Source organism: Sedimentitalea xiamensis (assembly GCF_030164465.1).
GTDB classification, from domain to species: domain Bacteria; phylum Pseudomonadota; class Alphaproteobacteria; order Rhodobacterales; family Rhodobacteraceae; genus Sedimentitalea; species Sedimentitalea xiamensis.
The window spans coordinates 1-54673 of the sequence record NZ_JASNJE010000030.1 but is presented as its reverse complement, the minus strand read 5'-3'; the positions used below and the strand labels follow the sequence as shown (position 1 = coordinate 54673).

Here is a 54673-nt window from a genome sequence, read left to right as displayed (position 1 = left end):
ACTGGCGCAAAGCCGCCCCGACAGCGCGGCGATGGACGGATTTCAGGAACGCTACGGCGAGCGGCCCGCGGCGCGGGCCTTCGATGGCGACCCGTCCCGCCTGACAGAGATGGATGCGCTTGTCGCCTATCTCCAGTCTCTCGGCACCTTGACCGATGCACCCTTTCGGACGCAGGCGGAGGACTCCCGATGACACATGACATCCTGGTCTATCTGTCCAAGACCGTTGGCCTGATCTGGCTGATGGGGTTCTTCCTGATCGTCGTCATCCGCGCCTACAGCCCGTCCCGGCGCAAGGCATATGACGCCGCCGCCCGGTCCGTCCTGCAAGACGAGGGCGACGGAGATGCGTAATCCGACCGATCCCAGAAACCTGCCCGGTGCCGATCCGCATACGGGCAACCGGAAGATCGATCCGGTCACGGGCTACGACACGACGGGTCATGACTGGGGCGGTATCACCGAGCTCAATACGGCCTTTCCGAAGATCGTGATCTGGGCGCTGGTGCTGACCTTTCTCTACTCGGTGGTTTCCTGGATTCTCTTGCCCGCCTGGCCGACCGGGCGCGATTACACACGCGGGCTGCTCGGGCTGGATCAGGGTGAGGAAGCGATCAAGGGGTTCAACGATCTTTCCGACAGGCGACAGGATTGGCTGTCGCGGTTTTCGGGAGACGATTTCGACGCCCTGCGCGCCGACGCGGCGCTGATGGCGGCCGCGATGCCCGCCGCGGCGCGTCTGTTCTCCGACAATTGCGCGGCCTGCCATGGCACGCTTGGGCAGGGCGGGCCGGGCTTTCCGGTCCTGTCGGACGACACATGGCTGTGGAGCGGCGATCCGGAAGAAATCGCCATGACGATCCGCCACGGCATCAATGCCGACGACCCCGATACCCGCTATGCCGAAATGCCCCCCTTTGACTGGATGGAACGGCCGGACCGGATCGCGCTCGCCGAATTCGTTGCAGACCTGCCGAATGGACCTGCCGATTTCGAGAGTTCCGCCGGTACGCTTTTCAGTGAAAACTGTGGTTCCTGCCACGGCGAAACCGGGGCGGGCGGTCTCGAAATCGGCGCGCCGTCCCTCACCGACAGGGCGATGATCTACGGGCAGTATCCGGAAGCGGTGATGCTGACGCTACGACACGGCCGCCACGGCGTGATGCCCGCCTGGACAGGCCGCTTGTCCGAGGCCGAAATCAACCTTCTGGCCCTCTATGTTGCGCAGCTCGGCCAACACGGCGGAGGCCCGCGATGACGCCGGTCGTTCAGAAACGGCTGGCGATCGGGGCCGCGCTGGCGGCTGTCCTGCTGTTCCTCGGCGCGAATGCGCATCTCTTGAACGTCGCCCTGCGATCGCAGCCGGAATGCCGCGAGGCCGCGGGTTTGACTCCGGCCAAACGGGCCTGCTGAGAAGGAGAACGGGATGCTGGAACCACTACCGACCCTTCGCAATCCGGACCGGACCGGCTCACCCTATGCGCGCGGCCTGCCGGCATCGTCGGCGGTGGACTGGCTGCGGACCGGTTGGCGCGACGTGCGGCAGGCGCCGTGGTCCAGCCTTGCCTATGGCCTGTTCCTGACATTGGTGTCCTATGCGGTCCTCTGGGCGCTCCAGGCGAGCCATCTGCTGTATCTCGCGCTGCCCGCGATCTCCGGTTTCCTGATTGTCGGACCGTTCCTGGCGATCGGGCTCTACGAGAAAAGCCGCAGGCAGGCGGGCGGTCAACAGGCCGCGTTTTCCGACATGCTGGTGTTCCGGCCGGCGTCGGGTGGCCAATTGGCCTATGCGGGACTGCTGCTCGGCCTTCTCATCCTGTTCTGGCTCAGGGCGGCGGACCTGCTGTATGCGCTGTTCTTCGGACTTGTTCCTTTCCCCGGCGCGCAGGAGGCGTTGACCAATGTGTTGACGACGCCCCGGGGATGGGCGCTGATCGCAACAGGCACGCTGGTGGGCGGGCTGTTTGCAGCCTTCGCCTTTGCGATCAGCGTCTTCTCCATTCCGATGCTGGTTTCGCGCAGGACCGATGCGCTGACCGCGATCGGGCTGAGCTTCATCATGACGGTGCAGAACCTGCGCCCCATGCTGGCCTGGGGCGTGATCGTCGCCCTTGGATTGGTGCTCTCTGCGGTTACCGGCCTCGTTGCCTTGATCGTTCTCTTTCCGGTTCTCGGTCATGGCACCTGGCACGCCTATCAGGCGATAGCCGGTGATGGGCAATGAACCTCCCGTTGCTCATACCGCGCTCGATCGGGCCTGGCCCGCTCGGTCTTCGCGCCGTCTTCCGGGCGCCCGGAATAAGGCAATCTGACGATCCGGACGATGCCGCACGGCGCGTTGTCCCCCCGACTCACCTCCCCCCAAACGAAAGGAACGAACCATGACAAACTGGCTCCCGTCGCTCAAAACGGCAACGCCCCAAGAGGGCTATGACCTTGCGGTCAAGCTTGCGCGCGTCGCCGTCAAGCTGACCCAGCCAGACGCCGGGGTGCGCGACCGGTTGCGACCGGAATACGCCGAAGACTCCGACGCCCTGATCGCCGTCAGCCAGGTCGTCGCAACCCATTTCGCTACCGTTGCCGCGGCAAACGATTACTGGCGAGACACGCCATGAGCCGCGTCGAACGAAACGGGGACCAATTCATCGTGGACGCGCAGATGCTTGCCAAAGCGTTTGACCTGTCCGCCGAAGAAACGCGTACCCGGATGCGGGCCGGGCAGATTGCGTCACTTTGCGAGGCCGGCGAAGGCGAGGACGCGAACCGCTGGCGATTGACCCTCCGTCATCGGGGCCGCGCCTTCCGGATGATCGTGGATCGACATGGCGAGATCCTGAGCAAGAGCACGTTTCCAGTCGGTCGTCCGAACAGGGCGGCCCAAACGCAATCACCGGCGACAAAGGAAGTAGAAAATACCGTGTCGGGACCGGCTCAGAAACGCATGTAGCTTCATCGTTGTGTCACACCTGTGTGTCACACCACTCTAATATTCAGCTATCATGTTGAACTGCAAGGTCTTGGTGGAGCCTAGGGGGATCGAACCCCTGACCTCTTGCATGCCATGCAAGCGCTCTCCCAGCTGAGCTAAGGCCCCGAACCGTGCGCCGTTCTCTAGGCGCTACACCGGGCGGGATCAAGCGAAAAATCCGGCCCGGTGCAATTTCCGGCGATCAGTCGTCGTCGTCGACGGCGACGTCCGCGATCTCGTCCAGAGAGACGTCATCGTCGTCGTCATCGTCTTCGAGGATGTCATCGTCCAGATCGACATCGACCGTATCGTCGTCATCGTCCAGAATGACGACATCATCCTCGTCCTTCTTCTTGGCCTTGGCGGTCGCCGCGTCCTCGGCGTCGGCCGCGATCATGCGGCCCTTGCCGACGACGATCTCGACGATCTCGCCGGTGTAGGGGCTGACGATGGGCGACTTGTTCAGGTCGTAAAACCGTTTTCCTGTGGTCGGGCACAGACGCTTCGTGCCCCATTCTTCCTTGGGCATGTGAATCCCCTTGATTATCTGCTGAGTCGGATCGACGATTCAGGTCAGGTGCCATATGAGACAGGGACTGTCAAAGCCTTTAGTCGCCGGAAAGGAACGGACATGGCGGAACACTCGCTGGGCGGAACGCCGCCCGTCTCCGTAACCCTGCGGCGGTCGGGGCGCGCGCGGCGGATCAGCCTGCGCATTTCGCAGCTGGACGGGCGCGTGACCCTGACCCTGCCCCACGGGGTGCGCGACGCCGAGGGGCTGGATTTCGCCCGCTCCAAGCAGGACTGGATCCGCGAGACCCTGAACCGCCGCCCGCAGGAAACCGGGATCGGATACGGCTCGGTCCTGCCGATCGAAGGCGCGCCGCACCGCGTGGTCCCGGCCCCGGGACGCCGGATCGTCGCGCGGCCAGGCGAAATCGCGGTGCCCGAGGGGGCGGTCGCGCGCCGGCTGCAGACCTGGCTGCGCGAACTGGCCCGTGACCGGCTCGTCGCCGCCTCGGACCGCTATGCCCAGGCGCTGGGCCGTCCCTACAGCCGCATCACCCTGCGCGACACCCGGTCGCGCTGGGGCTCCTGCACCTCGCAGGGCGCGCTGATGTATTCCTGGCGGCTGGTGCTCGCCCCGCCCGAGATCCTGCATTACGTGGCGGCGCACGAGGTGGCGCATCTCGCGGAAATGAACCATTCCGCCGCCTTCTGGGCCACGGTGGAACGCATCCACGGCCCCTACGGCGCGCTGCGCGCCTGGCTGCGCAGCGAAGGCAACGCGCTGCACCGGTTCCGGTTCTGAGCGGTTGACCTCGCCGGGATTCGTGATCACATGTCCGCATGATCACCTCCCGCCCGACAGAGCCGACGCTTGTCGCCGCCCATGACCGCGTCTACCGCGCCCTGCGCGCCCGCATCATGCATGGCGAAATCGCCCCCGGCGTCGCGCTGACCCTGCGCGGCATCGGCAAGGAATTCGACGTCTCGATGACCCCGGCGCGCGAAGCGGTGCGGCGGCTGGTGGCCGAAGGGGCGCTGTTCCTGTCCAGTTCCGGCCGGGTCTCGACCCCGGAACTGTCCGGCGAACGGATCGAGGAACTGGCCGCCCTGCGCGCCCTGATCGAAGTGGAACTGGCCAGCCGGGCGCTGCCGCGGGCGCATATCGCGCTGATCGACCGGCTGCAAACCATCAACGGCGCCACCGCCGAAGCCGTGTCCAACCGCGACGCGGTCGGATATATCCGCACCAACCTGGAATTTCACCGCACGCTCTACCTGCGGGCGCAGGCCCCGGCGATGCTGGCCATGGCGGAAACCGTCTGGCTGCAACTGGGTCCGACCATGCGCGCGCTCTACGGCCGGCTGCGGCGCACCGAACCGCCGCATTTCCACAAGCTGATCATCGCGGCGCTGAAGGCGGGGGACGAACCGGGACTGCGGCTCGCGGTGCGTTCGGACGTGACCCAGGGGCTCAGGATGCTGTCCGGCTAGATCCCGCGCCGCCGCCCGCTCAGCAGAAAGGTCTGCCGCGCCGCGTGTCCGGGCAGATCGGTCGCGCCCTGCGTCGTGCGGGCGAACCCGTCCCCGATCAGCGCCGCGGTCTCCGCGCTGATCTGGATCGTATCCTTCGGGCAGGTCGTCTCCAGCCGGCTGGCGATGTTCACGGTATCGCCCCAGAGATCGAAGGCGAATTTGCGCACCCCGATCACCCCGGCGACCACCGGGCCGGAATGGACCCCGATCCGCAACCCCAGATCCAGCCCGTGCGCGGCGCGGAACCGGGCGAAAGCGTCCTGCATGTCCAGCGCCAACTCCGCCACGGCGATGGCGGCCTCGGCGGCGCCGCGCTGCTGGTTCAGCCCCGCCACCGCCATGTAGCCGTCGCCGATCGTCTTGATCTTCTCGACGCCATGGCCTTCGGCCAGCCGGTCGAACCGCGAGAACAGGTCGTTCAGCAGATCGACCACCTCGCCCGGCTGAAGACCGCGCGCAAAGGCGGTGAACCCGGCGATATCGGCGAACAGCACCGTGGCGCAGGGACATGTGTCGGCGATGCGGGTCTCTTCCCGCTTCAGCCGCTCGGCGATCTTTTCCGGCAGGATGTTCAGCAGCAGCGCATCCGCGCGGGCCTTTTCGCGGCTCAGGTCCTGCTCCAGCAGAAACGATTTCCGCCGCGCCGCATCGACCACATAGGCCGCGCCCAGCGCGAAGGCCGCGCTCCCCGCGAGCCAGTTCAGCAGGTTGCGCAACGCGACGCTGTCAGCCCCGAAGGCATATGCGCCCGCCAGCCCGATCAGCGCCATGCTCAGCGTCGTGACCACCGACTGGCGGAAACTGAAACAGACGATGGGCACGAAGATCATCACCTGCACATAGCCCGGCACCGTCACCAGGAACCCGTTCGCATGCCAGGCCTGGATCAGCACCAGCGCCGCCGAAAAGCTGACGAAGAGACCGTAGGTGATCGCCGCGACAGCCGGCGGAGAGCCGGCGACGCGGCGGAACCGGAATGCGATCAGCGCCAGGCCGATCACCGCCGCCACCGCCAGCCGCACCGGCAGGGTGCGCGACAACGCCTCCGGATCGAACAGCAGATCGTTCACCGCGAAAGCGGGCACCGCGATCATGCCCGCAATGCCGCCGAACCGCAGGATCTGGACGATTCGCGGCGCGATGGAACGGCGGTATTCGGCCTCTTCCCCGGACGGGATGCGCCGCGTCGATGTCGGTCGGGTCAGGATCGCTGCGGCCTCTCGTCTCGGGATCGGGTGCGCTCCTTATGCCTGCTCCGCCGCGCAAACGAAACACCCGGCGACCTTGCGATCACCGGGTGCAGTCCGTTCAGGCCGGAAAGTCGACTCAGGCGGTCAGCGCGGCCTGCGCCTTGGCGACGATGGCGCCAAAGGCATCGGGCTCGTGCACGGCCAGGTCGGCCAGCACCTTGCGGTCGACTTCGATCCCGGCCAGACTCAGCCCGTTGATGAAGCGGCTGTAGGTCAGCGCCTCGTCATGGCTGCGCACGGCGGCGTTGATCCGCTGGATCCACAGCGCGCGGAAATTGCGCTTGCGGTTCTTGCGGTCGCGGGTCGCATACTGGTTGGCCTTGTCGACGGCCTGGGTCGCCACCTTGAAGGTGCTCTTGCGGCGGCCATAGTAGCCTTTGGCGGCCTTGATGACCTTCTTGTGACGGGCGTGGGTGACGGTTCCGCTCTTTACGCGTGACATGTGATCGGCCTCCTATCAGCGGTCGTAGGGCATGTAGCCCTTGACGATTTTCGCGTCGGGGGCCGACAGGGTCGTCGTGCCGCGGGCGTCGCGGATGAATTTCTTGGTGCGCTTGATCATGCCGTGGCGCTTGCCGGCCTGGGCGGACACCACCTTGCCGGTGGCCGTCACCTTGAAGCGCTTCTTGGCGCTCGACTTGGTCTTCATCTTGGGCATTTCCGTCTCCTTGTTCTGGGTCGGTGCGAAACGCGACTCGGCATGCCACATCGGCCGGTCGCGCGGTCAGAGGCGTCGTTTACGCAAGTCGGATCAGGCTGGCAAGGGGGGTCGGGCGGTTTTCAGGAGGTGAACCCCGCCAGAACGTCGAAAAACACGTCCGGGATCTGGCTCAGCTCATAGCCGCCGGGCTTCATCGTGAAGGCATAGAAGGTCAGCGCCGCCGCGATCAGGATCGTCACCGCCGAAGCGCGCCGCGACCGGCCGTCGGTGATCGCGGCCAGCATCCCCGGAACCGAGAACGCGCCCACCGTCAGTCCCAGCACCAGTGCCAGATCCGGATCCATGCGATGCACCTTTTGCAAACGTGCGATTCGCTCATTCTGGATCGGTTCGGTAAATTAATCGTTCATCGCAGGGCGCGACGCGCAGAATATTCGTCGTGCCGGGCACGTTGAACGGCACCCCGGCGGTGATCACGATCTGGTCGGTTTCCGTCGCGAACCCCTGTGCCCGCGCCGCCCGCGCCGCGTTCACCACCGCGTCCTTGAACCGCTCCAGTTCGTCGGTCATCACGCAGGTGCAGCCCCAGCTCAGCGCCAGCCGGCGGGCGGTGCCGCGCAGGCTGGTCATCGCGATGATCGGCACGCCGGGCCGTTCGCGGGCGGTCAGAAGCGCGGTGGTGCCGCTCTGGGTGAAGGAACAGATCGCCTTGATGTCGGTGGTTTCCGCGATCTCGCGCGCCGCCGCCACGATCCCGTCGGCGACGGTGTGCCCCTTGATGTTGCGCGACGCGGCGATGATCTGGGCATAGGTCGGGTCCGCCTCGACCTCGACCGCCACCCGGTCCATGGTCTGAACCGCCTGCACCGGGAATTTCCCGGCCGCCGATTCCGCCGACAGCATCACCGCGTCCGACCCCTCGTAGATGGCGGTCGCCACGTCGCTCACCTCGGCGCGGGTCGGCATCGGACTCTCGATCATGCTTTCCAGCATCTGCGTCGCCACGATCACCGGCTTGGCGGCGGCGCGGCACCTGCGGATCAGCCGTTTCTGGATCGGCGGCACCGCCTGCACCGGCAGTTCCACCCCAAGGTCGCCGCGCGCCACCATCACCCCGTCGCAGACCGCGAGGATGTCGTCGAACCGCTCCACCGCCTTGGGCTTTTCCACCTTGACCATGATCGCCGCGCGCCCGTTGACCAGTGCACAGGCTTCGGTCACGTCCTCCACCCGCTGCACGAAGGACAGGGCCAGCCAGTCCACCCCCAGGGCGCAGGCGAATTCCAGGTCGCTCCGGTCCTTTTCCGACAGCGCCGCCAGCGGCAGTTCCACATCCGGCACATTGACGCCCTTGTGGTTGGAAATCGTGCCGCCCGCGATCACCTCGCAACTGGCGAAATCGGCGCCGCAATCCACCACCCGCAGGCGGATCTTGCCGTCATTGACCAGCAGGCTCACCCCCGGCTCCAGCGCTGCGAAGATCTCCGGATGCGGCAGGCAGACCCGCGTCGCGTCGCCCTCCGCCGGATCGAGATCCAGCCGGAACACCGCCCCCGCGACCAGGTCCTCCGCCCCGCGCGCGAAATCGCCCACCCGCAGCTTCGGCCCCTGAAGATCCGCCAGGATCGCGATCGGACTGTCGAGATCCCGCTCCACCTGCCGGATATGGCCGTGCTTCTCGCGAATCTCCGCCTGCGTCCCGTGGCTCATGTTCAGCCGGAACACGTCGACCCCGGCCTCGTGCAGGGCGCGGATCATCTCGTAGCTGTCCGACGCCGGGCCAAGGGTTGCGACGATCTTGACGTTGCGGTTGCGTTTCATGGGCAAGGATCCTCGGCTTCGAATTCTGTTATCGCAAACATGCTTGCCGCGCTTATGGCGCAATTCCCATTCCCGTTCAACTGGCCTAAAGACATGCGAAAGAGAAGACAGGCGCATGACATACACCCCCTTTTTCGTTCACGGCGAAACCCGCCCCGCCCGCTGGCTGATCACCTGCGACCATGCCTGTAACACGGTGCCGCCTCAGGTGGCCGGCGGCGATCTCGGCCTGCCGCGCGAGGACATGGAACGCCACATCGCCTATGACGTCGGCGCCTACGGACTCGCCCGACATCTCGGAACCCTGCTCGACGCGCCGGTGATCGCCTCGAACTTCTCCCGCCTGGTGATCGACCCGAACCGGGGCGAAGACGACCCGACCCTGCTGATGAAACTCTACGACGGTTCGATCATCCCCGCCAACCGCCACGCCGGCCGGGCCGAGATCGAACGCCGGCTCGACCTCTGCTACCGGCCCTATCACGACGCGCTGGCCCGCATGGCGGCGCTGCCGCACGCGGTGATCCTGTCGGTGCACAGCTTCACCCGGCAATTGCGCGGACGCGACCCGCGCCCCTGGGACATCGGCGTGCTCTTCGCCGACGACCGGCGGCTCACCGACCCGCTGATCGCGCGGCTTCAGGCCGAACCCGGTCTCTGCGTCGGCGTCAACGAACCCTATGGCGGCCACCTGCCCGGCGACGCCATCGACCGGCACGCGATCGCCCAGGGCCGGCCCAACGCGCTGATCGAACTGCGCAACGACCTGATCGCCGATCATGCGCAGCAACGCGCCTGGGCGGAACGGCTGGTCCCGGTGCTGACCGACGCGCTGGCCGCCTCGGGCCTGTGACGGCGGGGGTTCAATCCGGGCGCGAACCCCTGTCTAATGCCCATAACCAAAGACGGAGATTCCCCATGACCCCGAACGACATCGACCCGCAAACCGAAATCGAACTCCAGGCCGCCGCCTTCCGCCGCCTGCAAAAACACCTGATGCAGGACCGCACCGACGTGCAGAACATCGACCTGATGAACCTCGCCGGCTTCTGCCGGAACTGCCTGTCGCGCTGGTATCAGGAAGCCGCCGCCGAACAGGGCATCGAGATCGGCAAGACCGAGGCCCGCGAACATTTCTACGGCATGACCATGGACGACTGGAAGGCCAACCACCAGACCGAGGCCAGCCCGCAGAAACAGGCCGATTTCGAACGCGCCTTCGAACAGAACGTCACCAGGGGCGGCTGACCGGCCACGGCAATACCGGCCCCGCCCGGACTTCATCTTTGCCGATACACTCCGGGGTCCGGGGCAGAGCCCCGGGACAGGCGCACGGTCGCGCCGTCACGAACACATCGCCGCCACCCGGCGCACGAAATCCGCGCAATCCCGCGGCGCGGTCAAAGGGATCATGTGGCCGCGCCCCTCCAGGGTCTCGAAACCCAGCCCATGCGCCGCCATGGTGTGCCCGTGCAGGGCCGGCGACAGGATCGCATCGGCGGACCCGAACAGGATGCCGCCCGGAACCGTCAGTTCCGCCGCGTATCGCGCCGCCTGGCCGGCGCCGCCGTCCAGCAGGGCGACCGCGTCCTCGGACGCGGTGACAAACGCCTGCGGCCGCAGGCCGAGCGCGCCGCCGGCCCGGATCATGAAATCCCCCGGCGCCGGCTCCGGGGCAAACACCGCCGCCAGCACCTTCTCCGCCGTCGCCGCCGCCAGCGGCACCGCGACGGTCGCGCCGATGGCCCGGCGCAGCCAGCCGGTCCGGACCATCAGCCCCCGGAACACCTCGGGCACCTCCGCCTGCGGCTGGGTCGCCGGCGCCAGCAGGGCCAGTCCGCGCACCTGTTCGGGCCGGTCCATCGCCATTGCCAGCGCCACCGCCCCGCCGAACGAATGGCCCACCAGGATCGGGTCCGTCACGCCCAGCGCCGCCAGCGCCTCGGCGATCATCCGCCCCTGCTCTCCCGGCGTAGCCAGTTCCGCCCCGTCCCGAACGGAATAACCGCAGCCGGGCCGATCCACCGCGATCACCCGGAAATCCCCGGCAAGAAGTTCCGCCATCGCATAGGTGAAATGCTGCAACTGTCCGCTCAACCCGTGGATCAGCACCACCGGCGGCGCCCCTGTCGGCCCCGCCGCGACATAATGGATCCGCCCGCCCCGCACCGGCACGATCTCGCCCGCCTGCGGCACCATCCGCGCCGCCGCCTTCGCCATGCCGCGGGTGCGATGGACCGACAGGGCCAGCAGCCCCGCCACAAGGGCAAGAACCAGCCAGAAGATCAGGCTCAGGGACATGGCAACAGCCTCCTTGTCGGCATCGTCGGCATCATGCGCCGCAGCCTAGCCGCGATCCGCCGCCCTGTCTGCCCCGCGCGGGGGTGGTCGGCCGCGAAAACCGGCGCTTCACCTTTCGGCAAGGATTGCGCCCCGCACGCCCCGTTAACCGCGCCTGCGCACCCGGTTCCGCACGCCGCGTATGCACGCGGTATGCACAGCGTATGCACGGGCTGCACAGCCCGCCCGGCCTTGAAAACAAGGGCGTTAACCCGATTCCCCGCCGGTTGCCGCCGCCGCCGTTGCGCGCGCTGTCTCAGATCGCCGCCTTGCGGCTTTCCTCCAGATAGATCTCCCGCAGCCGCGGCGCCACCCGCCCCGGAACCCCGCCGCCCAGCGGCGTCCCGTCGATCTCGACCACCGGCATCACGAAGGTGCTGGCCGAGGTGACGAAAGCCTCATCCGCCTCCCGCGCCTCCTCGATGGTGAAATTGCGCTCTTCCACCTCCATCTGCGCCTCCCGCGCGAAGCGCAGGACCGCGGCGCGGGTGATCCCGTGCAGGATGTCGTTGCTGAGCCCGCGCGTGATGATCCGGTTGCCCTTGACGATATAGGCGTTGTTGCTGGTGCCCTCGGTCACGAACCCGTCTTCCACCATCCAGGCATCGTCGGCCCCGGCCTTCCTGGCCATCATCTTGCCCATGCTGGGATAGAGAAGCTGCACCGTCTTGATGTCGCGCCTGCCCCAGCGGATATCGTCTATGCTGATGATCCTGATGCCTTTTTTCGCCACCGGGTTGTCCGCCAGGCCGGGCTTGTCCTGGGTGAACAGCACGATCGAAGACGGGGTTTCCTCCGGGTCCGGAAAGACGAAATCCCGGTCCCCCGGCGCACCGCGCGTGATCTGAAGGTAAACCATACCCTCGTCGATGCCGTTGCGCGCCACCAGTTCCCGGTGGATCGCCAGCAGTTCCTCCGCCGTGACCGGGCTCGCCATGTCCAGCTCGCCCAGCGACCGTTCCAGCCGCGCCGCATGGCCGTCGAAATCAATGAGCTTGCCATCGAGCACGCTGGTCACTTCATAAACCCCGTCCGCCATCAGGAACCCGCGGTCGAAGATCGAGATTTTCGCTTCGTTCTCGGGCAGGTACTCGCCGTTCACATAGACCGTCCGCATCGTCTTCTCCTATCCCCAGAGCGCCGCATCCGGCGGATGCACGCCGCGCTCGTCAAACCTCAAACCGTTCTCCCGGTCTTCGGCCAAGAGCAGCGGCCCGTCAAGGTCGGTGATCATCGCGCCCTGCGCCACCAGCACCGCCGGCGCCATCGCCAGCGACGATCCGACCATGCATCCGACCATCACCCCAAAGCCCGCAGCCCGCGCCGCATCCCGCAGCGCCAGCGCTTCGGTCAGCCCCCCCGTCTTGTCCAGCTTGATATTGACGACGTCATATTTTCCTTTCAGATCAACGAGGCTGCCGTGATCGTGGCAGCTTTCGTCGGCGCAGACCGGCACCGGGCGCTGTAGGCCGATCAGCGCGTCGTCCTGCCCCGCGGGCAAGGGCTGTTCCACCAGCGCCACGCCGAGCCGCAGCAGATGCGGGGCCAGGTCGGCATAGACCTCGGCCGACCAGCCCTCGTTCGCATCCACGATGATCCGCGCCTCCGGCGCCCCGGCCCGCACCGCCTCCAGCCGCGGCATGTCGTCGGGCGTGCCCAGCTTGATCTTGAGAAGCGGTCGATGCGCGTTCCGCTCCGCCTGCGCCCGCATCGCCTCCGGACTGTCTAGGGACAGCGTATAGGCGGTGATCTCCGGCCCCGGCGCCGCCAGCCCCGCCAGTTCCCAGACCCGCCGCCCCGAACGTTTCGCTTCGAGATCCCACAATGCGCAATCGACCGCATTGCGCGCCGCCCCGGCCGGCAGAAGCACCTGCAACGACGCCCGCGTCACATCCGCCGGCAGGCTGGCGATCTGCGCCGCCACGCTGTCCAGGGTTTCGCCATAGCGGGCATAGGGCACGCATTCGCCGCGCCCCGACACCCCGCGCTCCTCAACCGTCACGGTCAGAACCCGCGCCTCGGTCCGGGACCCGCGCGAGATGGTGAACACCTGCGCCAGTCGAAATACATCGTGGCTCACGTCGATCCGCACGCCGCTCCCCTTCATCTTTGCCAAAATACTCCCGCCGGAGGCGCCCCGGCCTCCAGCGTCCCGCCCAAGGGCTACAATGCGGCCAAGGCATCCGCCAGCCGGTCCGCCCCCTGCCGGAACGGGTCGACCGCCGGAAGCCCGATGCGCTGTTCGACCTCGGCCAGGTAGCGCAGCGCCTCGTCTTCCGGCATATGCTGCGTGTTGACCGAAACGCCGACGACCTGACAATCCGGGTTCGCCACCCGCGCCAGCGGCAGGGCGGTGTCGCGCAACCGTTCCAGCGACGGCAGCGCATGGCCGGGCAGGCCCCGCATGTGCGGGCGGCTCGGTTCGTGGCTCAGGATCAGCGCGTCGGGCTGTCCGCCATGGATCAGCGCCAGGGTCACGCCGGAATAGGACACGTGGAACAGGCTGCCCTGCCCCTCGATGATGTCCCAGTGGTCCTCATCGTTGTCCGGCGTCAGGTATTCCACCGACCCGGCCATGAAATCGGCGACCACCGCATCCAGCGGCACACCGTGCCCGGTGATCAGGATGCCGGTCTGCCCGGTGGCGCGGAATGTGCTTTTCATGCCCCTGCGGCGCATCGCATCGTCCAGCGCAAGCGCCGTGTACATCTTGCCGACGGAACAATCGGTGCCGACCGCCAGCACCCGCTTGCCCCTGCGCTTGACACCGTTCGCGATCGGGTAGCCGACCGAAGGCACCCGCACATCGTGCAGGGTCCCGCCATGCGTCTGCGAGGCGGCGACGAGGTCGCCTTCGTCGCGCAGCAGGTTGTGCAGACCCGATGCCAGGTCAAAGCCCATCTCCAGCGCTTTGATCAGAACCTCCTTCCAGGCGGACGAGATATATCCGCCGCGGTTCGCCACCCCGATCACCAGGGTCCTGGCCCCGGCGGCGCGCGCTTCGGCCAGGGTCATGTCCGCCAGGCCGACATCGGCCTTGCAGCCCTCCAGGCGGAATTGTCCGACGGCGTTTTCCGGACGCCAGTCCTTGATGCCTTGCGCCACTTTCGCCGCGAGCTGGTCCGGGGCATCGCCCAGAAACAGCAGGTACGGGGTCTCGATCATTGCGGGATACTCCTTTGATTCCGGGCCAATGTAGATATCCGGGCCATCCAGTGCATCGCTTTTTCCCTTGCGCCGCGAAGCAATCGCGCACGATTCTTTCGCGTGCAGGCCATTTCTTCGAACGTCATTGCAATCGGCCCCGACGAGGCTCACCCGCCACGGGGGCCGTGGCGGCATTGCCGGGAGCCGGGGCGGAGTTTGCTGCACCTGCACAATAACGCTTGCGCGGCAACACGCAATTTAATACCTCAGGACGGCAGAAAATTGCAATTTCCTTACCCGAAAGGCCCGAACATGAGCTTCCGTCTTCAGCCCGCCGCCCCGGCCCGCCCCAATCGCTGCCAGTTGTTCGGCCCCGGATCGCGCACCGCCCTGTTCGAAAAGATGGCCGCCAGCGCAGCGGACGTGATCAACCTCGATCTCGAAGACTCGGTCGCCCCCAGCGACAAGGAAACCGCCCGCGCCAACATCATTGCCGCGATTTCCGACGTCGACTGGGGCAACAAGACCCTGTCGGTGCGCATCAACGGGCTGGACACGCCCTGGTGGTATCGCGACGTCGTCGACCTGCTCGAACAGGCCGGCGAACGGCTCGACCAGATCATGATCCCGAAGGTGGGCTGCGCCGGCGACATCTATGCCGTCGACGCGCTGGTCACGGCGATCGAGGCCGCCAAGGGCCGCAGCAAGCGCATCGACTTCGAAGTCATCATCGAAAGCGCCGCCGGCATCGCCCATGTGGAGGAAATCGCCGCCGCCTCGCCCCGCATGGTCGCAATGAGCCTCGGCGCCGCGGATTTCGCCGCGTCCATGGGCATGCAGACCACCGGCATCGGCGGCACCCAGGAAAACTACTACATGCTGCGCGAGGGCGAAAAGCACTGGTCCGATCCCTGGCACTGGGCGCAGGCCGCCATCGTCGCCGCCTGCCGCACCCATGGCGTCCTGCCCGTGGATGGCCCCTTTGGCGACTTCAGCGACGATGACGGCTTCCGGGCGCAGGCGCGACGGTCGGCGACGCTGGGCATGGTCGGGAAATGGGCGATTCATCCGAAGCAGATCGCGCTGGCCAACGAAGTCTTCACCCCTTCCGAAGACGCCGTGACCGAGGCGCGCGAAATCCTTGCAGCGATGGAACAGGCCAAGGCCAACGGCGAAGGCGCGACCGTCTACAAGGGTCGGCTGGTCGATATCGCCTCGATCAAGCAGGCCGAGGTCATCGTCCGCCAATCGGAAATGATCGCCGGCTGACGGCGGCGGCCGGACGAGGCGTCGCGATCCGACCCGCGCCCGGCCCGCCCATCCTAGAGGGCCAGTTCCACGGCTCGGACAAGATCGGCATGGGTCAGCGGCTCGGGATTGGTCCGCATCGAGGACGCTCCGGCCGCATCCGCCGCAATCGCCCCCAAGTCGGAACCCGGCGAAATCCATGCGCCGAGCCGGGGCAGTTCCCACTGGTCCAACTGCATGGTCAGGTGGTCAAACGCCCGCTCCGCCGGACATCCGAAGGCGGCGGCGATCCAGTGGGCGATCTCGTCATAGCGGTCCCGTCCGCGTATTCCGGAGCGCGCGTTCAGCGACAGAACCGGCCCCAGCAGACGGCCGCAGATCAGCCCGTGCGGCGCGTGATACCGCCCGCCGATAACGCCCGCCAGCCCGTGCACCGCGCCAAGACCGGCGTTGGCCAGGGCAATCCCCCCGGTCAGGCTCGTGCAGGCCATCCGGTCCCGCGCCCGAGGGCAATCGGTTTGCGACAGCCGCGCCAGGGCGGCAAGGCCGTCGGGAATGGACGCACGGCACAGCGCATCCGTAAGCGGATTGGCGCGGGTCGACAGATAGGGTTCGATACATTGGGTGACGGCATCCAGACCTGACGCCAGGGTCACGTTCCTCGGGCTGCCATCGGTCAGCGCCGGATCGACAATCGCCAGCGTCGGCAACATGGAATCGCTGCGCAGGCTGACCTTTCGGCCGGATTCCGGAACACCGATCACGGCGTTCTTCGTGACCTCGGCCCCGGTGCCGGCAGTCGTTGGCAGGGCGATGAAGGGCAAGGGCTCGGACAAAAGCGGGTTCCCGCCGCCGATGCTTTCGAGATAGTCCATCAGGCGGCCGTTTGCGGGAACGAGAGCCGCGACCGCCTTGCCAAGATCGATGACGGCCCCGCCGCCGACCGCGACGACGACTTCGGTTCCGGCCGCCCGGCCGAGATCGACAGCGGTTTCGACATCCGCCACCAATGGTTCGCCGCTCTGCACCACGGTCGTGACCTCGCACCCCGCTTGAGACAGGCGCACGCAAAAGCCGTCCACCCATGGAACGGACCGGCCGCGCACCAGTAGCACACGCGTGCCGAACCCCGCCACGTCGGCATGAGCGGTTTCCGAAACGCCCCGCGCGAACCGGATCTGACGGGCCGTCAGAAAACTGAAAGCCCCGATGGAACCGCTGTCGGCAGTCACGGGCCTGTACCGCCTTTGGGCATCAGACGGTCATCGTCGCCGCGACCGCGCGTTTCCAGGCGCTGTATTTTTCGGTTCTGGACGGCTCGTCCATCTGCGGATGGAAACTCCGGTCCAATGCCCAGGTTTCCGCGAACCCGGCCATGTCCGGATAGATGCCCGCCCTCTGCCCGGCCAGCCACGCCGCCCCCAGCGCCGTGGTTTCCAGCACCTGCGGACGGTCCACGGATGCGCCGAGAATATCCGACAGGAACTGCATGGCCCAGTCGCTCGCGCTCATGCCGCCATCCACCCGCAGCGTCGCCTGCGCGGTTTCGGTCGTCCAGTCCGCCTGCATCGCCTCGAGCAGATCGCGGGTCTGGAATCCGACGCTTTCCAATGCGGCGCGCGCGAATTCGGCAGGGCCTGAATTCCGCGTCAGGCCGAAGACGGCGCCTCGGCATTCCGCGTTCCAGTAGGGCGCGCCCAGTCCGACGAAGGCCGGGACCAGAATGACGGACTGCCCCGGATCGGCCTTTTCCGCCAGCGGCTGCGTTTCCTGCGCCGCACGGATGATCCTTAGCCCGTCGCGCAGCCACTGCACCACCGCGCCGGCCACGAAGATCGACCCTTCCAGCGCATAGGTCGGTTTGCCATCGAACTGGTAGGCGATCGTGGTCAGCAGCCGATTGGAAGACCTGACCGCCGTATCCCCGGTGTTCAGAAGCGCGAAACACCCGGTGCCATAGGTCGATTTGAGCATGCCGGGCTGGAAACACGCCTGTCCGATGGTGGCTGCCTGCTGGTCGCCCGCGACCCCAAGGATCGGAATCGGACGCCCGAAAAGATCGGCCCGCGTCATGCCGAAATCGGCGGCGCAATCCCTGACTTCGGGCAGCATCTCCGGCGGGATGTCGAAAAGATCGCAGATCGTCCGGCTCCAGCGTCCCTTGTGAATGTCATAAAGCAGGGTGCGCGCAGCATTGGTGGCATCCGTGACATGGGACGCGCCGCCGGTCAGTTTCCAGATCAGGTAGGAATCGACGGTTCCGAACAGCAGTTCGCCCCGCCGCGCCCGGTCGCGTGCGCCTGGCACCGCGTCCAGAATCCATTTGAGCTTGGTTCCGGAGAAATACGGATCGGCCAGCAATCCGGTCCGGCCCATGATCAGGCGATCCTGCCCCGCCTCGCGCAATTGCCGGCAATAGTCGGCGGTCCGCCTGTCCTGCCAGACGATGGCGTTGTGCACCGGCTGGCCGGTCTTCGCGTCCCAGACGACCGTCGTTTCGCGCTGGTTGGTGATCCCGATGGCGGCGATGTCGCTCGGCCCGAGGTCTGCTTTCTCGATGGCGGCGCGGCAGGTGCCTGCGGTGGTGGACCAGAGATCGCCCGGATCGTGTTCGACCCATCCGCTGGACGGAAAATGCTGGGGAAACTCTTCCTGCGCGATGGACTTGATCCTCATGGCCTCGTCAAAAAGGATGGCCCGCGAAGATGTCGTTCCCTGATCGATGGCGAGAATATGGGCCATGCTTCCCCCGTGTTCCCTAGTTGATCGGGCGGGCCGGACGGCCCGCGGCGCGGCCGGGGCGCTGGATCAGCGCCCCGGCCGGAAGTCAGGGGCCTACTGCCAGGACTTGATCAGCTCGTCGTAGCTGACCGTCTTGGGTTCTTCCTCTTCGTTGTCGAGCTTGGCGACCGGCGAACCGGGCTGGGCATACCAGTATTCGGCATCCTGCGGTTCGTTCAGCTTGGGACCGATGTCGCCCTGAACGCCGGCGCGTTCCAGCCGCTCCATCACCTTTTCCTGGGCTTCGCACAATGCATCCAGGGCTTCCTGGGGCGTCTTGGCCCCGGACATCGCGTCACCGATGTTCTGCCACCAGAGCTGAGCCAGTTTCGGGTAATCCGGGACGTTGGTGCCGGTCGGCGACCATGCGACGCGGGCGGGCGAGCGGTAGAATTCCACCAATCCGCCAAGCCGCGCGGCGCGTTCCCCGAAGTGATCGGAATTGATCGTCGAGTCGCGGATGAACGTCAGTCCGACGTCGGATTTCTTCAGATCCACCGTCTTGGACGTCACGAACTGCGCATAGAGCCATGCGGCCTTGGCACGGTCTTCGGGCGTCGATTTCATCAGCGTCCAGGAACCCACGTCCTGATAGCCGATCTTCTGGCCTTCCTTCCAGTAGACGCCGTGCGGGCTGGGCGCCATGCGCCATTTCGGCGTGCCGTCCTCGTTCATGACCGGCAGACCGGGCTTGACCGTATCCGCGGTAAAGGCGGTGTACCAGAACATCTGCTGGGCGATGTTGCCTTGCGCCGGGATCGGACCCGCTTCGCCAAAGGTCATGCCCGCGGCGGCAGGCGGGGTGTATTTCTGCAACCATTCGATCGCCTTGGTCACCGCATAGACCGCGGCCGCGTCGTTGGTCGCGCCACCCCGCGCCACGCAGGAACCCACGGGCTGCGAGTTCTCGTTGACCCGGATGCCCCATTCATCGACCGGCAGGCCGTTGGGTTCGCCCACGTCGCCCATGCCGGCCATCGACATCCACGCGTCGGTGTAGCGCCATCCCAGCGAAGGATCCTTCTTGCCGTAGTCCATATTGCCGAAGACCTCGCCGTCCACGCCCATGTGGCTGAGATCGCGGCCGGTGAAGAATTCGGCGATGTCCTCATAGGCGGACCAGTTCACCGGCACGCCCAGGTCGTAGCCGTATTTCTCCTTGAAGTCGGCCTTGTTCTTTTCGTCGTTGAACCAGTCGTAGCGGAACCAGTAGAGGTTCGCGAACTGCTGGTCGGGCAACTGATACAGCTTGCCGTCGGGCGCGGTGGTAAACTGCGTGCCGATGAAGTCGTCGAGATCGAGCGTCGGCGAGGTCACGTCCGCGCCTTCATTCGCCATCCAGTCGGTCAGGTTGCGCACCTGCTGATAGCGCCAGTGGGTGCCGATCAGGTCGGAATCGTTGACGTAAGCATCATAGATGTTCTCGCCCGACTGCATCTGCGTCTGCAGCTTTTCCACCACGTCGCCTTCACCGATCAGGTCATGGGTAACCTTGATGCCGGTGATCGCGGAAAACGCAGGCGCAAGCACCTGGCTTTCATATTCATGGGTGGTGATCGTCTCGGAAACGACCTTGATCTCCATGCCTTCAAAAGGCTTCGCGGCGTCGATGAAGAATTGCATCTCGGCTTCCTGATCGGCGCGCGACAGGACGGACAGCCCGTTGATTTCGTTGTCCAGAAATGCCTGTGCCGCCTCCATGTCGGCCCAGACGGGTCCCGCCAGCAGCGCGATGATCGCACCGGTGGCAGTGGTGGATTTGAGGGGTAGCTTCATGATTGTCCTCCCTGGACTGTTGTGGTCGTTTCTCCTAGCCGCCCGGACCGATTCCGGACAGCCCGTTCGTCTTGCCTAGACCCAGCGGAACACCGCGGCCGCATAGACAAGGCAGGCCAGCAGCGCATAGGGCTGCGGCCCGACTTCCAGACCCAGCCAGATCAGATTGATGAAGGCCGAGCCCAACAAGGTTATGAACAGCCGGTCGCCCCGTGTCGTTTCGATCCGAAGAATGCCCTTGCGCGGGGTTTCCGGGAACTTGATCGCCAGCACCGTGAAGGTGACGAGAAGCGCGGCGATGACCATGAAGAAGATCGCGGTCGGTAGGGTCCATGCCATCCAGTCCATTGTTCAGACTCCTCACTAATTAGATATTGTCTTGGTGAAACCACCGAGCAAACCACCCACTAAGTCTCCAATTTTGGAATAGCCAGATCCGTCGGACCGAACCTTTTCGATAGCCGCGCCAAGGGTCAAATTGCCGTCAAAGGGCTGTTGCAACAATGCGAAACCAAAGGATGTGACGGTGAACCCAGAAGCCACAGTTTCGTTCTTTGAGTTTGCGTAGAAATCATATTTCTCGCCTGATCGGATAATCCCTTCACTTTCCAACCATTTCACTGCGTCAATAAAAAGATCGGTGTTCTCTTCGTTGTTTTCGTATCCAAGTTCACTCAGCGTAAGTTCAGTGCGCCTTACGCCCCTAGCCGCTAGTTTACTCACAATAGAAGAAACCATGTGTTCGCTTTGTGCTATTTCGTTTTCAACCATCACACCCTCCCCAACGCGAAACCCTTGGCGATGTAGTTGCGGACGAAATAGATCACCAGCGCACCCGGCACGATGGTCAGCACCCCGGCGGCGGCCAGCACGCCCCAATCAATGCCCGACGCGCCTTGGGTGCGGGTCATGATCGCCGCGATCGGCTTGGCGTCCACCGTGGTCAGGGTGCGGCTCAGCAGCAGTTCGACCCATGAGAACATGAAGCAGAAAAACGCCGCCACGCCGATGCCGCTGGCGATCAGAGGCATGAAGATCTGCACGAAGAACCGCGGGAAGGGATAGCCGTCGATATAGGCGGTCTCGTCGATTTCCTTGGGGACGCCGCGCATGAAACCTTCGAGGATCCAGACCGCCAGCGGGACGTTGAACAGGCAATGGGCCAGGGCCACCGCGATATGCGTGTCAAAAAGCCCGACCGAGGAGTAGAGTTGAAAGAACGGCAGCGCAAAGACCGCCGGCGGCGCCATCCGGTTGGTCAGCAGCCAGAAGAACAGGTGCTTGTCGCCCATGAAGGAGTAGCGCGAAAAGGCATAGGCTGCGGGCAGCGCGACGGCGAGCGCGATCACCGTGTTCATCACCACGTAGATCAGCGAGTTCACATATCCCATGTACCAGCTTTCGTCCGTGAGAATCTTGGCATAGTTGGCCAGCGTCAGGTCGCGCGGCCACATGGAAAACGACCCGAGGATCTCGGTGTTGGTCTTCAGGCTCATGTTCAGCAGCCAGTAGATCGGCAACAGCAGGAACAGAAGATAGAGTCCCATCACCACGGCGGACCCGTTCGGCCGGAACCGGCCCGGACGGCGCGCGGCGCGCCGCTGTTTGATCACGGTGGCGGTGCCGGTTTGAAGCGTCGTGTCGGTCATCGCGGGCCATCCCTTTTGTCGAGATTGGTCATCACCGTGTAAAACACCCATGAAATCAGAAGAATGACGAGGAAATACATGATCGAGAACGCCGCCGCCGGGCCGAGGTCGAATTGTCCGAGCGCCATCTTGACGAGGTCGATCGACAGGAAGGTGGTGGCATTGCCCGGACCGCCTCCGGTGACGACGAAGGGTTCCGTGTAGATCATGAAACTGTCCATGAAGCGCAGCAGGATGGCGATCATCAGGACGCCCGCCATCTTCGGCAGTTCGATGTAGCGGAAGACTTTCCAGCGGCTGGCCTGGTCGATCTTCGCGGCCTGGTAATAGGCGTCGGGAATGGATTGCAGACCGGCATAGGCCAGAAGCGCCACGAGCGAGGTCCAGTGCCACACATCCATCACGATCAGCGTCGCCCATGCGGCGAAAAAATCCTGCGTGTAGTTGTAGGAGATGCCCAGCTTGTCCAGCGTGTAGCCAAGCAGCCCGATGTCCACCCGCCCGAAGATCTGCCAGATCGTCCCGACCACGTTCCAGGGGATCAGCAGCGGCAGCGACATCAGCACCAGGCAGACGCTGACCCAGACGCCTTTCTTGGGCATGTTGAGCGCGACGAAGACGCCCAGCGGGATCTCTATCGCAAGGATGATGGCCGAGAAAACGAACTGCCGCCGCAGCGCGTCCCACATCCGTTCGCTGTCCAGCAGGTCCTTGAACCAGCCGATCCCGTTCCAGAAGAACTGGTTGTTGCCGAAGGTGTCCTGCACCGAATAGTTCACCACGGTCATCAGCGGGATCACCGCCGAAAAGGCGACGAGGACCAGCACCGGCAGAACCAGGAACCAGGCCTTCTGGTTAACGGTCTTTTGCATCAGGCGAGTCCTCCTTCTGCCTTCACGCGCCAATCGTCGGCGTAGACATTGACGCCCCTGGGATCGAACGCGATCCGGGTCGTGTCCGTCGGTATGGCCGCGCCTTCGGCTGCGATGGCGCTGACCGCGTTGCCCTGAACGTCGAGACGGACGATCTTGTGCCGCCCGACATCCTCGACGCGGGTGATCCGCGCCGGAAGCCCATTGTCCGATCCGAGCCGGATGAATTCGGGGCGCACACCGATCTGGACGCTGCCGCCCTTTGGCCGATACGCCGCATCGAGATCGAAGGAAACACCGCCGATCGTCGCCCTCGGACCCTCTACCGAGGCGTCGAACAGGTTCATGCCGGGCGAACCGATGAAATAGCCGACGAACGTGTGGGCGGGCCGTTCGAACAGTTCCTGCGGCGTGCCGATCTGGACCACGCGCCCGTCATACATCACCACGACCTTGTCCGCGAACGTCAGCGCCTCGGTCTGGTCATGGGTCACGTAGATCATGGTGTGGCCGAATTCGTGATGCAGGGATTTGAGCTGCGTGCGCAATTCCCATTTCATGTGCGGATCGATCACGGTCAGCGGTTCGTCGAACAGCAACGCGTTGACATCTTCGCGGACCATGCCCCGGCCCAGCGAGATCTTCTGCTTGGAATCCGCCGTCAGACCGCGCGCCTTGCGGTCCAGTTCCGCCTCCATCCCGATCATGGCGGCGATCTGGCTGACACGCTGCGCGATATAGGCCGGATCGGCCCCGCGGTTGCGCAGCGGAAAGGCGAGGTTCTCGCGGACCGTCATCGTGTCGTAGACCACCGGGAACTGGAACACCTGCGCGATGTTGCGCTGCGCCGTGGGGGCATCGGTCACGTCCACGTCGTTGAACAGGATACGTCCCTGCGACGGGTGCAGCAGGCCGGAAATGATGTTCAGCAGCGTGGACTTGCCACAACCCGACGCTCCGAGCAGCGCATAGGCTTCGCCGTCGACCCAGTCGTGGTTCAACTCCTTCAGCGCGAAATCGTCCTCCGACTTGGGGTTCGGCAGGTAGGAATGCGCGAGGTTGTCCAGCGTGATCTTGGCCATCATGCAGCCTCCGCATAGGGCGCGACGGACACCAACGAACCGTCGAGCGCGAAGACGTAGATATGCGCCGGGTCCAGGAAGACCGTCAGCTTCTGGCCGGGATCGAGACTTTGGACCCCATGAACGAGCCCCACCCAGCGTTCACCGTGAAAATCAAGGTGGATGAAGGTTTCCGATCCGGTGATCTCGGTCACTGTCAGCCGTGTGTCGAACGCCATCGCATCCGGGCGCAGCGCGCTCAGTTCAAGGTGGTTGGGCCGGAACCCGGCCGAATAGGACCCATCCGGCAAGTCGCGCGCGATGTGCGGCAGCGAAATCGACTGATCCGGACCAAAGGTCAGCCGGCCGCCCGTCTTGGTGATCTTGAGGAAGTTCATCGGCGGATCGGAAAAGACCCGCGCGGTCGTCGCCGATTCCGGTTTGCGGTAGACAGTGGGCGTCGGGCCGAACTGCGTCACCCGGCCTTCCCAGAGTGTCGCGGTGTTTCCACCCAGCAACAAGGCTTCTTCCGGTTCGGTTGTCGCATAGACGAAGATGGCGCCGGACCTTTCAAAGATCTTCGGGATCTCCGCCCGCAGTTCTTCGCGCAGCTTGTAGTCGAGGTTCGCCAGCGGCTCGTCCAGCAGCACGAGTCCGGCATTCTTCACCAGCGCGCGTGCCAGCGCACAGCGCTGCTGCTGCCCGCCCGACAGTTCCAGCGGCTTGCGGTCGAGAAACGGGGTCAGTTGCATCAGATCCGCCGTTTCGCGCACCGCGCGGTCAATTTCGGCCTTGGTCTGGCCCATCAGTTTCATCGGCGACGCGATGTTGTCGTAGACGGTCATCGACGGGTAGTTGATGAACTGCTGATAGACCATAGCGACCTTGCGGTCCTGCACCCGCTGGCCGGTGACGTCTTCGCCGTTCCACAGCAGGCGCCCTGTCTGCGGCGCATCCAGACCGGCCATCAGCCGCATCATCGTGGTCTTTCCGGACAGCGTCGGGCCAAGCAGCACGTTCATCGTGCCATTCTGCAATTCCAGATTTGTCGGGTGGACCTGCGTCACCCCGCCAACCGACTTGGACACGTTTTCAAGAACAAGCGTCATCCGTGACCTTTCGCCTTCATACCGCCACCCCTGCGTCCGGAACCCGTCGCGCCTGCATCCAGGTATCGAGCCGTCCGACCTCGTCAGGGGTCAGCCGCAATCCAAGTTTGTTCCGCCGCCATACCACATCTTCGGCCGTCTGCGCATATTCGCGATCCATCAGCCAGCAGACTTCCCGCTCCGTCAGGGTCGCGCCGAACACCCGCCCGAGATCCGATTCACCCTTGGCATCCGCCAGGACATCCCAGCTTTGCGTGCCATAGGCCCGCACCAGGCGCCGTGCCCAGACGGCGTTGAGGAACGGATAGTCCCGCATGAGCCGTTCGATCAGTTCATCCACCCCGTTGACGGCGAAGTCCCCGCCGGGCAGGGGCACACCCGCCGTCCAATGCCCCGGCGTGCCGGGAAAATACCGGATGATCCGCTCCATCGCGTCCTCGGCGAGTCTCCGGTACGTCGTAATCTTGCCGCCAAAAATGTTCAGTATCGGTGCGCCGCTGGTGTCGTCGACCTTCAGCGTGTAGTCGCGTGTCGCCGCCGTCGCGCTGCTTGCGCCATCGTCATAGAGCGGGCGCACGCCGGAATAGGTCCAGACGATATCGTCGAGGCCGATCTTCCGCCGGAGATACTGGTTGGCGAAATCGACCAGGTAGCGCTGTTCTTCAGGTGTGCATTCGGGCTTCCGGTCCGGATCGTCGTGTTCCGCATCCGTGGTGCCGATCAGGGTGAAATCGGTCTCGTAGGGGATCGCAAAAATGATCCGCCCGTCGGTTCCCTGAAAGAAATAACACTTGTCATGCTCGAACAGGCGTTTCGTCACGATATGGCTGCCACGCACGAGCCGCACGCCCTCATTGGACCTAGAGTGGACCTTGTTGTGAATGATGTCACCGACCCAGGGGCCACCGGCATTGACGAGCATCCTGGCCCGCAAGGTCTGTTCCCGGCCGGTTGCACGATCCTGCACCGTGATGTCCCACCGCCCGTCGATGCGCCTGGCGGACTGCACCTTGCTGCGAACCATGATCCGCGCGCCGCGATCTTCGGCGTCGCGGGCATTCAGCACGACCAGGCGCGAATCCTCGATCCAGCAATCGGAATATTCGAAGGCCTTTTCGAACCGGCCCTCCAGCGGTGCGCCTTCGGGCGTACCCGCAAGGCTCAGCGTTTCGGTGCCGGGCAGGATCCTACGGCCGCCCAGATGGTCATAGAGAAACAGGCCGAACCGGATCATCCAGGCCGGGCGACGCCCGCGCATCCAGGGCATCAGCACGTTGAGGAAACGGGACACAGGCGTTTCGCTCTCGAACCGCATGTCCGCATGATAGGGCAGCACGAACCGCATCGGCCAACTGATATGCGGCATCGCCGACAGCAGCGTTTCGCGCTCCGCCAGCGCATGGCGCACCAGGTTGATCTCGAAGTATTCCAGGTAGCGCAAGCCGCCGTGAAACAGCTTTGTCGATGCCGAGGAGGTGGCCGAACCCAGGTCGTTCATTTCCGCCAGGGCGACACGCAACCCGCGCCCCGCTGCATCGCGCGCGATTCCGCATCCGTTGATGCCGCCGCCGATCACGAACAGGTCATAGGTCACAGGTTCCGGGGTCGCACCCAACACATGGCCTCCCCACCAAATGCTCACGTCCACCGCCATCGTTAAACAGGGGCCGCACGGTTCGCAAGATTTTTTTCGTTTATGTTCGTTTTGGGGTCTGTCTGGAAAAATGGACGTGCGATCGAAGATTCTTGTTTCACTAATGCGCGAATATTCGCGAAACGCGCCGAAACGAATGATCGCGCTTGATTTGTCGACGCCAAGACGCATAGTCGGCGAACAGGGAGACACAGCATGTCGCAGACCTTTCGCCATCCGGAGATCCTGGAAACGGCGCGCCGGCAGGGCAAGGTCACGGTCGAAGGGCTCGCGGAGCAATTCGGCGTGACCCTGCAAACGATCCGGCGCGACCTCACCGATCTGGCCGAAGCCGGCAAGCTCGAACGGGTCCATGGCGGGGCCATCCTGCCATCGGGAACGACGAACATCCTCTACGAGGAACGGCGCATCCTGAACGAACGCGCCAAGGCAGACATCGCCCGCGCCTGCGCCCGGCGGATCGCCGATGGCAGTTCGCTGTTCCTCAACATCGGCACCAGCACCGAAGCCGTGGCCCGCGAATTGCTGCACCACCGCGACCTGATGGTCGTGACCAACAACATGAACGTCGCCAACATCCTGATGAGCAACCGGGATTGCCAGATCATTTTGACCGGCGGCGCCCTGAGACGCATCGACGGCGGGCTGGTCGGAACGCTGACCATCGGCACCGTACGGCAGTTCAAGTTCGACCTGGCCGTGATCGGGTGTTCGGCGTTGGATCAGGACGGCGATCTTCTGGATTTCGATATCCAGGAGGTGGGCGTGAGCCAGACGGTCATCGCGCAATCGCGCAGGACGTTTCTCGTGGCCGACAGTTCCAAGTTCAAACGAAGCGCCCCGGCGCGGATCGCATCCCTGGCGGAACTGGACGTATTCTTCACCGACAGACCGGTGCGCAAATCCTTGCAGGACGACTGCGAGGCCTGGAACACGGAAATCCTCGTCACCGGTCAGAAACCGGAAGCGGAGTGCTAGGTCGCGACCGCAAGGCAGTTGCACCGGCTGTCGCGATCCGGAGAGCTTTGTTGCGGTCTCCCGTCCGGAAAGGGCGGCCGGCGGCCTGACGGCGGGGTTTCGATGCTCCCGTATTTCGAAAATGGTCGAAATATGTCTTGACAGGCTCGCGCCGGGCCGACAATCTATTTCCATGAACATCGAAATAGTAGCCCGCCAACTGGAAGCCCTCGGAAATGAAACCCGGCTGGGGATCTACCTGACCCTCGTCCGCGCGGGAAGCGGCGGATTGTCCGTCGGCCAGGTCCAGGACCGCGTGGGACTGGCGGCGTCGACCCTTTCGCATCACATGAAACGCCTCGTGGACCAGGGCCTGGTCCGGCAGGAAAGATCCGGCACAAGCCTGATCTGCAACGCGGAATATCCAGCGATGTCCGCGCTTGTCGGGTTTCTGTCCGACGAATGCTGCGCCGATGAGCTATGCGCGGCCGAAACCAAGGCTGCCTCATGACAGAGCTTCAATTTACGTCCCGAATTTCCAAATTTCCGGAAGGACCGAAGGAAGCGACATGAGAGACCTATCCAGTCTACCCACAGCGGTGATCGGAGCCGGACCCGTCGGTCTGGCCGCGGCGGCGCAGCTTCTGGCACGCGGCGTTGAACCGCTTGTATTCGAACGCGGTTCGATGGCCGGCGCGAGCGTCTCCAACTGGGCGCATGTGCGGCTCTTTTCACCGTGGGAATACAACGTCGATGCAGCCGCGCGGCGCCTGCTGGACGCATCCGGATGGACCATGCCCGACCCCGATCACCTGCCCACCGGCGGCGAGCTGATTTCCGACTACCTCGCGCCCTTGGCCCGGCACCCGGAAATCGCATCCCGACTGCGTTTCGGGGCCGAGGTGACGGACATTGCCCGCGAAGGACATTCAAGGCTGTCCGGCGAAGGCCGCGACGCCGCCCCGTTCACCGTGGTCTGGCGCGATGGTCAGGGCATCCGCCACCGGACCCGAGCCCGCGCCGTCATCGATGCCTCCGGCACCTCGACGAATCCGAACCCGATCGGCACGGACGGATTGCCGGTCGATGGCGAAACCGGGAACGCCGACCGTATCGATTACGGCATTCCCGATGTGCTCGGCACCGCCCGGCCAGCCCATGCCGGCGCGCGCACCCTTGTCATCGGCGCAGGGCACTCCGCGATCAACACCGTCCTCGACCTGATGCTCCTACAGGATGCGGAACCGGCGACGCGCATCGTCTGGGCCACCCGGTCCGGCGGGATCGGCCGCCTGATCGGAGGCGGGCTCGCAGACATGCTGCCCGACCGTGGAAGGCTCGGCCTGCGCGCCGCAGAGGCGATCAGGTCCGGGCGTCTCACGTTCCATTCGCCCTTCGCCATGGACAGGATCGACCGGCAGGGGCAGGCTCTGCGCGTCTCGGGCCGCCGGGATGGACAGGAGATCGGCCTTGAAGTTGACCGCATCGTCGTCGCGACAGGGTTTCGGCCCGATCATTCCATGCTCCGGGAACTGCGCCTGTCGGCCGATCCGGTGGTCGAGACGACACCCGCACTGGCGCCCCTGATCGATCCGAACCTGCATTCCTGCGGCACCGTGCGCCCGCACGGGGTCGTGGAACTGCGCCAACCCGAATCCGATTTCTACATCGTCGGCATGAAAAGCTATGGTCGCGCGCCGACCTTCCTGATGGCAACCGGTTATGAACAGATGCGTTCGGTCGCCGCGGAACTGGTAGGCGACCATGCCGCGGCGCGGGACGTGCGGCTGAAACTGCCGGAAACCGGGGTCTGCAAGACAGCTGCCTTGCCTGCGCACCCGGTATGCTGCGCGATGGACCGGGAAGACGGGTTTTCGCGGTGACAGGTCTGATGCGTTTCAGAACCGTTTCGGCGCTGGGCATCGTCGAGATCTTCGCCTGGGGGACCAGCTTTTACCTGATCGCGGTCCTGGCCCAACCCATCGCCGCCGAAACCGGCTGGTCCGGTGCGGCCATTTCCGCCGGTGTATCGGTCGGCTTGCTGGTTTCGGGTCTTTGCGCGACATTCGTCGGGCGGTTTATCGAAGCCTATGGCGGCCGCCCGGTTCTGGCCACCGGCATGGCGCTGCTGGCCTGCGGCCTTGGCCTGCTTGGTCTCGCGCAGAGCCTTTCGGTCTATTTCCTCGCCTGGCTCATCCTGGGCGTCGGCATGTCCTGCGGGCTTTACGATGCCGCGTTTTCGACGCTCGGGCACATTTTCGGAAAGGATGCCCGCTCTGCGATCACGCAGCTGACCCTCTGGGGCGGGTTCGCCAGCACTGTCTGCTGGCCGCTATCCGCCTGGCTCGTCGATATCCTGGGCTGGCGCGGAACCTGTTTCGTCTACGGCGGGCTCCACCTGCTCGTCACCCTGCCGCTGTCGCGCTTCGCGCTGCCGCGCGCCATCCGTCCGGCCCCCGGCGCAAGGGGCCGCAAGACGCTGCCGCCGCCGGTCCCGGCCACGGACCCGAGGTTCCTGTGCCTGGCCAGTGCGGGAGTCATCTTTTCAATGCTGTCGACCATGTGGTCGGTACATTTCGTGACCTTGCTGACCTCCATCGGCTTCGGCATGGGCGCGGCCATCGGCATCGGCACCTTGATCGGACCGGCACAGGTCGGCGCCCGCGTGATCGAAATGCTCGGGCGCGCCCGCCACCATCCGATCTGGACGATGCTCGCGGCCGCGACGGCGCTTCTGGCCGGGTTCAGCGGTCTTCTCCTGGGGCTGCCTGCCGCGCTCGCCATGGTGTCCTACGGCGCAGGCAACGGGCTTTGGTCGATTGCCCGCGGCGCCCTGCCGCTGGCGGTTTTCGGACCCGACGGTTATGCCCGGACCATGGGCCGGCTGGCGACGCCGATGCTGATCGCCGCTGCCGCCGCCCCGTCGATCGGAGCCTGGATGATCGCGACCCTCGGGGCAGCGGCCACCCTGCAGGTCATGGCCATCGCGGCAACGCTGCCGCTGCTGCTTGCCCTGATGCTGTATCGAATGGCGGTGCGCCGAGGCTCTGGCTACCAGCTATAGGCAAGATTGCCGGGCGGGACACCCCGTGCAAGGCACCGGCCGACCCGTCAGGCCCAACGGGACATCACGCCGCCGGTTCGGGAAACCGCGCCCGCGTGCGGTTGGCGAAGGCCACCAGCGACAGCATCACCGGAACCTCGACCAGCACCCCGACCACCGTCGCCAGCGCCGCGCCGGAGTTCAGCCCGAACAGGCTGATCGCCACCGCCACCGCCAATTCAAAGAAGTTCGAGGTGCCGATCATCGCGCAGGGTGCAGCGATACGGTGCGGCACCCGCAGCGCATAGGCCAGACCATAGGCCAGGGCGAAGATACCGTAGCTCTGTATCAGGATCGGCACCGCGATCAGCGCGATGACCAGTGGGCGCGCAAGGATCACCTCGCCCTGAAGTCCGAACAGGATGGCGACGGTTGCGATGAGACCGACCATCGACCACGGTTTCGCGCGGGCCGAGAAGGCGTCGATCGCGGCTTTGCCGCCCAGCACCCTGCGCGTGATCGGCCCGGCGATCAGCGGCAAGGCCACGTAGAGAACCGTCGCCAGCACCAGCGTCTCCCAGGGGACGGAAATGTCGGTCACGCCGAGCAGGAAAGCCACGATAGGCGCGAAGGCCACCACCATGATCAGATCGTTCACCGACACCTGCACCAGCGTATAGGTCGGATCTCCGCGGGTGAGCTGCGACCAGACGAACACCATCGCAGTGCAGGGCGCGGCCCCCAGCAGGATCAGGCCCGCGGTATATTGCGCCGCATCCGCGGGCGCGATCCATGGCGCAAAGACGTGATCGAAGAACAGTACGGCCAGCAGCGCCATCGTGAACGGCTTGACCATCCAGTTCACCGCCAGCGTGATCAGCAGCCCCCTTGGCTGGCGGGCGATGCCCGCGACCGCGCCGAAATCGACGTTGACCATCATCGGATAGACCATCGCCCAGATCAGGACCGCCACCACGAGGTTGATGGAGGCGACCTCGGCGGCGGCGATGGCCTGAACGAGGCCCGGCGCCAGGGTTCCGATGGCAACGCCGGCAATCATCGCCAGCGCGACCCAAAGGGTGAGTAGACGTTCGAATCCGCTCATGCGATTGCCTCATGTGTCTGGTCGGTCAAACGCCCCGACGCCATTGCTGCCAGCGCCACCATCACGGCCGCTGTCCCGAGCACGAGAGCCAGCCCGCCGGCCTGATAGGTCAGCCCCGACAGCAGCGTGCCGATCAGCCGGCCGCCCGCGTTGGCCATGTAGTAGAACCCGACATCCATTGTCACCCTTTCGCTCCTGGAAAACGCGAGGATCAGATAGGAATGAAGCGCCGAGTTCACCGCAAAAACCGCGCCGAACACCAGCAGGCCGACGACCAGCGTCACGGTCAGCCAGGGTTCCGGCCCCGAAGAGATCAGAACCGCCCCGGTGAGCGCGGCGGGCACCAGGAACAGCACGCCGGCCCAGACCCGCGCGGCGCGGATCAGGTCCGATTCGGGACGGCTGGCGGCGCTCAGGATCCGCGGCGCACTGACCTGAACGAGCCCGTAAAGGATCACCCAGACCGCCATGAACGTGCCGATCATGAAGAATGCCGCGCGGTTGCCGCCTTCGGTGCCGTCCGACAGCACCGCGTAGAAATAGATCGGGATGCCGACGACGAACCACACGTCGCGCGCGCCGAACAGAAAGACACGGGCCACCGACAGCCAGTTCACATTGGCCGATTTCGAAAAGACTTCGGAGAACTTTGCCCCCCTGCGCCCGCCCGGAAGGCCCGCGGGCATGAAAAGCACCACCGCGGCGAGGATGACGGCCAGGACCGCGGCCATGGCCAGGACCGCCCAGACAAACCCGAATGTCGCCAGCAGGGCGGCCCCGAGCAGAAAGCCCAAACCCTTCACCACGTTCTTCGATCCGGTCAGCACCGCGACCCAGCGAAACAGCCCGCCGGTTGTAGCGGGCGCCAGCAGCTTGACGGCGGATTTCGACGACATCTTGGCAAGATCCTTGGCGACGCCGCTCACACCCTGCACGCACATGACAAAGGCAACCGAAACGCCCACGGCCCAGGTCGGATCAAGCTGCGTCAGCGCCAGCAGTGCGGCCACCTGAAGCCCGAGCCCGGCGTAGAGCGTCGAAGTCAGCCCGAATCGCGCCGCAATCCAGCCCGCGGCCAGGTTTGTCGCCATGCCCGCGACTTCGTAGAGCACGAAGAGATAGGCCAGCTGCACCGGGGAAAAGCCCAGGGTGTGGAAGTGCAGAAGCACCAGCATCCTGAGCGCGCCGTCAGTGAGCATGAAGGCCCAATAGGCTGCGGTGACGGCGATATAGGCCGACAGACCCTCCGCTCGGTCGCTCAAAGCGACGCCCCGACCATCAGCGCCACGTCGACCAGCCTGTGGGCATATCCCATCTCGTTGTCATACCAGGCATAGATCTTCACCTGGGTGCCGTTCACCACCATCGTCGACGGCGCGTCAATGATGCTCGACCGCGTGTCGTTGGTGTAGTCGGTGGAAACCAGCGGGCGCTCCTCGTAGCCGAGGATACCTTCAAGCGGACCTTCGGCAGCGGCCTTGAACAACGCGTTGACCTCGTCTGCGGTGGTGGCGCGTTCCACTTCAAAGACGCAATCGGTGAGCGAGGCATTCAGCAGCGGCACACGGACCGCGTGGCCGTTCAACCGGCCCTTCAATTCCGGATAGATCAGCGTGATCGCCGTCGCTGATCCCGTCGTGGTGGGGATCAGCGAATTCAGCGCCGAGCGGGCGCGCCGCAGGTCCTTGGCGGGGCGGTCGACGATGGTCTGGGTATTGGTCACGTTGTGGATCGTCGTGATCGAACCGTGCCGGATGCCGAGGTTCTCGTGAATGACCTTCACCACCGGGGCCAGGCAATTCGTCGTGCAGGACGCCGCGGTGACGATCCTGTGGCGTGCGGCGTCATAGGTGCCGTCGTTCACACCATAGACGATATTCGCCGTCGGCCCATCCTTGACCGGGGCCGAGACCACGACCTTCTTCACCCCTGCCTCGAAGAACGGCGCAAGACCGGCCTCTGTCTTGAAAGCGCCGGTGCAATCGATGACGATATCGACCCCGTCCAGCGGCAGCGCAGACAGTTCCCGTGTCCCGATGAACGGCAGGCGGGTTCCGTCGATGGTCACACTGTCGGCGTCATGCGAAAACGCGCCATTCCACCGGCCATGCACCGTGTCGAATTCCAGCAGATGCGCATGCATGGCGGGATCTCCGACCGCGTCATTGATCCAGGCGATCCGCGCGCCCCGTTCCAGCAGGGGCCGCAGCGCCAGCTTTCCGATGCGGCCAAGCCCGTTCAGCGCATAGGTGGTCATGCCATCGCCTCGGTCGATTTGCGGCCGATGTCGTCAACGGCGGATTGCAGCGCGATTCGGTCAAGACTTTCCATCGGCAATGCAGCGAAGGCTTCGATCCGGTGCTTCAGCGCGCCATAGGCTTGCTGGAAGGCGAGGCTCTTCTCGGCATCGGTGCCTGCGACCTTGACCGGGTCCGGCATGCCCCAGTGACCGCTTATGGGCTGACCTTCCCAGGCCGGGCATTCCTCATTCGCGGCTCGGTCGCAGACCGTGAAGACAAAATCCAGAGCCGGCGCGTCCGGACCCGAGAATTCCGAAACATTCTTCGCCCTCAGGACCGAGATGTCATGCCCCTTGTCCCGCAGAACCTTCAGCGCGAAAGGATTGAGCTCCGAACTGGGCCTTGTGCCCGCGGAATGGACGTTGAACCGGTCCCCGGCGAGCGCGCGCAGAATCGATTCCGCAAAGATCGAACGCGCGGAATTGCCGGTGCAGATGAAGAGAACATTGTATTTCCGGTCGGTCATGGGTGAGGCTCCAATACTGTAGGGCATGCAGATTTCCGGGCGGCCACGGCAGCAATCGGTGAACAGGTATCCGAACATCTGTCGCACGCTCGCCATGTTGACGGAGTAGAGAAGAGACGTGCCGGCGCGTTCCTGTTCCACCAGTCCCGCCCGCTGCAGCGCGGCCAGGTAGGCGGACATGGTGCTGGCCTTTACACCAAGCGCCTCGGCGAGTTCGCCCGCCGGTACGCGATCCGGGAACCGCCGCATGAGCAGGCGAAACACGGCGAGCCGCGGCGGAAGGCCCAGGGTGGCAAGTTGCTCGGGAATCATTTTTTCCATATTTCATGAATAAATGAATTAATGCTCTGAGGAAAGCGTTTTCCGCTCCGGTGAACGCCTGACGGCATTTGTTGGCCAAGCAAGTGCCGGAAGGTCATCACCGCCCACCCGCGCGACCGCCTGCCCGGCGGACACTGATGGATCAAGACGGACTACATGGACCGTTGCACGAAACATCGCGGCAGGAAACGCGTCCATCATTCGGGGAAGATTTGGTAGCGGAGGAGGGACTTGAACCCCCGACACGCGGATTATGATTCCGCTGCTCTAACCAGCTGAGCTACTCCGCCACAGGCGAGACGGGGATTAGGGCAGCCCGCCGGGGGCGTCAAGGGTCAATTTCAGAAATGCCGCCTCGGCATCAGCGATCCTCGCGCACCGTGTCGATCATCAGTTGCACGTTGCCCGGATCCGCATCCGGGGTGATCCCGTGCCCGAGGTTGAAGATATGCGGTCCGCCGGAAAAGGCCTTTACGATGGCACGGGTTTCATCGACCAGCGCCTGCCCGCCCGCCACCATATGCGCGGACGCCAGATTGCCCTGCACACAACCGTCGCACTGGACATGGGCCGCGGCCCAGGCAGGATCCACCGAATTGTCCAGCGCGACGCAATCGACGCCGGTCGCCCTGGCGAAGCCGACGTATTTCTGCCCGGCTTCGCGCGGGAAGCCGATGACCGGCACGTCGGGGTGACGGGACTTGAGCGCAGCGGTGATCCGGCGGCAGGGTTCGACGGCGTATTTGTCGAAGGCCTCTCCGTCCAGCGATCCGGCCCAGCTGTCGAAGATCTTGACCGTTTCGGCCCCGGCATCGATCTGCATGGACAGATAGTCGATGGTCGCATCGGTGATCCGGTCGAGCAATGCCTCGAAGAGCACGGTATTTTCCTGGCGCAGGGCATGGGCCGGTCCCTGATCCGGCGTGCCGCGCCCGGCAATCATGTAGGTCGCCACGGTCCACGGCGCTCCGGCGAACCCGATCAGGGCAACATCCCCCGGCAAGGCGCCGGACAGGTTGCGCACCGTCTGATAGATCGGCGCCAGCGTGTCGTGGATCGCATCGGCCGGTTTCAGCGCATCGAAATCGGCCTGCGTCGTGACGGTGGACAGGCGCGGGCCTTCGCCGGTGACAAACCAGAGACCGGCACCCAGCGCCTGCGGCACGAGAAGAATGTCGGCAAACAGGATGGCCGCGTCGAACCCGTAGCGGCGGATCGGTTGCAGCGTCACTTCGGTCGCCAGATCGCTGTTGTAGCACAACGACAGGAAATCCCCGGCCTGCTCGCGGGTCGCGCGGTATTCCGGCAGGTAGCGGCCGGCCTGGCGCATCATCCAGACCGGCGGGACGGCTTGCGTTTCGCCTGCCAGCGCCCGCATCAGTTTCTTCTTTCCGGCCATGATTTCCCCCGCTCGATTTGCGGCTCATGGGTCCGGTTTCAGCGGCAAATTGTCAACCCCGGACACTTGTAAGGGCAATATGACGCGACTAGAGAGAAGGCATGAAACACAGCCTCCCCTCCCCCGCTTCGCCCCTGAAAATCGGCACCAGAGGTTCGCCATTGGCGCTGGCGCAGGCGCATGAAACCCGCGACCGGCTGGTCCGGGCTTTCGATCTGCCGCAAGAGGCTTTCGAAATCGTGGTCATCAAGACCACCGGGGACAACAGGGCGATGATCGACGCCGACCGCCCGCTGAAGGAGATCGGCAACAAGGGCCTGTTCACCAAGGAAATCGAAGAGGCGCTGCTGTCCGGCGGCATCGACATCGCGGTGCATTCGATGAAGGACATGCCGGTGAAACAGCCGGCGGGACTCTTGCTCGATACCTACCTGCCGCGCGAGGACACGCGGGACGCCTTCGTGTCGCCGACGAGGACGGCCTTGACCGACCTCGCCGAAGGCGCCGTCGTCGGAACATCGAGCCTGCGCCGCAGGGCGCAGCTGCTGAACCGCCGGCCGGATTTGCGGGTGGTCGAGTTTCGCGGCAACGTGCAGACCCGGCTGAGGAAACTGGAAGACGGCGTGGCGGAATGCACCTTTCTCGCGATGGCGGGGCTGAACCGTCTCGGGCGCTCCGATGTGCCGGCGACGCCGATTGCCGAAACCGACATGCTGCCCGCCGTGGCCCAGGGGGCCATCGGAATCGAACGCCGAAGCGGCGACATGCGGGCCGCCGACATGCTCGCGGCCATTCACGATGCGCAGACCGGCGCGCGGCTGTCCGCCGAACGCGCCTTGCTCGCGGCGCTGGACGGGTCCTGCGAAACCCCGATTGCCGGCCTGGCCGTGCTGGACGGAAACGTCCTGCGCCTGCGCGGCGAGGTGTTGCGGCCGGACGGGTCGGAGTCGATCGCCGATGACCGGACCTGTCCGATCGCCGACGGAGCCGATCTGGGCCGCGCGATGGCGGCGCACCTGCTGGCAGAGGCGGGCGAAGGGTTCTTCGACTGGCGCCCGATCATCTGACGCCACGCCATGGTTGACAGGCATACCGTCGCCTTGCCAGCATCGCTGCCGGAGGAGACATCGCCCCATGACACCCGGCAAGGCATTCCTGACGACCGAAGAAATCCGCCCGCTGGCGGAACGATCCGACATCATGGGCGGCTGGCTGGTCCTGCACTGCTGGGGCACCATTGCCGCGGCGCTGGCGCTGTTCGGCCTGTGGCCCAACATCCTGACCTTCGCGCTGGCGGTCGTTGTCATCGGTTCCCGCCAGCTGGGGCTTGCGATCCTGATGCACGAAGCGGCGCACAACGCGTTGTTCCGCAACCGCAGGCTCAATGACTTCGTCGGCGAATGGCTCTGCGGGCGTCCGATCCTCGCGGAACTCGCGGCGTACCGCCACTACCACCTTACCCACCACAGGTTCACGCAGACCGAAAAAGACCCGGATCTGGTCCTGTCCTCGAAGTTCCCCACGACCAGGGCCTCGCTGAAGCGCAAGTTCATCAGGGACCTGACCGGGCAGACCGGGTTCAAGCAACTGGCGGCACAGGTCATGATGTCCGTGCGGCTGGCCGGCGACCACGACGCGGTCGAAACCGCCGCCAGCGACTTTGCGCAGGCGTTCAAGGCGCGCGACCTTTTCAAGTCCCTGCCGATCTTCATCGGAGTCATTATCCTGATGGGTCTGGTCGGGAACTGGTGGTGGGGGCTGACCTTCTGGCTGCTGCCCTATCTGACATGGTTCCAGTTCGTCCTGCGCGTGCGCAACATCGCCGAGCACGGCGCGACCGAGGTTTCCGAAAACGCCCTGCAGAACGTCCGGACGACCCTGGCCGGACCCGTCGCACGGCTGCTGGTGGCCCCTTACTGGGTCAACTACCACCTGGAACATCACATGGTCATGCACGTTCCCTGCTGGCGGCTGAAGGCGATGCACGCGCTGCTTGTCGACAAGGGGCTGTCCGGGCGGATGCGCATCGCGCCGTCTTACTGGCATGCGATGGTCGAAGCCGGCTGGCGCACAGCCTGACCGCCGGGTCAAAGGCTCGCCAGCAGAAATCCGAGATAGGCGATATAGGCCGCAAGCAGCGCGAAACCTTCCCAGCGCGCGATCCGCCAGCCGGTCCGTGCGAAACAGAGCAACACGATGGTCGCGGCCAGCATGACCCAGATGTCGAAGCGGACGATCTCTTCCGGCACATCCAGCGGCAGGACCAGTGACGTGACGCCGAGAATGCCCAGGATGTTGAAGATATTGCTGCCGATCACGTTGCCGACGGCCACGTCGGCCTGTCCCTTGCGCGCCGCGATGACAGAGGTGATGAGCTCCGGCATGGACGTGCCGATGGCCACGACCGTGAGTCCGATCACCGCTTCGGACAAGCCCAGCTTCGCCGCGATTTCGATTGCGCCGGTCACGAGCAGTTTCGCGCCAAGGATCGTCAGCGCCAGGCCCGCGACCAGCAGGACAATGTCCCGAACCGCGCCGCCCGCCGGCAGGGACAGTAGCTCCGCCTCGCCTTCATAGACCCGCGCCACGGCATCGTTGGTGCGTTTCTCCCACCACAGGGTCAGACCCAAGTAGGCCGCCAGCAGACACAGGAGCACCGCGCCGACGCCCCTGTCGAGCGTGCCGGTCATCACCACGAGCAGGCACAGGACAGAAACGGCAGCCAGAACGGACCCGTCCCGGTAGAGCGCGGCAGCGGATATCGACAGCGGATGGATCAGCGCCCCCACCCCGAGGATCAGCAGAATATTGGTGATGTTGCTGCCGACGACGTTCCCGATCGCGATTCCGGGCGATCCGGCAAGGGCCGCCTGAACGCTCGTGACAAGTTCGGGCGTCGACGTCCCGAACCCGACAAGCGTCAGTCCGATCACCATCGGCGACACGTTCATCCGCAAGGCGATCGCGACCGCGCCACGCACCAGGAGATCCCCACCCGCGATCAGCGCGATGAAGCCTGCCAGAACCCAAACTATATCCACGAAAAATTCCGGTCCGATCAGGTCGAGCGTGTGAAGCCGTTCCACACCTCCCTGTCCTGCCGGACATGGCTCCGCCGCCGCCGGGTTTCAAGCCCCGCGCGGCGATCCCGCAAAAGACCCGGCCCCCTGTGTTTGCCGCCGGTGTCCATCGTGTTACCTTTCCTGTCCGACACCGAATTTTGCACGGGAAAGGCGCTGAAAATGTTCGGAACGCGCGTGCTCGCCGGACTGGCGGCCATTGTCTCGACTGTCACCGCGGCTGCCCCGCTCTTCGCGCAGGAGACCCTGCGCGCGGGCGGCGCGGCGCAGCGCGTGGCGCAGGACGGCGCAACCGCGGAATCGATCCGGCGGGTCCTGAACGGCATCAGCCTGCCGGAGGGCTTCCGGATCGCGCTTTACGCGGTGGTGCCGGGCGCGCGAAACATGGCGGTCGGCCCGGAGGGCAAGGTCGTCATCGTCGGAACGCGGGGAAGCGACATTTGGGCCCTGACCGATCCGGACGGCGACCGCACCGCCGAAGACGTGCGCCGCTTTGCGCCGGCGCTCGATCTCGATATTCCGCACGGGGTGGATTTCGCCGCCGACGGCACGCTTTACCTTGCGGAACGAAACCGTGTCCTGGCATTTCCGGACGCCGAGACCCTGTTTGACAGCCCGAACCTGATTGCCAGAACGGTCGTGCCGCAAGGCGCGCTGATCCCGCCATCGGAAGAAAGCTCCAACCACACATCCAGGGTCATCACCGTCGGGCCGGACGACCGGCTCTACATCTCTCTGGGCCAACCCTACAACGTGACCCCGGCGGACAAGCTGGCGCTTTTCGACGAGATCGGAATCGGCGGTATCATCCGCATGAACCGGGATGGTTTCGGGCGCGAAGTCTTCACCCGCGGGGTGCGGAACTCGGTCGGCCAGGATTTCCATCCCGACACGGGGGATTTCTGGTTCACCGACAACCAGGTCGATGGCATGGGCGACGACATTCCTCCGGGCGAGATCAACCGGCAGACGGCGGCGGGGCAGCATTTCGGGTTTCCCTGGTACGGTGGAGGCGCGGTGCGAACGCGGGCCTATGCCGGGCAGGATGTGCCGGTCGAGGTGGTGATGCCCGCCTCCGAAACCGTGGCCCACGCCGCGGATCTCGGCATGGTCTTCTACACCGGCGGCATGTTCCCGGCACGCTATCGCAATGCGATCTTCTCGGCGCAGCGCGGGTCATGGAATCGCAGCGAACGGATCGGGGCGCGGGTCATGGTGTCGTTCCCGCAAGCCGACGGCACCGCGCGAACGCGGCCCTTTGCCGAAGGCTGGCTGACCGCCTCGGGCCGCTATGACGGCAGGCCCGTGGATGTGGTCCAGACGCCCGATGGCGCGCTGTTGGTCTCGGACGATCTTGCGGGGGCCGTCTACCGGATCAGCTACGAAGACTGACAGGGGCTTGCGGCCGCGCTCCGCCCTTGGCAAACAGGGGCAAACCACCGGGAGAGTTTCATGCAGAGGGTTTTGACCGAATTCGGAATGGGCACGTCCCTGCGGCGCGGCGACTATACCGAAGCCGCGCGCCGCGCCGTGATGGATGCGCTCTGGCACAATTCGATCAATGTCGCGGAACTGTTCGGCTTTCCCAAGGAGGCGATGCGGATCACCGTGGAAATCGGTGTGCGGCAACCCGACGCGGTCAGGGTCGACGACCTGATCGCCGTATTCCCCTACGGGCAGGTCCAGGTCGTCGTCACCGAGGGCGGGCTCGACATTCCCCGGCCCGAGGGGGACGGCAACCCGACAATCATCGCCAATGCCGCGATTTCCGTCGCCTTCGACATGGAGCGCACAAATGCCTGACCGCAGAATGATCATCGAGATGGGCATGGGCAACGACCAGTATGGCATGGACTATACCAAGGCCGCCGCCCGCGCCATCGAGGACGCGATCCGTCATTCCGCCCTGCCGGTCTTTGCGACGCTGGATCTGAGCACCGACGCCATGCGCGTCAATGTAACCGTGGGCGTCCAGGAACCGGACAGGGTGGATACGGCGGCGCTCGCCGCGGCGCTGCCGAGAGGTCACGCGACCGTATCCGTCGTCAAGGGAGGGCTGAACGTCGCGAACCCCGCGGGCAACACCATCGTCATCGCCAGCGCCGCCGTCGAAGCGTTCCTGCCGGCGCAGACCGGCTGGGTCCTGAAGTCCTAGCTGCCGGTCAGAGCGCGCACGATCCGGTCCCGCACATCCTGGGATTCGCCCTGAACCGCCTCCAGAAGCCTGCGCAGGTCGCTCCGGGCGCTGTGCAACTGGTCGATCAGCGACAGGATCACGCTCAGCGCGTCCTCATCCAGATCGAAATCGTCGGACAGTTCACACAGCAGGGTGAGCCGCGCCAGGTCGATCTCGCGGTATTGCGGGCCGGTGTCGGTCTGGACCGGCACGACGAATTCGGCCTGGATGAAGCGGCTCAATCTGGTCGGCGTCAGTTCCGCCACGGCGGAAATCACCTGTGTCTCTGTGTAGCGGAGCGTCATGCGTTCATTCCCCTGCGCGGATCATAGGCATTGTCCTTTCGCCAGCCTTCCATGAAGTCGGCGAGCTTGTCGTCGATCCGCGGCGGCGCCACGATGGAAAGTTCCACCCGCTGATCGCCGCGCGCACCCTTGGTCGCCGGCTGAACTCCGCGACCGCGCAGACGCAGCACCTGCCCGCTGCTGGCGCCCTTGGGTATCGTCAGGCTGACCGTTCCGTCGATTGTCGGCGTCGTCACCTTGCCGCCCAGAACCGCCTCGTCCAGCGTGATCGGCAGGGTGATGACGATGTCATTGCCATCACGCCGGAACAGCCTGTGCGGTCGCACCGTCAAGGTGACGAGCGCATCGCCCGGCGGGCCGTCACCCAGCCCGGGACCGCCCTTGCCGCGCAGCCGGATCGTCTGCCCGTCGGCGGTTCCGCGCGGAATCGCCACTTCCAGCCCCTGCCCGTTCGGCAGGGTGATCCGGGTCTTGCCGCCGTTGACCGCCTGTAGAAAATCGACCTCAAGCGTGTAATGCGCGTCCTGGCCACGGGCGCTGAACCCCTCTGCCCTGAATCCGCTCGCACCACCACCGGCGCGTCCCCGCGCCCGCATGAACTCGGCGAAAATGTCCGAGGCGTCGGCGAAGTCCTCCGGCCGGGGGCCCGACCGGTAAGGGTTGTTCGGGGCATCCGCATAGTCGCGGTAATATTGCCGCTGCTGTTGGCGTTCCGCCCCGGACGCGTCGATTTCGCCGCGATCGAAGCGCCCCCGCGTTTCCGGATCCTTCAGGATGTCGTAGGCCGCCGCCGCCGCCTTGAACCGGGCCTCGGCCGCGGCATCGTCCGGTTTCAGGTCCGGGTGGTTGGCGCGCGCGATCTTGCGATACGCTTTCTTGATCTCATCGGCGGTGGCGGTCTTCTTGACACCAAGCGCCGAATAGGGGTCTGTGCTCATCTCGTCCTACCTTGGAGGCCGGGCCGCTCCGCCCGACAGGTCACATATTGGTTGCACAATATGAAAGCCTCTGCCGGACGAAAATCAAGAGCACGGCCGAAACCCCGGCACTTACACCCATTTCGCCATGGGCGGCAGGCTCATCAGGACGGCATTGGCGTCATGTCCAGTTTCCAGCCCGAATTTCGTTCCGCGGTCGTAGACGAGGTTGTATTCAGCATAGAGACCGCGATGGATCAGCTGGCTGTCCTTGTCGGCATCGGTCCAGTCCTGCCCCCGCCGTTTCTCGATGAGCGGGCAGAAAGCCGGCAGGAAGGCCCGGCCGATGTCCCGAGTCAGTTCGAAATCCGCCGCCCAGTCGCCGGTGCAGTAGTCATCCATGAAGATCCCGCCGACTCCGCGCGCGCGCTTGCGGTGCGGGATGTAGAAATATTCGTCCGCCCAGGCCTTCAGCCGCGGATAATGCGCCAGCCCGTGCGGATCCAGGTGCGCCTTCTGCGTCTCGTGAAAATACGCCGTGTCTTCGGCATATTCGATGCAGGGATTGAGGTCTGAGCCGCCGCCGAACCACCAGGCATGCGGGGTCCAGAACATCCGGGTATTCATATGGACCGCCGGGCAATGCGGGTTCTGCATATGCGCAACCAGGGATATGCCGGAGGCCCAGAACCGGGGATCCTCGGCCATGCCGGGAATGCCCTTGCGCGCCGCCATGGCCGCCTGCGCCCGCTCGCCCAGGGTTCCGTGAACGGTCGAGATATTGACCCCGACCTTCTCGAACACCCGCCCGCCGCGCATGACGCTCATCAGCCCGCCGCCGGCATCGCCGCCGTCTTCCGAGGCGCGGCGCGTTTCGGTGATCTCGAACCGACCCGGCGCAGCCCGCGACATGGGACCGGACACATGGGTGTCCTCCAACTGCTCGAATGCCGCGACGATCTGGTCGCGCAATTGCCGGAACCAGTCCGACGCGCGGGTCTTTTCCTCGTCCATCATGGCGCTCATCCCAACATCTCCCTATCCGTCGCGCTTCTCGTGGTGTCCGCTTTTCACGACTTTCGCGGAATTCGCAAGGGACCGGCCCCATGCCGCATCAGTGGACCGGCGCGGCGACCGGATCCAACAGGGTTCGGCCGCCATCGACGGTCAGGATCTGCCCGGTCATGAACCCGGATGCTTCAGAGGCCAGGAACTGCACCGTATCGGCCAGTTCGCCGGGGGCCGCCACGCGCGACAGCGGCGTGTGGGCTTCAATGTCCTGGCGATATTCCCCGTGTTCCTTAAGCGTCGATTTCAGCGAGGCGCTCATGACCGATCCGAAGGCAACGGCATTGACACGAATCCGGTTGGGCGCCAGCGCGACCGCCATCGAACGGGTCATCTGGTCCAGCGCGGCGGAACTGACGGAATACCCCAGGAGATCCGGATGCGTGCGCCGCGCGGCGATCGAGCTCAGGTTGATGATCGACCCGGCCAGACCCTCGGTCTGCCCTTCCGCCTGCTTGATCATCCGCTTGGCAACAAGCTGTGTCAGGCGCAGCGCCGGCATCAGGTTCTGGTTGAGCAGCATGATGACGGAATCGTCATCCGGATCCAGCGGATTGGATTGCAGGACCTGTCGTGCGCCATTGACCAGGATGTCGACCTGGTCGAAGGCGTCCAGCGTCGCCGACAACAGGTTCGCGATCGCCAGCTTTTCGCGCAGGTCGCCCGCGAAATAGCGCACGTTGCCGGTTTCGAGCTGGTCGCCCAACTCGCTGCGCAGCCGTTTTTCATCCATGTCCGCGAACATGACATTCGCGCCTTTCTCGACGAACTGCCGCCCGATGGCCAATCCTATGCCGTTCGCCGCCCCGGTGACGATTGCGGTCTTTCCGGCTATGGAAAATGACATGACTGTCCTCCTGTGATCGGGGCCGCGGTCAACGGCGGGTCCGGATCGGCGTCGCTTTGCCCGGCTTCGGCTGCCGGCCGCGGACCGGACGTTGCGCATGAAGACACTTGAACCGGGAGTCGCCGCCGACCTCCTCGACTTTGGCAAATCCCGTTTCCAGCGTCGTTTCATATGGCAAGTGCCGGTTGGCAACCATCCACAGGCTGCCGGAGGGAGACAGGATCCGCGCCGCCGTCTCGATGAAGGTGCGCCCCAGCGACGGGTCCGCGGCCCGCCCGACATGAAACGGCGGGTTCATCACGACCGCGTCGACCGGCGCCGACGGCGTCCAGGCTGTCGCATCCGCCCAGTGAAACCGCGCGCGCGGATCCGGCACATTGACACGCGCGCAGGCGAGCGCGGTAAAATCCGCCTCGACCAGGTCCAGCGTCTTGATCCCCGGCATGCGGATCAGGAAGGCGGAGAGAAAACCCCATCCGGCCCCAAGATCCACGACATGCCCCTTCAGATTTGACGGCAGGACGGCGATCAGGGCGCGCGATGCCGGGTCCGGCCCGTCGGCGGAAAAAGAGCCCGGCGCCGTTACAAGGCCGTCTTCAACGCGTCCGGGCGCGGCCTGCCAGTCCGAAAACGCATCCGGGTCCGACAGGAACCAGAAAATCTTGCCATGCGCCTTGGAGATCGTGCCGAGAATCTCCACCCGTTTCCGGCAATCCTTGAGAAGACTGTCGATGCCGTCGGTCTTGGCGCCATCCACGATCACCATCCCGCCGCTGCGCCGGCAGGCCTGGTGCAGCACCATATGGGCGAGCGCCTTGGCCCGTGGCAGACAGACCAGCACCCCTGCAACCGGATCATCGCTTTCGGCGACGCAATCATACCCCATCCGGGCAAAATGATCGTGGTCGGGCTTCAATGGCTGAACGATTTGCAAACGGTCTTTCGGAAGATCCGACAAATCCATATCCGCACGAGGATGCAGAACGGACAACCTGCCGGTCTCAGGCAGTTCCAATCCGCCTGTTTCAAGCGCCATACGCAATCGGGCGGACATGACCTTCCTAGTCTTCCTTTTCCATCGTGCACTGCAACGGGTGCTGATGGCGGCGGGCGAAATCCATGACCTGCCCCACTTTCGTTTCCGCGATCTCGTGACTGAACACGCCGACGACGGCGACGCCTTTCTTGTGCACCGTCAGCATGATCTCGAAGGCCTGCGCGTGATTGAGACCAAAGAACCGCTCCAACACATGAACGACGAACTCCATCGGCGTGTAGTCGTCGTTCAGCAGCAGCACCTTGTAGAGCGGCGGCCGCCTGGTCGCGGGACGCGTCTGGATCAGGATCGACGTTTCGTCGTCCTGTCCGGGCTTGTTCGTCAGTGTCACCTGCGGCTGCGTCATCGGTCTTGCGGATCCGGCTTGCATGTATGTTTCGACCTTCAGGCCTTATATAACCTCCCCACGGGATTCGGAAAGAGCCAGTGAACAGGGCGCGCCCCATGACCAGACTGACGACCGTCGGCTTCGATGCGGACGACACCTTGTGGCACAACGAACGGGTCTTCCGTGACACCCAGAACCGCTTTGCCGACCTGCTGGCGGATTATGCCGATCCGGACCACCTGGCGGAACGGTTGCTGGCGGCAGAGCGGCGCAACATCGGATATTACGGCTATGGCATCAAGGGATTCGTCCTGTCGATGATCGAAACCGCCATCGAGATCACCGACCGGAAGGTGCCCGCCCATGTCATTGCCCGCCTGCTGGAATCCGGGCGTGAGATGCTGGCCCATCCCATCGAACTTCTGCCACATGCGCGGGACGCGGTGGCGGCAATCGCCGAAACGCACCGGATCGTGCTGATCACCAAGGGCGATCTGCTGGACCAGGAACGCAAACTGGCGCAGTCCGGGATCGGCGACCTGTTCGATGGAGTGGAAATCGTGTCGGAGAAAACCGCAAGCGTCTATCGCGAGATATTTGCGCGGCACGGCGACGGGCCCGACAGATCGCTGATGGTCGGCGATTCCATGCGTTCGGACGTCCTGCCGATGATCGAGGCCGGCGGCTGGGGCGTCCACGTCCCCCAGGGCACCCCGTGGGACATCGAAGCCGCCGACCCGCCCCGGAACGAACCGCGCTATCGCGCCCTGGACGACCTCGGCGGGTTGCCCTGGCTTCTGGCGCAGGTCGGCTGAGCCTGCTTCGGTCCCCGGCTGGAAACCTTTTCTTAACCAATCGCCAGTGTTGCGTTCGGCGCGCGAACACCCCCCAGATATAGTGGAATTTTCTTGCGCCCATCGGGTAACAGATTGCTAAACAAGGGTTTATTTCCCGACTCCTCTGTGTTATCTTTCTTTCATAAGCATAAGAAAAGCCAGTCGGAACATACCGGCGGCGAGAGGCAGACAGAGGCAGATATCGTGCAGGTTCAGCGCATTGGTCCGGCCCGTTGGGGCCTTTTCATCCTTCTTGCAATTTGGGTCTTCGTGGCAGGTTCAGGCGGTATTTCGGCCGCGCCCTACGCGGATTACGTGATCGATGCCCGCACCGGAGAAGTCCTGCATTCGCAGAATGCGGATACCCGGCTGCACCCCGCGTCGCTGACAAAGATGATGACCCTCTACGTTGCCTTCGAGGCCATCCGGAACGGGGAAATCACGCTGGACACCAAGGTCCGGATATCCGGTCATGCCGCTTCCGAACCGCCGTCCAAGCTGGGCCTGCGTTCCGGGCAGACCATCGCGCTGCGCTATCTGCTGCGGGCGGCGGCGGTCAAGTCGGCGAACGATGCCGCAACCGCGATCGGCGAGGCCATCAGCGGCTCGGAGGCCGCCTTTGCCCGCCGGATGAACCGGACCGCCAAATCCATGGGCATGACCCGGACCACCTTCAAGAACGCGCACGGGCTGACAGAAAACGGACACCTGTCCACGGCGCGGGACATGACCATCCTCGGACGCCACGTGATCTACGATTATCCCCAGTATTACAACCTGTTCTCGCGCAAGACGGCGGATGCGGGCGTTCGCCAGGTCAGCCACACCAACCGCCGGCTCCTGGAAGCCTACCGCGGAGCGGACGGGATCAAGACCGGCTACACGCGTGCAGCGGGTTTCAACCTGGTGGCGTCGGCGGAACGCGGCAACGAACGCGTCATCGCCACGGTTTTCGGCGGCAAGTCCACCGCATCGCGCAACGCGCGCGTGGCGGAACTGCTTGACCTCGGCTTCCGCAAGTCCCCCTCCCGTGCGCCGCTGCGAAAACCCGAACGGCCCGAATACGCCGGCAACACCGCCGAACCCGGAACCGCCGGAAAGACCATCCGGGTCGCAGGATCGGTGCAAAAGAGCCTGCGCCCGAAAGCGCGCGAGACCGCGCCGGTCCAGATTGCCTCGGTCGCGACGACCGCGCAGCAGGACGAAGCGAAACTGCAAGCGGGAATAGCAGCCGCGATGGCTGCCGCCGCGGACACGATCGCCCCCGAAACGGCCGCCCCCGGAACCCCGCGCCCGGAACCCCGCCCCACGGAACTGGCCCTGGCGGAAACACCTGTGGACTCAGCGCTCCAGCCCGCCGAACAGGAAATCGTCACACGCGTATCGACCTCGGGCGGGCAACACTGGGGCATCAATGTCGGGCGCTACGGCAGCCGCTACCAGGCGGAAAAGGTTCTGCTGCGCACGGCACTGGCGGAAATGGCCACGCTCGAAGGTTCATTGCGCAAGGTCGCGCAATCGTCGCAGGGTTTTGACGCCAATTTCGTCGGCATGACCCGCGAAACCGCCGATCTGGCCTGCCGCCGCCTGAAGGCGCGCAACGTGACTTGCCTGATGATCGGGCCTTCCTGATCCACAAACAAGGCCGGGCGCGGGTCGCCCGTCTCGCCTTCCTCTTGCCGCAAATACTCCAGGGAGTTTGAGGGACAGCGTCCCTCAAGGCCCGCGTGGCCTGAACGCAGATGGATCGCTTGCGCCGAAGGCGCGCCCTTGGATGCCTGCACCGGCGGGCCGATCAGTCCGGCAGGATCTTTCCGGGGTTCAGGATTCCCTCCGGATCGAGCGCTGCCTTGATCGCCGCCATGTATTGCGTGGCCGCGCCCAGTTCGCGCGTCAGGTAGGGCCGTTTGCCCTGACCGATCCCGTGCTCTCCGGTGCAGGTCCCGTCCATCGAGATCGCCAGGTCGTTCAGACGGCCGACGAATTCTTCCGCGCGCGCGATCTCTCCGGCGTCCTCCGTGTCCACCAGGATCGTCGTATGGAAATTGCCGTCTCCCACATGTCCGACCACCAGACCGACGAGTCCCTGTTCCGCGATCATCTCGTTGTTGCGGGCCACGCATTCGGCCAGCCGCGAAATCGGAACGCAGACATCGGTGGCGATCCCGGTCTTGCCGGGGCTGATCTGCATCGTCGCCCAGTAATAATCATGTCTCGCCTTCCAAAGACGCGTGCGGTCTTCGGCGTTCGTGGTCCATTCGAATCCGGTTCCGCCGAAGTCTTCGGCGATGTCCCCGAAGGTGGCGGATTGCTCCGCGACGCTGGCTTCGGACCCGTGGAATTCCAGAAGCAGCAAGGGCGCTTCCGGCAGGTCCAGCTTGGAATAGGCATTCACCGCGGAAACCGAGGCGGTGTCGAGCAGTTCCATGCGGGCCACCGGAACACCGTATTGGATTGTCGCCATCACGGCCTGACATGCGGCATCGACGGTTTCAAAGGAACAGCGGGCGGACGACATCGCCTCCGGTATGCCCTGCAGGCGCAGGGTGATCCTGGTGATCAGCCCGAGCGTGCCTTCGGAGCCGACCAGAAGCCGGGTCAGGTCGTAGCCCGCCGAAGATTTCTTGGCGCGCTGCGCCGTCTTGATGACCTGCCCGTCCGCCATCACCGCCTCGAGCGCGATCACGTTGTCCTTCATCGTGCCATAGCGCACCGCGTTGGTGCCCGACGCCCGGGTGGCGGTCATGCCGCCGATGGTCGCATTCGCGCCGGGATCGATCGGAAAGAACAGGCCCTGGTCGCGCAGATGGGTATTCAGCTGCTCGCGCGTCACGCCGGGCTGCACGACGCAGTTGAGGTCTTCGGGATAAACGGCGAGAATCTGGTTCATCTGCCCCATGTCCACCGAAATCCCGCCAGCCGGGGCGTTCACATGCCCCTCGAGTGACGTGCCGACCCCGAAGGGGATCACCGGCACCCTGTGCGCGGCGCAGACCTTGACGATCTCGGCGACCTCTTCGGTGCTGCGGGGAAAAACCACCGCGTCCGGGGGCTGGTTCTCGATCCAGGTGGTGGTGTGCCCATGCTGTTCGCGGATTGCCTGCCCGGTTTGCAGCCGGTCTCCGAACTGTTGTTTCAGGATGCCGAGCGCCGTCGCGATTCCGGTTTCGTTCCGCGGCAATGGGGTTGCCTTGACCATGTCGTTCCTCCCAGAAATATCGCTTCGATCTCTGACCGAATTCCCGCGTCAGGGCAAGATCCGCTTCAGTCCCCCAGCGCCATCCCTTCGCGGCGCGGGTCCGCCGCCCCTTCCAGGCCGTCACCGATCACGATGGCATGCAGTCCCGAGTTGAGATCGCGGAGCGAAACCTCGTAACCCAGGGCTTCCAGACCGGCCTGCAGCCCGGCCGCTTCCGTGTCCGCTTCCAGGTCAAAGGTGCCGAACCGGTTGACCGCGTGGGGCATCGCGACCGCGGCCTGGATGTTCATGCCCCAGTCCGCCCAGGCGATGATGGACTTGGCGACATAGCCGATGATCCGGCTGCCGCCCGGCGATCCGATGGCCAGAGCCGGCGCGCCGTCCCGCATCACGATCGTCGGCGCCATGGAGGAACGCGGACGCTTGCCGGGCTCCAGCCGGTTCGCGATGGGCACGCCATCCACGTGGGTCCGAAACGAAAAATCCGTCAGCTCATTGTTCAGGAGAAACCCGCGCACCATCAGCCGGGACCCGAACGCGTTCTCGATAGTGGTCGTCATCGACAGCACGTTGCCATATTGATCCACGATCGAGATATGCGACGTCGACGGACGTTCCATCGCTTCGTCGTCGGCCCAGTTGTCGGCGTGGTCAAAGGCCGGATTACCCGGCGTGACCTCGGGCAAAGCGTCATCTCCGTCCAGAAGCGCGGCCCGTTCCGCCAGGTAGGCCGGATCCGTCAACCCTCCGGTCGGCATCGGAACGAAATCGCTGTCCGCCATGTAACGTTCCCGGTCGGCAAAGGCGAGGCGGGACGCATCCCCGATCAGCCGCCAGCTTTCGGGGCTTTCCGGTCCGAGCGCCGCGAGGTCATACCCTTGCAGCAGGCCGAGGATCTGGCCGACCGTCAGCGCCCCGGATGACGGTGGCCCCATGCCACAGACTTCGTAGATCCGGTAGGCAACGCAGACCGGTTCCCGTTCGCGGATGCCATAGATCGCGAGATCGACCTGCGACAGGACGCCCGGATTGCCGGAGGCCGACCGGACCGCCGCCACGATATCCGCCGCGACCGGTCCGGCGTAAAACCCCCTGCTCCCCTGCGCGGCCAGGGTTCTCAGCGTTTCCGCGTAGTCGGGATTGCGCAGGGTCTGACCGGCCTGCAAGGGCGCGCCATCGGGCAGGAAATAGGCGGCGGTCGATGGAATGGCAGCCAGGCGCTCGGCGTCCGACCCGATCGAACCGGCCAGCCGGGGCGACACGGAAAATCCGTTGTCGGCGAGATCGATCGCCGCCGAGAACAGTGTGGGCCAGGGCGCGCGCCCCCAGCGGCGGTGCGCCTCTTCCATCAGGGCCGGGGTTCCGGGAGTGCCGACGGACCGGCCGCCGACGACCGCATCGAAGAACTTGAGGGGTTCGCCGGTTTCATCCTGAAAGAGCCGTGGAGTGGCCGCCAGCGGCGCCGTCTCGCGCCCGTCCAGGGTGGTCAGCTTGCCCGAGGCCGCATCATACCAGACGAGGAATGCGCCGCCGCCAAGACCCGAGGATTGCGGTTCGACCAGCCCCAGCACCGTCTGCACCGCGATCATCGCATCGGCGGCGCTTCCGCCGGATTGCAGGATATCGGCCCCGGCCTGCACGGCCAGCGGGTTGGCGGCGGCGATCATCCAGTTGTCGGACCGCACCGGAACGCCGTCGGCCCTGGCCGCCAGCGCGGCCGTGACGGCCGGCGACAGGGTCTCGAACCCGCCCCCCGCGGTCGAACCCTCGGGCGCCACCGCATCGGTGCTTTGCTGTGCGTGAAGCGCCCCGGCAAGGAGCAACAGACACGCCGTCAGTTTCAGTCGCATGATTTCCTCCCATTCATCCGACCACAGGCGGACGATGTGTTACAACATGGACGGCACCACCTGATCCGGCGGCCTGTGCCCGTCGTGGAACGTCTTGATGTTTATGATGACTTTCTCGCCCATTTCGATACGTCCCTCGAGCGTGGCCGACCCCATGTGCGGCAGCAGCACGACATTGGGCAATTCGCGCAGCCGCGGGTTCACATCGGTGCCGTGCTCGTAGACATCCAGCCCCGCCCCGGCCAGTTCCCGCGCCCGCAGCATCCGGGTCAGGGCGTTTTCGTCCACCACTTCGCCACGGCTGGTGTTCACGACCACCGCACTGGATTTCATCAGCTTCAGCCGCCGTGCATTCATCAGGTGAAACGTGCTTGGGGTCGATGGGCAGTTGATCGAAACCACATCCATCCGGGCGATCATCTGGTCGAGACTGTCCCAATATGTCGCGTCATACTGGTCTTCGATTTCCGGGCGCAGGCGCTTTCGGTTGTGGTAATGCACCTGCATTCCAAAGGCGCGCGCGCGCCGCGCCACGGCCTGACCGATCCGCCCCATGCCGAGAATGCCCAACCGGCGCCCGCCGACCCGGCCACCCAGAAACGCGGTCGGGGCCCAGCCCTGCCATTCGCCCTTCTGCATCACGGCGAGCCCTTCGGGTATGCGCCGGATCACCGCCAGCATCAGCGCCATCGTCATATCCGCCGTATCGTCCGTCAGCACGCCCGGCGTGTTGCTGACCAGGATGCCGCGCTGACGCGCGGTCGCAACATCGATGTGGTCGACCCCCGCGCCGTAATTCGCGATCAGCTTCAACCGATCACCGGACTGCGCCAGCAGGCGCGCGTCTATTTCATCGGTGACGGTCGGCACCAGAACGTCGGCGCCCCGCATGGCCTCTGCAAGCTCGGTCCGGGTCATCGGCGTATCGTCGTCCCGAAGCGTGACCTTGAACAATTCACTGAGCCGGGTTTCCACCGCATCCGGCAACCGTCGCGTAACGACAACACTCAGACGTTCTCTTGGCACTCTGGGTCTCCCACCGCTTTTCAAATCAGATCGCGCCATGTCATGGTGGCGCAGGAACAGTCGGGGCACAAGAACCCCATGTGGAAAATCGCACCACCCTTCCAAGGACGAGCAGGCAGACAGACAGTGGCAGGATCGGTTTCATCGGGACGCCGGGCAATGGCGGGAATCGCGTCGCTCTGCATGATGGCGGCGGGAGCGGTCGCGCAGGAGCGCGGGCCGGTGACGAACCTGCCGATCCCGCGCTACGTTTCGATGAAGGCCAACGAGGGCAACGTCCGGCGCGGGCCGTCGCTGACCCATCGCATCGACTGGGTATTCAAACGCCGGGACATGCCGCTTCAGATCACCGCGGAACACGGGCACTGGCGCCGGGTGCAAGACCGCGACGGCGCCGGGGGCTGGGTTCACTATGCGCTTCTGTCCGGCGTCCGAACGGTGCTCGTGGAAAAGGACATGCTGAAAGTTCACGCCCGGCCGGACCTCGGGTCGCCGGTCAACGCGATGTTCGAACTGGGCGTCGTCGCTCGGCTCGGGGAATGCACCAGCGACTGGTGCCGCATCAGCGCGGGCGGACATCGCGGATGGGCGCAAAAGGAAAACCTCTGGGGTGTCCGGTCGGACGAGGTAAGGGAATAATCCGGAGACCGCCGTGTCGCGAAACCGTGGATAAGCTCCGGTCACCGATTGCCTTGACGCCCCGCGCCGCCATTTCCCGAAGGCTGACCTGGCGGCGGAACCGGTCTTGCTTCCCCACTCCGCCGGAGCGCCGGCCGGGCTTCAGCCAGCAGCCCTTTCGTCTTGCCGCTTCCGTTGGCAACCGCGACACTGGCAGTGAAATCGCAGGCCACGACCGGCGCGGCGCAAGGAGCGGAGATCGAACCATGAAAGCAATCACCTATTCCAGTTTCGGCCAGGCACGGGACGTGCTGCGGCTCTCGGACATCGACACGCCTGCGCCCGCCGCCGGAGAGGTCACGGTGGATCTGGCCTTTTCCGGGGTGAACCCGTCCGACGTCAAGGCCCGCGCCGGATCGCGTCCCGGCGTCGCCAAGCCGCCGTTCCCGCTGATCGTCCCGCACAGCGACGGGTCCGGGGTGATTTCGGCCATCGGCACCGGAGTCGATCCGGCCCGCATCGGACAGCGGGTCTGGATCTGGAACGGCCAGTGGCGCAGGGCCTTTGGCACCGCGGCGACGCAGATCACCCTGCCCGAAGACCAATGCGCCCCCCTGCCCGACAAAACCGATTTCGAAACCGGCGCCTGTCTCGGCATTCCCGGCTTGACCGCCTGTTTCACGGTCTTCAGCGGTGGCGACGTCGCGGACAAGACCCTGTTGATCCAGGGCGGGGCGGGAACCGTCGGTCTGCTCGCCGTGCAACTGGCCAAATGGGGCGGTGCCCATGTCATCGCCACAGCGCATGGTCCCGGCATGGACCGGGCGCGAGCGGCAGGGGCGGATGTGGTGCTGGACTATTCAGCTCCAGACCTGGCAACGCGTCTTCTCGCCGCCAACCAGGGCCGGCCCGTCGACCGGATCATCGAGGTCGAATTCGGAGCGAACATCGCGACCGACAGCGAGGTGATCGCGGAAAACGGCGTGATCTGCGCCTATGGCTCGGCCTTGAACATGACGCCGGAACTGCCGTTCTATCCACTCCTGTTCAAGGCCGTCACGATCGAGATCGCACTGATCTATCTGCTCACCCCGACGCAACGGGCGCAGACCATCGCCCGGCTGACCGACGCCCTGACAGAAGGCGCGCTGCACTGCCCGATCCAACGCATCTATCCCCTGACGGACTGCGCCGCCGCCCATGTCGCGGTTGAGACTGGCCAGCGTACCGGGGCGATCCTTTTGCAGACAGCCTAGGCGGCGTCTGCATTTAAAGGATTCCCAAATCGCCTCCGGTTTGATTCGAGATCGAAAACGGGAGGCGATCTTGGGCCGGCGGACATTGACGGACAGGCAGTGGGCGATCATCGCGCCTTTGGTTCCGGGAAAGCATGGG

Annotated in this window: 60 protein-coding genes and 2 tRNA genes (1 of these 62 cut by a window edge); 25 read left to right on the top strand and 37 right to left on the bottom strand. The window is 64.9% G+C overall.

All coding sequences use genetic code 11. From position 1 onward, the window contains the following. The 7 genes from ccoO to QO034_RS18725 form a co-directional block, all read left to right on the top strand. Positions 1-193, top strand: the 3' end of a protein-coding gene (ccoO, locus tag QO034_RS18755; RefSeq protein WP_284487065.1) for a cytochrome-c oxidase, cbb3-type subunit II. 536 nt of this gene lie to the left of the window's left edge; the window shows 193 of its 729 coding nt (coding positions 537-729); its start codon lies off the left edge, out of view; its stop codon occupies positions 191-193. Next, positions 190-354 carry a cbb3-type cytochrome oxidase subunit 3 gene (locus tag QO034_RS18750; protein ID WP_284487064.1) on the top strand — a complete coding sequence of 55 codons (165 nt, stop codon included), beginning with the start codon at positions 190-192 and terminating at the stop codon, positions 352-354. Before ccoO ends, QO034_RS18750 begins: the two co-directional genes overlap by 4 nt. Next, positions 347-1258, top strand: coding sequence for a cytochrome-c oxidase, cbb3-type subunit III (gene ccoP, locus QO034_RS18745; RefSeq protein ID WP_284487063.1), 912 nt, complete (start codon positions 347-349; stop codon positions 1256-1258). Before QO034_RS18750 ends, ccoP begins: the two co-directional genes overlap by 8 nt. Further along, positions 1255-1413 carry a hypothetical protein gene (locus QO034_RS18740; RefSeq protein ID WP_284487062.1) on the top strand — a complete coding sequence of 53 codons (159 nt, stop codon included), beginning with the start codon at positions 1255-1257 and terminating at the stop codon, positions 1411-1413. Before ccoP ends, QO034_RS18740 begins: the two co-directional genes overlap by 4 nt. A 13-nt stretch (positions 1414-1426) precedes the next feature. Beyond that, positions 1427-2224, top strand: a complete 798-nt coding sequence (locus tag QO034_RS18735) for a DUF2189 domain-containing protein (RefSeq protein WP_284487061.1) — start codon at positions 1427-1429, stop codon at positions 2222-2224. A 157-nt stretch (positions 2225-2381) separates the two neighbouring features. Continuing rightward, positions 2382-2615: a hexameric tyrosine-coordinated heme protein gene (locus tag QO034_RS18730; RefSeq protein ID WP_284487060.1), complete on the top strand. Its 234-nt coding sequence runs from the start codon at positions 2382-2384 to the stop codon at positions 2613-2615. Further along, complete coding sequence (locus QO034_RS18725; protein ID WP_284487059.1) at positions 2612-2947, top strand: DUF6522 family protein; 336 nt, start codon at positions 2612-2614, stop codon at positions 2945-2947. The genes QO034_RS18730 and QO034_RS18725 overlap by 4 nt, the downstream gene beginning before the upstream one ends. A 71-nt stretch (positions 2948-3018) precedes the next feature. Here QO034_RS18725 and QO034_RS18720 read toward each other — a convergent pair. Both QO034_RS18720 and QO034_RS18715 read right to left on the bottom strand, forming a co-directional pair. Then, positions 3019-3094: transfer RNA gene (locus tag QO034_RS18720), tRNA-Ala, on the bottom strand. Positions 3095-3170: 76 nt separating this feature from the next. Then, positions 3171-3497, bottom strand: a complete 327-nt coding sequence (locus QO034_RS18715; protein WP_284487058.1) for a TIGR02300 family protein — start codon at positions 3495-3497, stop codon at positions 3171-3173. Between the two features lie 102 nt (positions 3498-3599). On the opposite strand from QO034_RS18715, the gene QO034_RS18710 reads away from it, so the two are divergent. Next, on the top strand, positions 3600-4280 hold the full coding sequence (locus tag QO034_RS18710) for a M48 family metallopeptidase (RefSeq protein WP_284487057.1): 681 nt from the start codon (positions 3600-3602) through the stop codon (positions 4278-4280). Between the two features lie 38 nt (positions 4281-4318). Next, positions 4319-4969: a GntR family transcriptional regulator gene (locus QO034_RS18705; RefSeq protein WP_284487056.1), complete on the top strand. Its 651-nt coding sequence runs from the start codon at positions 4319-4321 to the stop codon at positions 4967-4969. Here the strand turns inward: QO034_RS18705 and QO034_RS18700 are convergent. From QO034_RS18700 to pyk, 5 genes are all read right to left on the bottom strand, one after another. Beyond that, on the bottom strand, positions 4966-6105 hold the full coding sequence (locus QO034_RS18700) for an adenylate/guanylate cyclase domain-containing protein (protein ID WP_284487055.1): 1140 nt from the start codon (positions 6103-6105) through the stop codon (positions 4966-4968). The two genes, QO034_RS18705 and QO034_RS18700, sit on opposite strands and share 4 nt — an antisense overlap. 232 nt (positions 6106-6337) lie before the next feature. Then, the gene (gene rplT, locus QO034_RS18695; protein ID WP_284487054.1) at positions 6338-6703 is read right to left on the bottom strand and encodes a 50S ribosomal protein L20; all 366 of its coding nucleotides are present in this window, start codon (positions 6701-6703) and stop codon (positions 6338-6340) included. A gap of 15 nt (positions 6704-6718) precedes the next feature. Next, entirely contained in the window at positions 6719-6919 is a 201-nt protein-coding gene (gene rpmI, locus QO034_RS18690) for a 50S ribosomal protein L35 (protein WP_284487053.1), read from the bottom strand. Positions 6920-7041: 122 nt separating this feature from the next. Next, on the bottom strand, positions 7042-7266 hold the full coding sequence (locus tag QO034_RS18685) for a hypothetical protein (RefSeq protein ID WP_284487052.1): 225 nt from the start codon (positions 7264-7266) through the stop codon (positions 7042-7044). Positions 7267-7297: 31 nt separating this feature from the next. Continuing rightward, complete coding sequence (gene pyk, locus QO034_RS18680; protein WP_284487051.1) at positions 7298-8743, bottom strand: pyruvate kinase; 1446 nt, start codon at positions 8741-8743, stop codon at positions 7298-7300. Between the two features lie 115 nt (positions 8744-8858). Here pyk and QO034_RS18675 point away from each other — a divergent pair, with 115 nt between their 5' ends. After that, a complete protein-coding gene (locus QO034_RS18675; RefSeq protein WP_284487050.1) occupies positions 8859-9596 on the top strand; it encodes an N-formylglutamate amidohydrolase in 738 nt (245 codons plus the stop codon). Positions 9597-9676: 80 nt separating this feature from the next. Beyond that, positions 9677-9991: a DUF1244 domain-containing protein gene (locus tag QO034_RS18670; RefSeq protein ID WP_284487068.1), complete on the top strand. Its 315-nt coding sequence runs from the start codon at positions 9677-9679 to the stop codon at positions 9989-9991. Positions 9992-10087: 96 nt separating this feature from the next. Here QO034_RS18670 and QO034_RS18665 read toward each other — a convergent pair whose 3' ends face one another. The 4 genes from QO034_RS18665 to dgcN form a co-directional block, all read right to left on the bottom strand. Further along, the gene (locus QO034_RS18665; RefSeq protein WP_284487049.1) at positions 10088-11044 is read right to left on the bottom strand and encodes an alpha/beta fold hydrolase; all 957 of its coding nucleotides are present in this window, start codon (positions 11042-11044) and stop codon (positions 10088-10090) included. A gap of 295 nt (positions 11045-11339) precedes the next feature. Continuing rightward, on the bottom strand, positions 11340-12200 hold the full coding sequence (locus QO034_RS18660; protein WP_284487048.1) for a D-amino-acid transaminase: 861 nt from the start codon (positions 12198-12200) through the stop codon (positions 11340-11342). Positions 12201-12209: 9 nt separating this feature from the next. After that, entirely contained in the window at positions 12210-13175 is a 966-nt protein-coding gene (dgcA, locus tag QO034_RS18655; RefSeq protein ID WP_284487047.1) for an N-acetyl-D-Glu racemase DgcA, read from the bottom strand. Between the two features lie 71 nt (positions 13176-13246). Beyond that, on the bottom strand, positions 13247-14248 hold the full coding sequence (gene dgcN, locus QO034_RS18650; protein ID WP_284487046.1) for an N-acetyltransferase DgcN: 1002 nt from the start codon (positions 14246-14248) through the stop codon (positions 13247-13249). Between the two features lie 294 nt (positions 14249-14542). On the opposite strand from dgcN, the gene QO034_RS18645 reads away from it, so the two are divergent. Further along, entirely contained in the window at positions 14543-15499 is a 957-nt protein-coding gene (locus tag QO034_RS18645; RefSeq protein WP_284487045.1) for an L-malyl-CoA/beta-methylmalyl-CoA lyase, read from the top strand. Positions 15500-15552: 53 nt separating this feature from the next. Here the strand turns inward: QO034_RS18645 and QO034_RS18640 are convergent, their stop codons facing one another. The 10 genes from QO034_RS18640 to glpD form a co-directional block, all read right to left on the bottom strand. Next, the gene (locus QO034_RS18640; RefSeq protein WP_284487044.1) at positions 15553-16710 is read right to left on the bottom strand and encodes an iron-containing alcohol dehydrogenase; all 1158 of its coding nucleotides are present in this window, start codon (positions 16708-16710) and stop codon (positions 15553-15555) included. A 22-nt stretch (positions 16711-16732) separates the two neighbouring features. Further along, a complete protein-coding gene (glpK, locus tag QO034_RS18635; protein WP_284487043.1) occupies positions 16733-18220 on the bottom strand; it encodes a glycerol kinase GlpK in 1488 nt (495 codons plus the stop codon). Between the two features lie 93 nt (positions 18221-18313). Further along, positions 18314-20035 (bottom strand): ABC transporter substrate-binding protein, encoded by a 1722-nt coding sequence (locus tag QO034_RS18630; RefSeq protein ID WP_284487042.1) that lies wholly within the window; start codon positions 20033-20035, stop codon positions 18314-18316. A 75-nt stretch (positions 20036-20110) separates the two neighbouring features. Beyond that, the gene (locus QO034_RS18625; RefSeq protein WP_284487041.1) at positions 20111-20383 is read right to left on the bottom strand and encodes a DUF2160 domain-containing protein; all 273 of its coding nucleotides are present in this window, start codon (positions 20381-20383) and stop codon (positions 20111-20113) included. A 15-nt stretch (positions 20384-20398) separates the two neighbouring features. Next, on the bottom strand, positions 20399-20806 hold the full coding sequence (locus QO034_RS18620) for a hypothetical protein (RefSeq protein ID WP_284487040.1): 408 nt from the start codon (positions 20804-20806) through the stop codon (positions 20399-20401). Next, on the bottom strand, positions 20806-21684 hold the full coding sequence (locus QO034_RS18615; RefSeq protein WP_284487039.1) for a carbohydrate ABC transporter permease: 879 nt from the start codon (positions 21682-21684) through the stop codon (positions 20806-20808). Before QO034_RS18615 ends, QO034_RS18620 begins: the two co-directional genes overlap by 1 nt. Beyond that, positions 21681-22556 carry a carbohydrate ABC transporter permease gene (locus tag QO034_RS18610; protein WP_284487038.1) on the bottom strand — a complete coding sequence of 292 codons (876 nt, stop codon included), beginning with the start codon at positions 22554-22556 and terminating at the stop codon, positions 21681-21683. Before QO034_RS18610 ends, QO034_RS18615 begins: the two co-directional genes overlap by 4 nt. Beyond that, positions 22556-23638 (bottom strand): ABC transporter ATP-binding protein, encoded by a 1083-nt coding sequence (locus QO034_RS18605; protein ID WP_284487067.1) that lies wholly within the window; start codon positions 23636-23638, stop codon positions 22556-22558. The genes QO034_RS18610 and QO034_RS18605 overlap by 1 nt, the downstream gene beginning before the upstream one ends. Then, entirely contained in the window at positions 23638-24726 is a 1089-nt protein-coding gene (locus QO034_RS18600; protein ID WP_284487037.1) for an ABC transporter ATP-binding protein, read from the bottom strand. Before QO034_RS18600 ends, QO034_RS18605 begins: the two co-directional genes overlap by 1 nt. A gap of 16 nt (positions 24727-24742) precedes the next feature. Beyond that, complete coding sequence (glpD, locus tag QO034_RS18595; RefSeq protein WP_284487036.1) at positions 24743-26368, bottom strand: glycerol-3-phosphate dehydrogenase; 1626 nt, start codon at positions 26366-26368, stop codon at positions 24743-24745. 207 nt (positions 26369-26575) lie between these two features. On the opposite strand from glpD, the gene QO034_RS18590 reads away from it, so the two are divergent. From QO034_RS18590 to QO034_RS18575, 4 genes are all read left to right on the top strand, one after another. Continuing rightward, the gene (locus QO034_RS18590; protein ID WP_284487035.1) at positions 26576-27358 is read left to right on the top strand and encodes a DeoR/GlpR family DNA-binding transcription regulator; all 783 of its coding nucleotides are present in this window, start codon (positions 26576-26578) and stop codon (positions 27356-27358) included. A gap of 172 nt (positions 27359-27530) precedes the next feature. Then, complete coding sequence (locus QO034_RS18585) at positions 27531-27848, top strand: ArsR/SmtB family transcription factor (RefSeq protein WP_284487034.1); 318 nt, start codon at positions 27531-27533, stop codon at positions 27846-27848. A 58-nt stretch (positions 27849-27906) separates the two neighbouring features. Then, complete coding sequence (locus QO034_RS18580; protein ID WP_284487033.1) at positions 27907-29220, top strand: FAD-dependent oxidoreductase; 1314 nt, start codon at positions 27907-27909, stop codon at positions 29218-29220. Between the two features lie 8 nt (positions 29221-29228). Beyond that, a complete protein-coding gene (locus tag QO034_RS18575; protein WP_284487032.1) occupies positions 29229-30401 on the top strand; it encodes an MFS transporter in 1173 nt (390 codons plus the stop codon). A gap of 64 nt (positions 30402-30465) precedes the next feature. Here the strand turns inward: QO034_RS18575 and arsB are convergent, their stop codons facing one another. The 6 genes from arsB to hemE form a co-directional block, all read right to left on the bottom strand. After that, positions 30466-31485, bottom strand: a complete 1020-nt coding sequence (gene arsB / locus QO034_RS18570) for an ACR3 family arsenite efflux transporter (RefSeq protein ID WP_284487031.1) — start codon at positions 31483-31485, stop codon at positions 30466-30468. Then, the gene (arsJ, locus tag QO034_RS18565; protein WP_284487030.1) at positions 31482-32747 is read right to left on the bottom strand and encodes an organoarsenical effux MFS transporter ArsJ; all 1266 of its coding nucleotides are present in this window, start codon (positions 32745-32747) and stop codon (positions 31482-31484) included. The genes arsB and arsJ overlap by 4 nt, the downstream gene beginning before the upstream one ends. Next, positions 32744-33742: an ArsJ-associated glyceraldehyde-3-phosphate dehydrogenase gene (locus QO034_RS18560; protein ID WP_284487029.1), complete on the bottom strand. Its 999-nt coding sequence runs from the start codon at positions 33740-33742 to the stop codon at positions 32744-32746. Before QO034_RS18560 ends, arsJ begins: the two co-directional genes overlap by 4 nt. After that, positions 33739-34572, bottom strand: a complete 834-nt coding sequence (locus QO034_RS18555) for an arsenate reductase/protein-tyrosine-phosphatase family protein (protein ID WP_284487028.1) — start codon at positions 34570-34572, stop codon at positions 33739-33741. Before QO034_RS18555 ends, QO034_RS18560 begins: the two co-directional genes overlap by 4 nt. Before the next feature lie 213 nt (positions 34573-34785). Continuing rightward, positions 34786-34862, bottom strand: a tRNA-Met gene (locus QO034_RS18550). Between the two features lie 71 nt (positions 34863-34933). Then, positions 34934-35971: a uroporphyrinogen decarboxylase gene (hemE, locus tag QO034_RS18545; protein ID WP_284487027.1), complete on the bottom strand. Its 1038-nt coding sequence runs from the start codon at positions 35969-35971 to the stop codon at positions 34934-34936. A 101-nt stretch (positions 35972-36072) separates the two neighbouring features. Here hemE and hemC point away from each other — a divergent pair, with 101 nt between their 5' ends. Beyond that, positions 36073-37038: a hydroxymethylbilane synthase gene (hemC, locus tag QO034_RS18540; protein WP_284487026.1), complete on the top strand. Its 966-nt coding sequence runs from the start codon at positions 36073-36075 to the stop codon at positions 37036-37038. A gap of 67 nt (positions 37039-37105) precedes the next feature. Then, complete coding sequence (locus QO034_RS18535; RefSeq protein WP_284487025.1) at positions 37106-38050, top strand: fatty acid desaturase family protein; 945 nt, start codon at positions 37106-37108, stop codon at positions 38048-38050. Positions 38051-38058: 8 nt separating this feature from the next. Here QO034_RS18535 and QO034_RS18530 read toward each other — a convergent pair whose 3' ends face one another. Next, positions 38059-39057 (bottom strand): calcium/sodium antiporter, encoded by a 999-nt coding sequence (locus QO034_RS18530; RefSeq protein WP_284487024.1) that lies wholly within the window; start codon positions 39055-39057, stop codon positions 38059-38061. Between the two features lie 156 nt (positions 39058-39213). Here QO034_RS18530 and QO034_RS18525 point away from each other — a divergent pair, with 156 nt between their 5' ends. The 3 genes from QO034_RS18525 to QO034_RS18515 are packed head-to-tail and all read left to right on the top strand — an operon-like array spanning position 39214 to position 41206. Further along, complete coding sequence (locus QO034_RS18525) at positions 39214-40443, top strand: PQQ-dependent sugar dehydrogenase (RefSeq protein ID WP_284487023.1); 1230 nt, start codon at positions 39214-39216, stop codon at positions 40441-40443. A 60-nt stretch (positions 40444-40503) separates the two neighbouring features. Then, positions 40504-40854, top strand: a complete 351-nt coding sequence (locus QO034_RS18520) for a Lin0512 family protein (RefSeq protein WP_284487022.1) — start codon at positions 40504-40506, stop codon at positions 40852-40854. Continuing rightward, positions 40847-41206 (top strand): Lin0512 family protein, encoded by a 360-nt coding sequence (locus QO034_RS18515; RefSeq protein ID WP_284487021.1) that lies wholly within the window; start codon positions 40847-40849, stop codon positions 41204-41206. Before QO034_RS18520 ends, QO034_RS18515 begins: the two co-directional genes overlap by 8 nt. Here QO034_RS18515 and QO034_RS18510 read toward each other — a convergent pair. The 6 genes from QO034_RS18510 to clpS form a co-directional block, all read right to left on the bottom strand. After that, positions 41203-41532, bottom strand: a complete 330-nt coding sequence (locus QO034_RS18510; RefSeq protein WP_284487020.1) for a hypothetical protein — start codon at positions 41530-41532, stop codon at positions 41203-41205. The genes QO034_RS18515 and QO034_RS18510 overlap by 4 nt on opposite strands. Continuing rightward, entirely contained in the window at positions 41529-42470 is a 942-nt protein-coding gene (locus tag QO034_RS18505) for a DnaJ C-terminal domain-containing protein (RefSeq protein ID WP_284487019.1), read from the bottom strand. Before QO034_RS18505 ends, QO034_RS18510 begins: the two co-directional genes overlap by 4 nt. 111 nt (positions 42471-42581) lie before the next feature. After that, complete coding sequence (gene hemF / locus QO034_RS18500; RefSeq protein ID WP_284487018.1) at positions 42582-43475, bottom strand: oxygen-dependent coproporphyrinogen oxidase; 894 nt, start codon at positions 43473-43475, stop codon at positions 42582-42584. 88 nt (positions 43476-43563) lie between these two features. Beyond that, complete coding sequence (locus QO034_RS18495) at positions 43564-44364, bottom strand: SDR family NAD(P)-dependent oxidoreductase (RefSeq protein ID WP_284487017.1); 801 nt, start codon at positions 44362-44364, stop codon at positions 43564-43566. Between the two features lie 28 nt (positions 44365-44392). Beyond that, a complete protein-coding gene (locus QO034_RS18490) occupies positions 44393-45418 on the bottom strand; it encodes a class I SAM-dependent methyltransferase (protein ID WP_284487016.1) in 1026 nt (341 codons plus the stop codon). A 7-nt stretch (positions 45419-45425) separates the two neighbouring features. Further along, entirely contained in the window at positions 45426-45767 is a 342-nt protein-coding gene (clpS, locus tag QO034_RS18485) for an ATP-dependent Clp protease adapter ClpS (RefSeq protein WP_284487015.1), read from the bottom strand. Between the two features lie 98 nt (positions 45768-45865). Here clpS and QO034_RS18480 point away from each other — a divergent pair, with 98 nt between their 5' ends. Further along, on the top strand, positions 45866-46564 hold the full coding sequence (locus tag QO034_RS18480; protein ID WP_284487014.1) for an HAD family hydrolase: 699 nt from the start codon (positions 45866-45868) through the stop codon (positions 46562-46564). 225 nt (positions 46565-46789) lie between these two features. Further along, positions 46790-48217, top strand: a complete 1428-nt coding sequence (locus tag QO034_RS18475) for a D-alanyl-D-alanine carboxypeptidase family protein (protein WP_407696786.1) — start codon at positions 46790-46792, stop codon at positions 48215-48217. A gap of 163 nt (positions 48218-48380) precedes the next feature. On the opposite strand, the gene QO034_RS18470 is transcribed toward QO034_RS18475, so the two are convergent. The 3 genes from QO034_RS18470 to QO034_RS18460 all read right to left on the bottom strand — a co-directional run bounded on the left by QO034_RS18470 (position 48381) and on the right by QO034_RS18460 (position 52660). Further along, positions 48381-49784, bottom strand: a complete 1404-nt coding sequence (locus tag QO034_RS18470; RefSeq protein WP_284487013.1) for an FAD-binding oxidoreductase — start codon at positions 49782-49784, stop codon at positions 48381-48383. 65 nt (positions 49785-49849) lie between these two features. Then, positions 49850-51634 (bottom strand): gamma-glutamyltransferase, encoded by a 1785-nt coding sequence (gene ggt / locus QO034_RS18465; RefSeq protein ID WP_284487012.1) that lies wholly within the window; start codon positions 51632-51634, stop codon positions 49850-49852. Between the two features lie 39 nt (positions 51635-51673). After that, positions 51674-52660, bottom strand: a complete 987-nt coding sequence (locus QO034_RS18460) for a 2-hydroxyacid dehydrogenase (protein ID WP_284487011.1) — start codon at positions 52658-52660, stop codon at positions 51674-51676. A 159-nt stretch (positions 52661-52819) separates the two neighbouring features. Between QO034_RS18460 and QO034_RS18455 the strand changes: the two genes are divergently transcribed. Both QO034_RS18455 and QO034_RS18450 read left to right on the top strand, forming a co-directional pair. Continuing rightward, a complete protein-coding gene (locus tag QO034_RS18455) occupies positions 52820-53299 on the top strand; it encodes an SH3 domain-containing protein (RefSeq protein ID WP_284487010.1) in 480 nt (159 codons plus the stop codon). Positions 53300-53544: 245 nt separating this feature from the next. After that, positions 53545-54534, top strand: a complete 990-nt coding sequence (locus QO034_RS18450) for an NADPH:quinone reductase (RefSeq protein ID WP_284487009.1) — start codon at positions 53545-53547, stop codon at positions 54532-54534. The last annotated feature ends 139 nt before the right edge of the window (positions 54535-54673 follow it).

Coding starts and splice junctions, on each gene's coding strand:
- QO034_RS18750 (WP_284487064.1), top strand. CDS start 190: ATGACACATGACATCCTGGTCTATCTGTCCAAGACCGTTGGCCTGATC.
- ccoP (WP_284487063.1), top strand. CDS start 347: ATGCGTAATCCGACCGATCCCAGAAACCTGCCCGGTGCCGATCCGCAT.
- QO034_RS18740 (WP_284487062.1), top strand. CDS start 1,255: ATGACGCCGGTCGTTCAGAAACGGCTGGCGATCGGGGCCGCGCTGGCG.
- QO034_RS18735 (WP_284487061.1), top strand. CDS start 1,427: ATGCTGGAACCACTACCGACCCTTCGCAATCCGGACCGGACCGGCTCA.
- QO034_RS18730 (WP_284487060.1), top strand. CDS start 2,382: ATGACAAACTGGCTCCCGTCGCTCAAAACGGCAACGCCCCAAGAGGGC.
- QO034_RS18725 (WP_284487059.1), top strand. CDS start 2,612: ATGAGCCGCGTCGAACGAAACGGGGACCAATTCATCGTGGACGCGCAG.
- QO034_RS18715 (WP_284487058.1), bottom strand. CDS start 3,497: ATGCCCAAGGAAGAATGGGGCACGAAGCGTCTGTGCCCGACCACAGGA.
- QO034_RS18710 (WP_284487057.1), top strand. CDS start 3,600: ATGGCGGAACACTCGCTGGGCGGAACGCCGCCCGTCTCCGTAACCCTG.
- QO034_RS18705 (WP_284487056.1), top strand. CDS start 4,319: ATGATCACCTCCCGCCCGACAGAGCCGACGCTTGTCGCCGCCCATGAC.
- QO034_RS18700 (WP_284487055.1), bottom strand. CDS start 6,105: ATGATCGCGGTGCCCGCTTTCGCGGTGAACGATCTGCTGTTCGATCCG.
- rplT (WP_284487054.1), bottom strand. CDS start 6,703: ATGTCACGCGTAAAGAGCGGAACCGTCACCCACGCCCGTCACAAGAAG.
- rpmI (WP_284487053.1), bottom strand. CDS start 6,919: ATGCCCAAGATGAAGACCAAGTCGAGCGCCAAGAAGCGCTTCAAGGTG.
- QO034_RS18685 (WP_284487052.1), bottom strand. CDS start 7,266: ATGGATCCGGATCTGGCACTGGTGCTGGGACTGACGGTGGGCGCGTTC.
- pyk (WP_284487051.1), bottom strand. CDS start 8,743: ATGAAACGCAACCGCAACGTCAAGATCGTCGCAACCCTTGGCCCGGCG.
- QO034_RS18675 (WP_284487050.1), top strand. CDS start 8,859: ATGACATACACCCCCTTTTTCGTTCACGGCGAAACCCGCCCCGCCCGC.
- QO034_RS18665 (WP_284487049.1), bottom strand. CDS start 11,044: ATGTCCCTGAGCCTGATCTTCTGGCTGGTTCTTGCCCTTGTGGCGGGG.
- QO034_RS18660 (WP_284487048.1), bottom strand. CDS start 12,200: ATGCGGACGGTCTATGTGAACGGCGAGTACCTGCCCGAGAACGAAGCG.
- dgcN (WP_284487046.1), bottom strand. CDS start 14,248: ATGATCGAGACCCCGTACCTGCTGTTTCTGGGCGATGCCCCGGACCAG.
- QO034_RS18645 (WP_284487045.1), top strand. CDS start 14,543: ATGAGCTTCCGTCTTCAGCCCGCCGCCCCGGCCCGCCCCAATCGCTGC.
- glpK (WP_284487043.1), bottom strand. CDS start 18,220: ATGGCCCATATTCTCGCCATCGATCAGGGAACGACATCTTCGCGGGCC.
- QO034_RS18630 (WP_284487042.1), bottom strand. CDS start 20,035: ATGAAGCTACCCCTCAAATCCACCACTGCCACCGGTGCGATCATCGCG.
- QO034_RS18625 (WP_284487041.1), bottom strand. CDS start 20,383: ATGGACTGGATGGCATGGACCCTACCGACCGCGATCTTCTTCATGGTC.
- QO034_RS18620 (WP_284487040.1), bottom strand. CDS start 20,806: ATGGTTGAAAACGAAATAGCACAAAGCGAACACATGGTTTCTTCTATT.
- QO034_RS18615 (WP_284487039.1), bottom strand. CDS start 21,684: ATGACCGACACGACGCTTCAAACCGGCACCGCCACCGTGATCAAACAG.
- QO034_RS18610 (WP_284487038.1), bottom strand. CDS start 22,556: ATGCAAAAGACCGTTAACCAGAAGGCCTGGTTCCTGGTTCTGCCGGTG.
- QO034_RS18605 (WP_284487067.1), bottom strand. CDS start 23,638: ATGGCCAAGATCACGCTGGACAACCTCGCGCATTCCTACCTGCCGAAC.
- QO034_RS18600 (WP_284487037.1), bottom strand. CDS start 24,726: ATGACGCTTGTTCTTGAAAACGTGTCCAAGTCGGTTGGCGGGGTGACG.
- QO034_RS18590 (WP_284487035.1), top strand. CDS start 26,576: ATGTCGCAGACCTTTCGCCATCCGGAGATCCTGGAAACGGCGCGCCGG.
- QO034_RS18585 (WP_284487034.1), top strand. CDS start 27,531: ATGAACATCGAAATAGTAGCCCGCCAACTGGAAGCCCTCGGAAATGAA.
- QO034_RS18580 (WP_284487033.1), top strand. CDS start 27,907: ATGAGAGACCTATCCAGTCTACCCACAGCGGTGATCGGAGCCGGACCC.
- QO034_RS18575 (WP_284487032.1), top strand. CDS start 29,229: ATGCGTTTCAGAACCGTTTCGGCGCTGGGCATCGTCGAGATCTTCGCC.
- arsB (WP_284487031.1), bottom strand. CDS start 31,485: ATGAGCGGATTCGAACGTCTACTCACCCTTTGGGTCGCGCTGGCGATG.
- QO034_RS18560 (WP_284487029.1), bottom strand. CDS start 33,742: ATGACCACCTATGCGCTGAACGGGCTTGGCCGCATCGGAAAGCTGGCG.
- QO034_RS18555 (WP_284487028.1), bottom strand. CDS start 34,572: ATGGAAAAAATGATTCCCGAGCAACTTGCCACCCTGGGCCTTCCGCCG.
- hemE (WP_284487027.1), bottom strand. CDS start 35,971: ATGGCCGGAAAGAAGAAACTGATGCGGGCGCTGGCAGGCGAAACGCAA.
- hemC (WP_284487026.1), top strand. CDS start 36,073: ATGAAACACAGCCTCCCCTCCCCCGCTTCGCCCCTGAAAATCGGCACC.
- QO034_RS18535 (WP_284487025.1), top strand. CDS start 37,106: ATGACACCCGGCAAGGCATTCCTGACGACCGAAGAAATCCGCCCGCTG.
- QO034_RS18525 (WP_284487023.1), top strand. CDS start 39,214: ATGTTCGGAACGCGCGTGCTCGCCGGACTGGCGGCCATTGTCTCGACT.
- QO034_RS18520 (WP_284487022.1), top strand. CDS start 40,504: ATGCAGAGGGTTTTGACCGAATTCGGAATGGGCACGTCCCTGCGGCGC.
- QO034_RS18515 (WP_284487021.1), top strand. CDS start 40,847: ATGCCTGACCGCAGAATGATCATCGAGATGGGCATGGGCAACGACCAG.
- QO034_RS18510 (WP_284487020.1), bottom strand. CDS start 41,532: ATGACGCTCCGCTACACAGAGACACAGGTGATTTCCGCCGTGGCGGAA.
- QO034_RS18505 (WP_284487019.1), bottom strand. CDS start 42,470: ATGAGCACAGACCCCTATTCGGCGCTTGGTGTCAAGAAGACCGCCACC.
- hemF (WP_284487018.1), bottom strand. CDS start 43,475: ATGAGCGCCATGATGGACGAGGAAAAGACCCGCGCGTCGGACTGGTTC.
- QO034_RS18495 (WP_284487017.1), bottom strand. CDS start 44,364: ATGTCATTTTCCATAGCCGGAAAGACCGCAATCGTCACCGGGGCGGCG.
- QO034_RS18490 (WP_284487016.1), bottom strand. CDS start 45,418: ATGTCCGCCCGATTGCGTATGGCGCTTGAAACAGGCGGATTGGAACTG.
- clpS (WP_284487015.1), bottom strand. CDS start 45,767: ATGACGCAGCCGCAGGTGACACTGACGAACAAGCCCGGACAGGACGAC.
- QO034_RS18480 (WP_284487014.1), top strand. CDS start 45,866: ATGACCAGACTGACGACCGTCGGCTTCGATGCGGACGACACCTTGTGG.
- QO034_RS18470 (WP_284487013.1), bottom strand. CDS start 49,784: ATGGTCAAGGCAACCCCATTGCCGCGGAACGAAACCGGAATCGCGACG.
- ggt (WP_284487012.1), bottom strand. CDS start 51,634: ATGCGACTGAAACTGACGGCGTGTCTGTTGCTCCTTGCCGGGGCGCTT.
- QO034_RS18455 (WP_284487010.1), top strand. CDS start 52,820: ATGGCGGGAATCGCGTCGCTCTGCATGATGGCGGCGGGAGCGGTCGCG.
- QO034_RS18450 (WP_284487009.1), top strand. CDS start 53,545: ATGAAAGCAATCACCTATTCCAGTTTCGGCCAGGCACGGGACGTGCTG.